Origin of the sequence: Actinomadura sp. DC4 (genome assembly GCF_030406325.1) — a bacterium.
GTDB lineage: Bacteria > Actinomycetota > Actinomycetes > Streptosporangiales > Streptosporangiaceae > Actinoallomurus.
Genome location: NZ_JAUEQY010000023.1, coordinates 1 through 57,671 on the forward strand (window position 1 = coordinate 1; position 57,671 = coordinate 57,671).

Genomic DNA, 57,671 nt, shown 5'->3' on the forward strand with positions numbered 1-57,671 from the left:
CAAGCCCGCCGCCAAGGAAGGCCACTCTGACCCGCTGACTCAGGCGGACCAGGTCATCGACAGGGCGACCGGTCCTGAGGGCACGCGTCGGCCGCCGTCGAACACGGACTACGTCTCGGTGCGCAATCAGATCGCGCGGACGATCCGTACGGACGGCCTGAAGGCCGCGCAGGCCAAGGCGCACGAACTCCTGCAGCCGCGTCCGCCGCGCCCGGCGGCCGAGCCTGCGGGCAGGGAACCCGCCTCCCCGCCGAAATCCTCGTCCGGCGAGCCGAAGCCGTCGGCGAGCGGCGATCCCAAGACGGCCGCCGGTGGCGGCGAGCAGTCCGGGAGCGGCCGGCCCGGCGGTAAGCAGGGCGCCGGGAAGGCGGGGAAACCCGGGAAACCCGGTCTGCCCACGCGAACGCCGGAGCAGGTGGCGGAGACGGCTCGGAAGATCGCGCATGACGGTGGTCTGGGCGAGGCCGAGGCGGCGGAGTGGGGGAAGAAGTTCGCGGCGGCTCAGCGGGATGAGGGACCTGCGGGAGTCGGCAAGCTTCACACAGAGCTGACGCAACGGATCACCCAGGCGAAGCATTCGCCGGAGCAGGTGGCGGAGACGGCCCGGAAGATCGCACATGACGGTGGTCTGGACGAGGCCGAGGCGGCGAAGTGGGGGGAAAGGTTCGCGACCGCTCACCGTGAGGGAGGACCCGCAGATGTCCGGAAGCTCCACCAGGAGCTGACGAACCGTATCTCCCAGGTATCGCTCGAGCGTCTTCTGCAGAGGCCACAGGGCCGTCGTCGTCCCGATCTGGCCGATCCGCCTGACGGGCCGGGCCGGCCGGGTGCCCGGCCGGCGCGTTCGCCGGAGCAGGTCGGAGAGGCGGCTCGGGGCGCCGCGCGTGACGGTGGTCTGGGTGAGGACGAGGCGGCGAAGTGGGGGGACAAGTTCGCGCAGGCCCAGCGGGATGAGGGGCCTCCGGGTGTCGCCAAGCTCCAGCGACAGCTGACCGATCGGATCACCGAGGTGGCGGCGAACCGCGACCTGAAAGGGCCGCAGGGTCGCCGTCGCCCTGACCTGGCTGATCCGCCGGTGAAGCCGAAGAAGCCGGGCGGGCTGGGTGCTCGCCCGGAGCGGTCGCCGGAACAGATGGCGGAGACGGCTCGCAGCACCGCGCGTGACGGTGGTCTGGACGAGGCCGAGGCGGCGAAGTGGGGGGACGAGTTCGCGCAGGCTCAGCGGGACGGGGGGCCCGCGGAGATCAAGAAGCTCAACCGGGAGCTCACGGAGCGTATTGACCAGGCGTCGCTCGAGCGGATGTTGAAGAGGCCGCAGGGCCGTCGTCCTGATCTGGCCGATCCGTCGAAGAAGCCGGGCCGGCTGGGTCCCCGGCCGGAGCGTTCGCCGGAGGCGATGGGCGAGACGGCTCGAGACACCGCGCGTGACGGTGGCCTGAGTGAGACCGAGGCGGCGGAGTGGGGAAAGAGGTTCGCGGAGGCCCAGCGGGACGGGGGGCCCGCGGAGATCAAGAAGCTCAACCGGGAGCTCACGGACCGTATCACCGAGGCGTCGGTGACTCGCGACCTGAAGACGCCGCAGGGTCGTCATCGTCCGGACCGGGCCGATCCGCCGAAGAAGCCGGCGGGATCGGGCCGGTTGGGCGCCCGGCCGTCGCGTTCTCCGGAGGAGATCGCGGAGACGGCTCGTGGCGCCGCCCGCGGTGGCGGCCTGGGTGAGGACGAGGTGGCGCGGTGGGGGGAGAGGTTCGCGGAGGCCCAGCGTGACGGGGGGCCCAAGGCGGTCGCGAAGCTTCACAAGGAGCTGACGAACCGTATCTCCCAGGCATCGCTCCAGCGGTCGTTGCAAAAGCCGCACGGCCGTCGTCCCGACCCGAGTGATCCGCCGAAGAAGGCGGGTCGGCCGGGGGGCCGGTTGGGCGCCCGGCCGGCGCGTTCGCCTGAGGAGATGGCGGAGACGGCCAGCAGTACCGCGCGGCTCGGCGGCCTGGATGAGGACGAGGCGGCCGATTGGGGGGACAGGTTCGCGGACGCCCAGCGCGATGAAGGACCCGCGGCGATCAAGAGGCTCCAGCAGGAGTTGGAGAACCGCATCACCGAGGTGTCGGTCGACCGCGATCTGACGACCCCGCACGCCCCCCGGCCCGACCCCGCCGACTCGATCGGCGGCAGACCCGGCAAGCCCGGCGGCGGCAAGGGGCGTATCGGGGGCGGGGCCCCACCCGGTCCTCGCCAGAAAGGCCCCATCGGCGGCGGCCCGGCCGGCGCGGCCGGGCGCACCACCGACCGCGGCAGCGGGCCGCCGGCACCGGCGAAGCCCCGTCCGGAACCGGCGAAGGACGGCGGCCGGGACGGCACCGTCCCTCCCACGACCGGCCGCCGCGACGACGTGCCCGCGGCACACGAGGACGAGACCCATAGTGTGCGGCCCTCCCGGCAGCGTACGGGCGAGGCCGGAGCGAACCGGCTCACGCCGTCACGTACCGAGGTCGCGCCGGGCCCGTCCCATGAGGAGCCCGCGCCGCAGGAGACCGGGCCGGGCACGGACACGTCTCCGGCCGGCGGCCGGCCAGAGGTCCGCACCTCGTCCGGCCCGGCGCGTCCGGAACCGAGCGCCGGCTCTGCCGCACCGGACGCGGGCCCGGCGCCCCAGGGCCACACCGTCCCCGGCCCGGCCGCCACCGGCGCCCCCCGGGCCGAGGACGAGCCGCCCGCCACGGGTGCCGGTGATGCCGCAGAGCGACCCGGCGGCTCGGGCCCACAGAAGACGGTTCCGGGCGAGGAGCCGCCGGTCGGCACGGCGCCGGCGCCGGGGCGGCGGATGCCGGAGGTCGAGGACCGGCCGGTGCCCACCGGGTCTGCGGACCCGGTGGAGACGACCGCCACGTCGCGTCCGCAGGCCGAGGAGGAGGGCCTGCCGGCGGCGTATCGCCGGCTCCAGGAGGCCGAGACGGCTCACCAGACGGCGCAGCGGTTGGCCGCCGCTCCCGGCGGCCAGGGGACCTCCGAGGGAGAGGCTCGGCTACAGCGGCTGGCGGACCAGGTGACGCAGGCGAAGGCCGCCGTCGTACGGAACCTCGCCGCGCTCGACGAACCGCGGATCCCCCCGGAGGCCGCCGGCCCGGCGGAGGAGTGGACGCCGCCCACCGTCACCGGGACGTACCACCCGGCCTCGTCTACGGTCACCCTCGGCGGCCGGGAGCGGGATCCGCAGCAGACGGCACGGTGGATCATGCGGAACACGGCGTACGAGCCGGGCGATCCGGTCGTGCTGGAGGCTCCTGGAGCAGGGGCAGGCGGGCCGGCGGGCGAACCGTCCTTCGCGGACGAGGTCGCCACTCGGCTCGGCGGGCCGGTCCTCGCCCCGCATCCCACCTCGGATGGCTACACCGTGCACCCGCCCCGGCCGCTGCCCGCGGAGCCGGCGGAACCCGCGAAGCCGGCCGAAGCCGCGAGGCCCGGCGCGGACGCGCCGGCAGAAGAGGTCACCCCGACGGCGGCGTACGGGCTCTACTCGGTGGTGGGCCGACCGGACGACCATCCGGAACACGCCGCGCCGTCCGCACCGAGAGGAGAGCGGCGGCACCTGCGGGACATTCTGCGGCGTGCAGGTCGTCCACGCGACGCGCGGACGACGCCGGAGTCCGGGGGCCGGCGGTCCGAGACGTCCACGGCAGGTCAGCGACCGCCGGCGACGTCTCCGGACGCCTCGGCGCTCGCGGCCATGCCGCCGGAGGAGCGGGCGTCCGCGCTGGAGGCGATGTCACCGGCGCGACTGGACGCCGCGGCGGCCGACCGCGCCTTCGTCGACCGGCTGCACGACCTGCTGCCGCCTGCGGAGTTCACGGCGGCGGCGGCGCAGCTGATGATCCGGACGCCGCCGGGAACGGAGGAACCCGCGCGGCGCAGGCTGGCGGCGCTCATCACCTCGATGCTCCAGAGCCCGGACAGCGCGCTGACGTTGCTCCGGTCCGGTTACCAGGTGTTCGTCATCCCGAGGAACGAGACGGTGACCTCCCTGGCGCCCTGGCGCGAGTACGCCGGGTCGACGGTGGACGGCGCTTCCGGACAAGCGTGGGACGAGGTCAGGGCGGTCGTCGGCGACGAGAGCATGGCCGTCGGGGAGGAGTACCTGCTCGGCGGAGCCACCCGAATGGCGAGGCTCGGGACGGTCACCCAGCCACGCGGCCTCTCCGAGGTCGCGCACGACTTCGGGCAGGCGATCTACCGCGCCGGACTGCAGGAGGAGCAACTGCGGCTTCTCCAAACGGTGTTCGACGCCGCGCACGCCGACGAGCGGGCGGGACGGCCCGCTCCGTGGCCGGGCGGTCCGTTGCGCGTTCCCGAACGCCCCGGCAAGATCAACTCCTCGGCCCGTCACGCGGAGGACCTCTTCGCGGAGGCCGCGACCACGTGGCTGGGACTCAACGTCCTGCCGGACCGGTACACGCGAATGCCGCACAACAACGGAGCGGACTGGGTTCGTGCGCACCTGCCGCGGCTGGTCCCCCTTCTGGAGCGGACGCTGGGGACAGATCCCCAGGTCACGGCGCTGGTCGCGATGTCACACCGTGATCGCGTGTCGGAACTGCAAGGTATGTCGCCGGAGCAACGGGAGAGCCTGAGCTCGGACCCGGCTCGTGTCACCCAGCTGCGTGACCTGCTGACTCCGGCGGAGTTCGCGGCGGTGGCGGCCGCCCTGATGATCCGGGCACCGGCGGGAGAGGGGAGGCCGGTCGAGGCGGGGCGCAGGTTGCACGCGCTCCTCAGCACCGCGCTGGAGAACCCGGCGGTGGCGGACTCGATGCTCTCGGCCGGCCACCGGGTCTCCGTCCTGCCGAGAGGCCCGGAGCCCGGACGTGGCCCCGCCGGAAGGACGACCGTCGCCGAGGAGTCCCTCCTCGGCGGGGGGTCGTCGCCGGGCCACGGCGAGCCCGCCACGCGAACGCCGGATTACTCCGTCGTGATGAGCGAGCTCGCGCGTGCCGTCTACGGCGGGGGGCTGAACGATGACGATCGCCGCCTGGTCGAGGAGGCGTTCGCCGCCGAGCGGCCCGCTCAGATCAACGATGTGGAGGGTTTCTTCGCGGAGCTCGCGAACGCCTGGCTGGGGACGGACGGCCGTACGAGCCCCGCACGCGTTCGGGCGGACCGGCCGCTCCTGGTTCCCCTCCTTGAGCGGATCTGGGGGAGCAATCCCCAGGTCGCCCGGCTGGTGGGGATGTCTCCTCAGGATCGGGCGGCGGAACTGGAGTACATGCCGCCCGAGCTACGTGAGGACCTTGCCTCGGATCCGGTCGCCGTCGCGCGGCTGCGCGATCTGCTGCCCGCTCCGGAGTTCGCGGCCGTGGCGGCGCGGCTGACGATTCGGGTGCCACCGGAGGTGGAACGGCCGGTGACGGCGCGGCGGCGGTTGCAGGCGCAGGCCGCCGCGCTGCTCCAGAATCCCGATGTCGCGGAACGCCTGCTCGTGGCCGGCTACCGGATGATCGTCCTGGCGAGAGCGGAGAGCATCACCTCCCTCGAACGCTTTGATCACCTCGCCGGGAAGCCGGTGGGGAGCGATGCCATCAACGGCTACTTCGACGACTTCCGCGGCCTGACCGCTCGGGGGAGGAAGCCGGTAAGCACTGCGCCCGAAGAGGACATCTTCGGTGAAGCGCCTGGTCGGCGCCCCGGCTTCACGCTGATACACGAATTCGCACACGGCGTCTTCTACAACGCCTTCAGCGAGGAGGACCGGGGGCTCATCCAGGAGGTCTTCGACGCCGACTGGGCTGCGGAGAGGGCCGGTGATCCGGCGCCATGGCCGGACGGCCCGTTGCGCGGCCCCGGGCGAACAGAGACCAACTATTCGGCGACCAACAGCAGTGAGTTCTTCTCGCAGCTGACCAACGCCTGGTTCGGGGTGAACAGCGGGATCGCCCCGCAGACGGGCATGCCGCGGAACGACGGCGCGGACTGGGTTCGCCGACACGTACCGAAGCTGGTCCCTCTCCTCGAACGGACCTACGGCACGGAGCCCCAGGTGACCCTCCCCGCCCCGGCCACGGACGCCGAAGAGGTCACCCACCATGCCTTCCGGCGGTTGTGGGAGCGGGTCGAGCCCAGTGCTCCGGCGGACGAGGCGGCGCGGCTGACGGCGATGCCCCCCGTTGACCGGGCGAAGGCGCTGGCGGAGATGTCCGCGGGGCATCGGCTGGCAGCGCTGGCGTCGTTGTCGTCCGCCCAGCGCGCGAGTCTGGCCGCCGACCGTGCGTTCGTGCGTCACCTGCGCCTTCTGCTGGCGAACCCGCGAGCGTTCGGAGACGTGGCGGCCCAGCTGATGATCCGGGTGCCGCCGGCGGTGCGGAAGCCCGTTCAGGCGAACTACCGGCTGTGGGAGTTCCTCACCACCGGGCTCGGTGACCCGGCGGTGACGGAGCGTCTGCTCACGCACGGGTACGAGGTGTTCGTCATTCCGAGGGACGAGAGCCTGACGTACCTGGAGCCGTGGCGTGATCGTGCCGGGACGGGACCCGGACCCGGCCGGAGCCACGAGGCCCGGAGCGGGCTCGCCGACCGGGGCGCCGCCATCGGGGAGGAGTACCTCCTCGGCGGAGACACCTCGATCGGGCACCACGAGCCCGTCACGGAGCGGGACGGTCGGCTGGCGGCCACGCTCGTGCTCGCCCAGGCCGCCTACCGGATCGGGCTGAGCGACGAGGACCGGCGGGTCGTACGGGAAGCGTTCGACGCCGCGCACGCCGACGAGTCGGCGGGCAGGCCCGTGGAGTGGCCGGGCGGTCCGCTGCGGAACCCGGCGCGGCCCGGCGAGGTCAACTCCTCGGCCCAGAACGCGGAGCGTTACTTCGCGGAGATCGTGGCCACGTGGCTGAAGATCAACAAACGGTCCGACCCGCACACGGGACTGCCGCACAACAACGGGACGGCGTGGGTACGCGCGAACGCGCCGCGGCTTCTTCCCCTCCTCGAACGGCTGTACGGGAGACTCTTCGGCCGGCCGCAGACGGGCATCGTCGAGGCGACGCTGCTGGCGGAGATGTCCCACGACGAGCGGATGTCGGCCCTGGAGGCGATGTCTCCGGAGCACCTGTCGAGCATGGGCACGGGCCTGTACTTCGGGAAGTTCCTGCACCAGGCCCTGCCGCGAGCGGAGTTCGCGGCCGTGGCGGCACAGATCATGATCCGGGTGCCGGAGGGCGTGCGGGAGCCCGTACGGGTGCGGCGCAGGCTCGCGGCGCTCCTGACACCGATGCTCCAGAACCCGGAGGCGGCCGTGCGGATGCTTTCGGACGGTTACCGGGTGTTCGTCATCCCGAGGAACGCGCCGCTGACGTCCCTGGAGCACTGGCGCGCGCGAGCCGGCACGTCGTCCCACGGTGTGCCGTGGGACGAGGTCAGGAACGTCATCGCCGGCCGGCGGCTGGCCATCGGCGAGGAGTACGTGTCCGGGGGCGGCACGTCCATCGGGGACCACGACCCGGTGACCCGGCCACGCGGCTACTCGATGGTCACGATCCTGTTCGGCGCGTCGCTCTATCAGCGCGGACTCACCGACGAACAGCGGCAGCTTCTCCAGACGGCCTTCGACGCCGCGCACGCCCGTGAGCGGGCCGGCCGGCCCGCTCACTGGCCGGGCGGCCCGCTGGAGAACCCCGACCGCCCCGGAGAGAAGAACTCCTCGGCCCAGGACGCCGAGGACTTCTTCGCCGAACTCGGCAGTGCGTGGCTGGGCACGAACACCTGGCCGGACCCGTCCACGGGACTGCCGCGCAACAACGGCGCGGACTGGGTTCTCGACCACCTGCCGCGGCTCGTCCCCCTCATGGAGGAGTATTTCGGCGGCGATCCTCAGGCGATGCGGCTGGTCTCGATGACTCCCGAGGATCGGGCGTCGGCGATCGAGAGCATGGCGCCGGAGCAGCGGGACAGGCTGGCCGCCGACCCGGTCGCCCACCGTCAGTGGCGTCACCTGCTGCCTCCGCCCGAATACGGCGCGCTCGTGCGGCTCACGGGGGGCTCCGGGAGCGCGCCGACGACACGCCGTACCGATCCGAGCGCCGGGCTCCCGGCCCAGGGCACCACCTCGGCCGGGCCGTACTCCGTGGTCGGGCGGCCGGACGACCAGCCCCTGCACTCCGCGCCGCCCGCGCCGAGAGGACGGCGGCAGCCCGACGCCGTACCGCCGGCGCCGGAGTCCGCCGGAGCGTTCGCGGCGGATCGGCCGACGCGGCTGCTGGCGATGTCCCCGCAGGACCGGGCGTCGGAGCTGGACAACATGCCGCCCGAGGTACGGGAGAGTCTGGCCTCGGACCCGGCTCTCGTCGCCCGGCTGCGCAGGTCGTTGCCTGCCCCGGAGTTCGCGGAGACGGCGGCGCGGCTGATGATCCAGGTGCCGCCGGAGGTGGAGCGCCCGGTGACGGCGCGGCACCGTCTGCAGGGGTATCTCGCCGCGATGCTCCAGAACCCCGATGTGGCCGAACGCCTGCTCAAGGCCGACTACCGGGTGGTCATCCTGGCGAGCGGAGAGAGCCTGACCACCCTCGAACGCTTTGGCCGTCTCGCCGGGACGCCGATTCGTCAGGACGACCACAACGGCTACTACGACGACTACCGCGGCCTGACCAGACGGGGGCATCGGCCGGCGAGCAGCGCCCCGGAAGAGGACATCTTCGGCGATGGGTACGGCCGGGACGCCGGTTCCATGGTGGTCCACGAAGTCGCCCACGGCGTTTTCCACAACGTGTTGAGCGAAGACGACCTGCGGCTCGTGCAGCAGGTCTTCGACGCGAAGTGGGCCGAGGAGCGAGCCGGTGACTCGGCGCAGTGGCCGGACGGCCCGCTGCGCGGTCCCGGCGGCCTGGGCAGGATCAACTACTCGGCGACCAACAGCAGTGAGTTCTTCTCGCAGCTGACCAACGCGTGGTTCGGGGTGAACGGCGGAGTCACCCTGGAGACGGGATCGCCGCGGAACAACGGCGCGAGCTGGGTTCGCCAGAATGTGCGGGAGCTGATCCCTCTCCTCGAGCGGACCTTCGGTGCGGACCCTCGGATCACCGTTCCGGCCGAGCCGGTCCAGGCCGTGCAGGCCGAAGACGCCGCCCACGACGCCTTCCGGCGGTTGTGGGAGCGGGCCGATCCGGATACTCCCCCGGATGAGGCGGCGCGGCTGTCGGCGATGGACCCCCTCGACCGGGCGAGGACCCTGACGGAGATGCCGTCGGAGCTCCGGCTGTCGGTGCTGGCGTCGATGTCGCCCGAACAGCGCGCGGGCCTGGCCACGGACCGGGTGTTCGTGCGTCACCTGCGCGTTCTCCTGCAGAACCCGCGGGAGTTCGGGGACGCGGCGGCGCTGCTGATGATCCGGGTGCCGCCGGGGGTGCGGCAGCCCGTCCACGCGGGTTTCCGGCTGTGGGAGCTCTTCTCCACTGCGCTCGGCGACCCCGCCGTGGCGGAGCGCCTGCTCACGGTCGGGTACGAGCTGTACGTCATCCCGAGGGGCGAGGCGCGGACCGTCCTCACCGGTGGCAGCGCCGCCATCGGTGAGGAGTACCTCCTCGGCGGAAGCGTCTCGACGCAGGGTCAGGCGCCCGTCTCGCCGCCGGACGCCCAGCTGACGGTCACCCTCTTGCTCGCGCGAGCCGTCTACCGCGATGGCCTGAGCAAGGACGACCGGCAGTCCATCAGGGAGGCGTTCGACGCCGCGCACGCGGAGGAGCGGGCGGGCCGGCCCGTGCCGTGGCCGGGTGGTCCGTTGCGCGACCCCGAGCGGCCCGGTCAGGTGAACTCTTCGGCGCGGGACGCAGAGGGGTTCTTCGCCGAGCTGGCGGCCACGCGGCTGAGGATGAACGACCGGCCCGACCCGTACACGGGACTGCCGCACAACAACGGGGCGGATTGGGTCCGTACGCACGCACCAAGGCTTGTTCCCCTCCTCGAACGGCTGTACGGGCGAAGAGACGGCCGGCCGTCGACGGGAATCGTCGACGCGGTGCAATTGGCGGAGATGTCCCACGAGGGCCGGATGTCGGTGCTGGAGGGGATGTCGGCGGAGCAACACAAGACGTTGGCCGCAAGCCTGAATTTCGCGCGATACCTGCGCCAGTCGCTGTCGCGGTCGGAGTTCGCGGCGGTCGCGGCGCAACTGATGATCCGGATCCCGGAAGGGGTGAAGGACCCCGCGCGGGCGCGGCGCAGGCTGGCAGCGCTCCTCACGCCGGTGCTCCAGAACCCGGAGGCGGCCGAGAGGATGCTCTCGGCCGACTACCAGGTCTTCGTCATCCCCAGGAACGCGAGTGTGACGTCTCTGGAGCCCTGGCGTGAGCAGGCCGGCGTCGCGACCGAGGGTTCGTCGTGGGATGAGGCCAGGAACGTCATCGCGGACAACAGGCTGGCCCTCGGTGAGGAGTTCCTGTTCGGCGGGCGCACGCCCATCGGCGACGAGGGCCGGGTGACCCAGCCACGCGGCTATTCGACCGTCATGATGCTGTTCGGGTCGGCCGTCCACCAGTACGGGCTCACCGCTGAGCAGCGGCGGCTCGTCAGCACGGCCTTCGAGGCCGGACACGCCAACGAGGAGGCAGGCCGGCCCGCCCACTGGCCGGGCGGGCCGTTGGAGAACCCCGACTACCCGGGAGAGAAGAACTCCTCGGCCACGCTCGCCGGGGACTTCTTCGCGGAACTCGGTACCGCGTGGCTGGGAATGAACGTCTGGCCGGACCCCACCACGGAACTGCCGCGCAACAACGGCGCGGACTGGGTCCTCGAACACCTGCCGCGGCTGGCCCCCCTCATGGCGGACTACTTCGGCGACGACCCCCAGGCGACGCGCCTGATCGCGATGCCCCCCGAGGACCGGGCGTCGAAGATCGAGGACATGTCGCCGGAGCAGCGCCAGAGGCTGGCCGCCGATCCGGTCGTCCACCGTCAGTGGCGCGACCTGCTGCGCCCGGCCGACCACGCGGCCATGATCGAACTCCTGGAGGAAGGCGCCACCTCGGCGGGGCCGTACTCCGTGGTGGGGCGGCCGGACGACCGGCCCACGCACTCCGCCCCGGGAGCCGCGGGAGAGGATCGGCGTTCCGGCGCCGTACCGCCGACGCCGGCAGAGCCCGCAGAGCCCGCAGAGCCGGCCGAGACGGACCCGGCGGATCGGCTGGCGGCGATGTCCCCGCAGGAGCGGGCGTCGGAGCTGGACAACATCTCGCCCGAGGTACGGGAAGGCCTGGCCTCGGACTCGGCTCTCATCGCCCGGCTGCGCGACCTGCTGCCCGCTCCGGAGTTCGCCGACACGGCGGCGCGGTTGATGATCGAGGTGCCGCCGGAGGTGGAGCGGCCGGTGACGGCGCGGCACCGTCTGCAGGGATATCTCGCCGCGATGCTCCAGGACCCCGATGCGGCGGAACGTCTGCTCGCGACCGGCTACCGGGTGATCATCCTGCCGAGGACGGAGAGCCTGACCTCCCTCGGCCGTTGGCGTCACCTCGCCGGAAAGCCGCTTCGGCGCAACACCCACAACACCTATCACGACGACAACCGTGGCGTCACCTCTACGCGGAATCCCAAAAGGAGCAGCGCTCCCGAGGAGAACATCCTCGGGGAGGGGAGAAGCCTCGCAAGCGGTTCCACCGTGATCCATGAGGTCGCGCACGCCTTTCACACCAACGTCCTCAGCGAGGAGGAGCGGCAGCTCGTCCGGGCGGTCTTCGACACCAACTGGGCCGAGGAGAGGGCCGGCAACCCGGCGCCGTGGCCGGACGGTCCGTTGCGGGGCCCTGACGGAACACGACCGATCAACTACTCGGCGACCAACAGCAGCGAGTTCTTCTCGCAACTGAGCAACGCCTGGTTCGGGACGAACGAGGGGACTTCCAGCGCGACGAGGTTGCCCCTGAACAACGGCGCGGGCTGGGTCCGTGAGAATGTCCGGGACCTGGTTCCTCTCCTCGAGCGGGTCTACGGCGCGCATCCCCACGTCACCGTTCCCACCGACTCCGCCGGGACCACGGACGACGAGAACCTGACGCACCTCGCCTTCCGGCGGCTGTGGGAGCGGAGCGAGTCCGACACTCCCCCCACACCGGCGGACGAGGCGGTACGGCTCCTGGCGATGAGTCCCCTCGACCGGGCGAAGGCCCTGGTGGAGGAGATGTCCCTGGAGTTCCGGCTGTCGGTGCTGGGCTCGATGTCGCCGGCGCAGCGCGCCGCCCTGGCCACGGACCGGGAGTTCGTGCGTCACCTGCGCGTCCTGCTGCGGAGCCCGCTCGACTTCGGGGAGATCGCGGCCCAGCTGATGATCCGTGTGCCGGCCGGGGTACGGCAGCCCGTCCAGGCGGGCCACACACTCTGGGAGCTTCTCACCACCGTGCTCGGCGATCCGGCGGTGACGGAGCGTCTTCTCACGCGCGGGTACGAGGTGTCCGTCATCCCGAGGGAGGACGGTCTCACGTCGTCCGCGATCGCCGAGGGGAGCGCCGCCGTCGCGGAGGAGCATCTCCTCGGCGGAGGCATCTCGGCGGGGGGCCACGAGCCGGAGCCGGACGGTCATCCGATGGTGACGTCCCTGCTCGCGCGGGCGGTCTATCGCGATGGGCTGAGTGAGGGGGACCGAAGGTCCATCGGCGAGGCGTTCGCGTCCGCGCACGCCGAGGAGCGGGCGGGCGGGCCCGTGCCGTGGCCGGGCGGCCCGTTGCGCGATCCCGAGCGGCCGGGCCAGGTCAACTCCTCGGCGCGGGACGCGGAGGGGTTCTTCGCGGAGCTTGCGGCGACGTGGCTGGGGATGAACGACCGGCCCGACCCGTACACGGGACTGCCGCACAACAACGGCGCGGCCTGGGTTCGCACGCACGTACCGCGCCTGGTCCCCCTTCTCGAACGGCTGCACGCGATCGAGACGAGCCGGCCGGCGACCTCCACCGCTCAGGCGGCGCTGCTGGCGGAGATGTCGCACGAGGACCGGACGTCGGCGCTGGAGTCGATGTCCCCGGAGCAGCGCGCGAGCCTGGGTGCGAGCCCGCGCTTCAGCAATCGGCTGCGGGAGTCTCTGCCTCCATCGGAGTTCGCGGCGGTCGCGGCGCACTTGATGATCCGGATTCCCGAAGGAGTGGTGGAGCCCGTACAGGCGCGGCGCAGGCTGGCGGCGCTCCTCACGTCGATGCTTCACTCCCCGGATACGGCCGAGGGCATGCTGTCGGCCGGTTACCAGGTGTTCGTCATTCCGAGGAACGCACCCGTGACGTCCCTGGAGCCCTGGCGTGAGCACGCCGGAACCTCGGTCGCCGACTGGCCATACGATGAGGAACGGTTCGCTCGCACTCCCGGGAGGCTCGCCGTCGGGGAGGAGTACCTGCTCGGCGGGGGCAGCTCGATCGGCGGCGGACAGGCGATGACCCGGTCGGCCGGTTACTCCTCCGTCGTCGCCATGCTCGGACTGGCGGTCTACCGGGCCGGGCTCCTCGACGAGGAGGCGGTGCCCTTCCGCAGGGCCTTCGAGGCCGCGCACGACAATGAGGAGGCCGGCCGGCCCGCTCACTGGCCGGGCGGGCCGCTCGAGAATCCCGACCGTCCCGGAGAGGTGAACCTCTCAGCCGGGTCCAGCATGGACTTCTTCTCCGAGCTCGCCCGGACCTGGCTGGGGATGAACGTCAGCCCCGACCCGTTCACGAGCCTCGCCCGCAACAACGGCGCCGACTGGGTCCTCGACCACCTGCCGCGGCTGGCCCCGCTCATGGCGGGTCTCTTCGGCGGTGATCCTCAGCTGACGCGGCTGCTCGCGATGTCCCCTGAGGACCGGGCGTCGGCGATCGAGAGCATGTCACCGGAGCAGCGCGAGAGGCTGGCCGCCGATCCGGTCGTCGACCTTCAGCTGCGTCACCTGCTTCCACCGGACGAGTACGCGGACGTCGTGGTGCGGCTGGCGCTCGTGCGAGAACCCGGGGCGAGAGTGGCCACGCCGGCGGCGTTCGCGGACTGGGAGAGCCGGCGCTGGGACGCCCCGGTGGCGCGGGTCGCGACGGAGCGCACGTTCGACGCGGGTCCCCGGTTCCTGACGGGCGGCAGTCCGGAAGAGGTCGGCCGGACGGTGCTCGTACGGGAGAACGTCCAGCGGATCCAGGCGGCGAACGGCCAGTGGGTCCGTAACCACGTCGTGGTCCTTCCCGTACGGCCGATGCCCGGCGTCACCCCGGAGCAGGTGGCTCTTCTCGAGAACACGCTGAACGAGGCGCTCACCGACCACGTGAACCGCGGCTACCAGCTGCCGAGGTCGAAGGACCAGCTGCACGTCGAACTGAAGCTGGTCATCCAGCCCGAGCACGGGGAGGCCGTCGAGCTGCGGCCGGGCGTGACGCAGGGCGGCCCGCACGCCCGTTCCTGGGGGCTGGACGACGAACGCGGCGTCCTGACGCATGAGGTGCTGCACTATCTCGGGCTGCCGGACGAGTACCGCGACCCGCTGTCGGTGTTCCGGCGGTCCGCGAACTCCCGCGCGGTGCGGCGTGACGGCATCATGAGCGACGCGCCGTTCCACCTGTCCCAGGGGATGCCCGCCCGCTACCTGCAGATCATCGAGGACGTCGTCGACGCCACCGCCGTTCTGTACGACCACCCGCTGGACCCGCCCGCCGCGACGTCCGGCAAGTGGGCTCCGGCGGAACCCGAGGTCGTCGGCGACCCGGAGGACGTGCCGGCGCACGCCGCGCCACCGGCGCCCTCGACGACCGTGACCAAGACGGCGACGACCACGTTCGAAACCGCCTCGGGCGGGACGCTGGGCGAGTGGCTGTCCGAAGCGACGGCGGAGGCACAGAACGACGAGCCCTCGGCCGCGGACGCACCGGAGGACCTGGGCACGGCGGTTCATCGGCTGAACAAGGCGGAGCGGGCCCACCGGACCGCTCTCGCGGAGGGGCTCTCCGGCGTGGGCTCGTCCGACCCGGCGGCCAGGCTGGAGCGGCTGAGGGAGCAGATCGCGGAGGCCGAGGACGCCGTCGCACGGAGCACGATGGCGGACGGCGCTCCCGAGAGACCGGAGGGTGAGTACGGCGGAGCGCCGCCGGAGCCGGAAGACGGCCACGAGGTCGCGATCCTGGACGGCGACTACGACCCCGACACCGCCAGTCTCTTCGTGGACGGCGTGTGGCGGGACGCCGAGCGGACGGCGCGGTGGCTCGGCCGCAACACGATCTTCGAGCCGGGCGACCAGGTGGTGCTGGCCGATCCCCGTACCGGGCTGCCCGGCCCTGGCGGCGGGTCGTCGTTCGCCGCCCTTCTCGCGACCGCCTCCCGCGGTCAGGTCAGCACGCCGCCCCCGGCGGGCCACGGGACCGACTGGATCGTGCACGACCCCGGCGCCGAGCCGGCGGAGGCCGCCGAAGAGGACACGACGGCCGGGCGGGCCGATGGCGCGGAGGCTCCCGGGACCACCGGGTCGGAGGCCGCCGGCGACGGTGAACCGGCGACGGCGAAACCGCGCGGGAAGGCCGTCCACTGGACCGACGAGAACGATGGTGAGCCGGCGGGTGAGGGCGGCGGCGGGCGGCCGGACGGCGGCTCTCCGCAGAACGCCTCGGCCCAGGACGGTTCGCGGCAGCACGACCCCGGGCAGCACGGCTCCACCCCGGCCGTACCCATGTCGGTCGAGGAGGTCCTCGAGCACACGCGTGTGGGGATGCTGGGCGACCGGCCGGTGGTGGTCGGGCTGTCGGAGACGCCGGCGATGATGCGAGGGTTCACCCCGGGCAGGATTCAGGAGCTCGGCGGCCTCGTGCCGCCGCAGACCGTGTTCCTCGTGGTCCAGATCGAGGACGGCGAGGTACGGATCGGCGACCGGCCGGTTCCCCTGACCACGCTGGCCGCCGCGATCGCCGCGACGGCGCCGGGGTATCAGCCGTTCATCCTGGCGGACGGGTCGGCGGAGATCGCCGGGCCGCTGGCGGACGTGACCCAGGGGCCCGTCCTCATCGCTCCGCACGGTGCGCGCTTCGATCCGCAGAACGCCACGCTGACCGCGGTGAGCGGGAGGTCGCGGTCCGTGCCGACGGGACCCCGGTTCTCCGGGCACTTCCGGCTGTACATGCCGGGAGAGCCGGAGGGCGAGGCGATCATGTCGGTGCTGACCGGCACCCCCGCGTCCGGCGACGATCTCGCTGCCACGACGTCCCAGACGCCGAAGCCCCAGATGCCGGCGCCGAAGGATGACAAGAACGCGTCGCCTCCCGCGCCCCCGGCCGTCAACGGGATGCGGCCCACGACGGTGGACCCGGCGGCCCTGTCCATCGGCGTGCCGAGGGCCGGCCTGCCGTACATGCCGCAGCTGATCAGGTCGATCAAGGCGGCGCTGGCGGCGGAGGGCCTGACCATCAGCGAGGAGCAGAAGCTCATCCTGATCCAGCGGCTGCTCAGCAACTTCCCGTACACCCTGGGCGACAGCGGCGACGACCGGAACACGAGCGGCCTGATGGTCCCGCTGGGCGACGCCGAAATGCTCGTCACCTTCGATCCCGACGACCCGCACACCGTGGAGAACCCGGCCGGTTCCACCACCGGTCCCTCGACCCTGCCGGCGCCGGACGGCAAGCACACCGCCGTCGACACGATCAACGCGGCGTACGCGACGGGCGCCCACGTGGAGACGCACACCGGGCAGACGGGGCAGACGAAGGGCGCGCTCGCGCTGACGTTCGGGATCGGCGCGACACCGCACGTCCTGCAGGTGGTCAAGGTCGGCGGCTCGGTCTCCGGCGTCGCCAACCAGTCGAACCGCAGCTCCAGCCATGTCGCCGACGCCGAGACCGGTCACGTCGAGGACAGCCGGATCGAGTCGACCCTGGTGGCCTTCCGGCCGAACATCTCCTTCAAGGTCCGTACGACGAAGAACGGACCGGCGCCGGACTGGCAGGACGTCACGCCGACCCGCGTGGCCGATCCGGGCACGGAGAGGCTGCTGCTGTGGATACCCGAGCCGTACCTCGGGGACCCGCCCGCGGACCAGGTCACGGCCACGGGCCCCGGCGTCAAGAAGGATCGGCTTCCGAAGCACTTCTACGCGTCGGGCCTGACGAACCTCCCGGTCCTGTTCGACGAGATCATCGGCACGCTCGCCTCGCAGGGGCTCAAGCTCAAGATCGGTAGCACGCCCCGGAACGAACTGCTGCAGAAGCTGTGGAACCTGAACACCCACCTGGGCACGGCGGTCAACGACAAGCGGCGCGGTTACAAGTTCACCCTGCACGGCAAGCGGGGGAAGGAGCTCGCGACGATCCAGGTGCACAGCGAACGCCTGGGCGTGGTGCGGACCGTCGGCAAGACCAGCAACAAGGTCCACGTCGAGGACGTGAGCACCCAGATCGACGGCACCAGCGGCGGCCACACCCTCTCGCACTCGAGCACGGTGACCCCGCTGAGCGCCGAGATCGACCTGGTGCCCTCGCCGGTCAAGAACAAGGACGTGGGGGTGGGCGTCAACGCCTACGCGTCGTACACCTCGACGAAGAGCGACACCACCTCGGCCGGCCGTACGGGACTGTGGGTGCACGTGTCGCGCTACGCGGGATACACCGCCGGCTACAAGACGCGGTTCGCGCACTCGGCGAAGGTGAGCGTACGAGGCGGGTCCACCAAGCCGTCCAGCCGGAGGACCACGCGGAAGGTGATCGGCGAGGCACTGATCCGGGCGGCCGAGCCGGAGGCCTTCGAACACGGCCTTCCCGTCGATCGCGACGCGCTGAAGACGCCGCCCGCGGCCGGTGTGAACACCGTGCCGTACGCGGCGGACGCCGTACGGAACACCGGGCGCAAGCCGACGGACCCGCGGACCAAGGCGGCGCCGCCGCACCTCGTCGCGGGCGAGGGCATCGGCAAAGGCCTGATCAAGGTGTCGGACCAGACCGTCGACGCGCTCCACGCCGCACTCACCACGGAGTTCAAGGGCACGGGATTCCTGCCCGAAGACGGCGCCGACCCCTTCGCCGGAGAGCACTGGTACACCCACGGCAGGAAGCTGAGCAGCCGGGCCGACAACCAGGACCTGCTCGACAAGCTGGTCTCCCACCAGGGCCTGAACTCCCACTACGACCTGATCCACCAGGACGGGATGACCTTCACCCTGCGGCTGCGGCGCGGCGGGGCGGGCATCGACCTCGACGTGGACTCGGCGAAGGTGACGATCGCGGCGAAGCGCCGCCCCGGCCGGCGGCCGAGGTTCCTCCGGACCGTCAACGAGTACCACCTGGTGAACCTGGCGATGGGGATGGACACCGCAGGCCAGTCGACGAGCCACTCGCGGAAGATCGCCGTCGGCGTCAAGTTCAAGGTGCTGTTCAGGTTCTTGAAGTCGGCGCTGTTCGGCGCGGAGTTCCAGCGCACCGCCGGCGCGACCGACTCGGTGAGCTACCTCAACAACCGGCCCGAGCTGCTCGAAGCCCCCCAGGACGACCCCGAGAACCCGGCCGACGAATGGGAGCTGACCAGCGACTACGAGGTCAAGGTCGAGTACCAGCACTCCGGGCGTACAGGAAAGATCAACAAGGGGCGCCGCGACCGGACGCTACCGCGCATCCTGAACCAGAAGGCGGTGGCGCAGGTCCTGTCGATCGGCCACCCCGTGTCCCCGCTGCCCGCGGAGATGTCGCCGAGTGAGCTGCGGAACTCCAAGCGGCCGACGCCGTCCAGCGTGCTCGACCAGGGCGTCGTCTACCACACGAACACCACCGGGCTGCGGGCCGCGGCGGCCGGGATGCTGCGCGACCTGGTCGGCGCGGCGGGCGCGGCGGACCGGGACGTGAGCACGTTCGCCGGCCTCACCGAGATACGGGCGCACCTGAAGGAGATCGAGAACGGCGAGTACACCACCGACCGGCTGTTCGAGTCGGGGATCTTCCGCGACACGTTCGGCGCCCTGGACATCTCCGCGTCGCTGGGGCCGTCGACGTTCGCCGGTGCCACCACGAGCAAGTACGTGATGGGCCTCATCTACCTGAAACTCCTGGAGTTCAAGCTCAGCGACCTCAAGTCGTCCGGGTTCACGTGGGAGCAGCTCGACCTGGCGTTCGGCGGTCTGGCCGGGGACAGCGCCCACCGCGCCGGGCAGCCCGGCACCACGGGCATCGCCGGCCTCTCCGGCGAGTGGGACTTCAGCCGCCGCTGGCAGCTGAACAACTCCCGTACGGGCGGCGGCACGGGCGGCAAGGAGCTCATCCAGCTCAACTTCAACCGGGCGTACCTCTTCACGGCCGACGCGGACTTCCTCGTCAGGGGCCGGCAGGAGAAGCGCGCGAAGTTCCTGCCCTCGGACACGAAGCGGCCCAAGCCCAAGCACGTGAAGGGCCGCCGCACGATGTACCTGCTCTCCGAGCCCGAGGCGCTCAAACAGTACGCCGACGGCGTGGTGCCCATCTCGGACGCCCAGCTCACCGACGCCATGACCCGCTGGCGGAACGGCGAGCTCCGGCTGCCCGGCGACGTCGCCGCGGGGCTGCTCACCCGCTGGCGGACCGACCTCGCCGGCCGCCCGAAGCCCGCAGTCGACGAACTGGCCTTCGTCGACGGGCTGGGCCGCGACGTGGCACAGATCCACGACGCGGGCGGTGCGCGCGTGACGAGCGCCCAGGTGCGCCGCGACTTCGCCACGGCGTTCGGCCGGGGGCTCGCCGAGCCCCGGAACCCGGACGCGGCCCTGGCCATGCCGAACGACCTGGTCGCCTACGCGAACGGCGGGCCGGCGCTGTCCAGCAGGCGGCTGACCAAGGCCGTCACCGCGTGGCGCGCGGGTGCTCTGAGGCTGACCGGTGACGTCGCCGCGGGAGTGCTCCTGCGGTGGGCGAAGGAGGACCCCGGCGTGGCCGGGATGGACCTCGACGACCTGGTGCAGGCCCTGGCCCACCGGCACACCCAGGAGGCCTCCCCGATCCGGGACGCGGGGGTACGGAAGCGGTTCAACGAGACGTTCCAGCGAGAGCTGCCGGATCCGCCGATCGCGTTCGGAGAGGTCGAGCTCCCGGAGTACTTCACTCGGGAGGACGAGGGCGGAAACTTCCTCGGCCACAGCGGCATCGAGAAGTACTCGCACCGGAACGGCAAGTCCACGTACCAGATCGTCAAGGAGCAGATCGACAAGGTCGCGCCCGGCATGCTGACGGCCGGAGCGGAGATCTGGGACGGGAAGGGCCGGGTCATCGGCCGCTCGCAGGGCGCCGTCGACGCCCTGCAGGGGATGTTCGCCGAGCACCGCGACCTGGCGATGCTGGAAGAACTCCTCGCCTCCGGCGGTCATTCGATCTACCTCGTCAACTCGACGGGCTGGCTGCTGTCGGACGTCGTGGAGGTCAACCTCGCCAGTGTCCTGACCTCCCAGGGGGACGTACGCGATTTCCGGCCGAACACCGGTACGGAGGTCTACAGCCACGGCTACAAGTACCAGGCCAAGTCCAGCTCCCGGGACGGCGCGCAGACCTGGACGTTCGTGAAGGTCGCCAGCGGCGGTGTCGAGAGGACCACCGCCTCCGACAACGTCAACCTCAAGGTCTCCGAGGGACACCACCGGGGGACCACCCGGTCCGAGGTCGGCGTCACCGAACAGACCATCTACGACTGGAGCGGGGCCTACCTCGTCGGCTTCGAGCATGAGCTGACCGTCTCGGTGCGGCGGCTCGACATGTCCGGTCGTCCGCTGAACAACTGGCTGCAGCACGGGTTCGACCGCTGGACGAAGCACAGCGCCACCAGCAGCGTCACCGTGCCGGGCGACCTGAACCTCCTGGTGCCGCGCTCGATCACCGAAGGCGGCGTCGTGCGGGGACCGAACCCGCTGCCCGATCTCAGGCCGCTGCCCGACCTGCCGGGCAACGCCTTCATCACCGGGGCGATGCTCGACGACGCGCTGCCGATCGGCCGTGAGCTGCTGAAGAAGATCTTCAAGCCCGATGTCGTGGACCGGCTCTTCCGTATCGACGTGCACGACGGCAAGACCCGTACCAGCCTCTCCCTGCCGATGGCGCTGTCCCGCCTCAACCTGTTCAACCACCTGCGGGAGGCCACCGGCGGCGGCCGGTACTACCTGCCGGAACACCTCTTCATCCCCGGCAACTCCAGCGAGCGGGCCAGCATGTGGCTGGAGGGGGACCTGAGCGATCCCCAGGTGATCGGCACGATGAAGGAGGGCTCCGGCACCGGCCGGTACTCCAAGCACCAGAGCGGGACCACCGCCAGCGCGAGCACCGACCACACGCGCGTGGTCGGGGAGTTCTCGTTCATCACCACCGGCCAGACGGCCGGTCCGCACAACGGCCAGAACAACACCTTCGACATCGGGACGACGAACGGCCGCAGCACCGCCTTCGGCGACGGCACCGCCGGCACCGAGAACTACCGCCGTGAGCAGCACGGCAAGGAACAGGGCCCGCTCTACCTCGTACGGATGCGTTTCCGCGGCCGGCTCGGCGCCCAGAAGTTCCGGCACCACCTCTTCCGCAAGCGCACGCCGCTCGGTACTTTCTTCAGCGACCCGATCACCGGCGACGTGTACGCGAACCTGTACCAGGCAGAGCTCGAGGAGATGCGGGCCGAGATGGCGGCGGCGAAGGCGAACGCCCGGCCCCGGACGCTCGACTGGCCGGCCATGGACCAGGCGCCTCGGCACGATCTGGCGCCGCTCCTGTCCGACGCGGCCCAGGCCAAGCTGGGCGCGGAGCGGGCCTACCAGCACGTCGCCCGCCACATCCGTACGAACGGCGGCGCGGACCGGCCGGTCGTCCTGACGGCCGACGAGAGGGCGATCGCGGTCCAGGCGCACGAGACCGTACTGCGCTGGGCGGTGCGCACCATGCAGGCCGACCTGGCGGCGGCGCGGGCGGGCGGCCGTCGGGTGGCGCCGCCGTACGCGCTCCAGCAGTACCGGCTTGCCCTTGACATCCGGCGTACGGTCGGCGGTTCCACCGAGTCCGTGGCGCAGGCGACGCAGGACATCATCAACGAGGTCAACCGGTGGCACACGGAGCGTCCGGGCGCCTCGTCCGCCGCCCCCCTCCCGCTGCCTCCGGAGGTCGCGGTCCTGGAGATGGACCTGACCTCGCTGGGGCGCAACGTCGCGCACGCCATCAACTCTCACGTACGGGTGGACGTCACACGACCGGACGGCACGGTGGGCCGGACCTGGATCGACCCCGACGGCGGAACGTACGTCCTGAACCCGGAGCTGACCCACGTGGAGCGGGGGGCGGTGTGGGTGTCCGGCCCGGCCGGCGGCCGGTCCCGCTACTTCAGCTCGGCCATGGCCGAGACGCACGGGCTGCTGTCGCCCGCGCAGCGCGCGGAGGCGGACACGTACGGCCTCACCTACACCGACATGGGGCGGATCTATCGCCTGGCCCCGGCACGGCAGCAGACCTTCGAACAGGCCTTCGTCGCCGAGATCTCCGGTCGTACGGGGCGGCTGTCGTCGATCGCCCCGTCGGCGCCGGGGCTGCTGCTCCGCGCCGTGGACGCCTTGGCGTTCTGGCGCCGTGAGGCCGCCCTCCGGCACCGGCGATCGACCGACGAGGACCCGCTGGGCATGGACCTGGCACTGTCGGAGTGGGCGCACCAGGCGGAGTGGAACGAGGAGAGCGCGGCACAGATCGTCCGCGTCCTGCAGGAGACGGCGAGCGGCGGCTCGACCGGCCGCCGTCTGACCCGGAACGACGTAGGAACGTTCACCGCCCGACTCGACGCCCTGGCCGCCGCCCGACGCGCCGCAGCGGGCAAGCCCGCACCGAAACCACCCGGGACGATCGGGTCGGCGAACGGGACGGGGCCTGGTGCGGCGAGCGGGACGGGTCCGGGCACGGCGAGCGGGCCGGCCGCTGGATCGAGCGGTGGTACGAGCGGCGGTGCGGATGGCGCGGTCGCTGGTGGCGGCCGTGGTCCGGGTGACGGCGCGGCGGCCGACGCGATGGGCGGGTCCAGTGCCGTGTCGGGCGGTGGGCTCACCCCGGCGCAGGATTTGGAGCTTCAGCGGATGGGGCTGGGCCTGGTCCGGGTGCTGGCGGGTGGCGACGACATGGTCAACGCGCTGGGAGCCGTGGCGGCGGTCGAGACCTCCTCGATCGGTGGCGGGAGGCCGGCGACGCCGGTGGAGCTGCGGATGCACCTTGAGAACGCGCTCACCGCCGACCTGGCCCGCGCCCCGGGCGACCGGCGACTCTGGCCGGTCCTCGACGCACTGGCCTCCGGGCCGGGACGGCCGGCGGCCGATCCCGCGGGCGCCGGCCACATGCCGACGGGCACCGGCCATGTGCCGACGGGTGCCGATCACGTGCCGACCGACGACGAGCGTCGCGCCATGATGGCCGCGGTCAGCGCGCCCAGCGGTGACACGAGAGCGGCCGAGTTCACGCTCGCCGCGCTGGGTGCCGTCCTGGGGCTGCGGATCGTCGTGGTTCCTCCGTACGGTGTGCCGGTCGGTCTCGGGCCCGCCACCGGACGCCGGGTCGTCCTGGTGCGGTTGGCGACGGCCGGCCCGCACGCCGGAGTCTGGGCCGCAACCGAGCCGGCCCCCGCCCCTTCGACCTCGACCGAGCCGACCTCCGCCGTTCCCGCGTCTGCGATCAAGCCGGCCTCCGCCGCCGCGCTCTCGACCGAGCCGGCCTCCGCCGTTCCCGCATCCGCGCTCTCGACCGAGCCGGCCTCCGGCGCAGAGTCCGCGATCGAGCCGGCCCCCGCGCCCGCTACCGTGACCCCCCAGTCACCACCCCCGCCCCCAGCATCCCCCAGGCCGGCGCCGAACGAGCCGGCTCCGGAGCGGAGGCCGCTGGCGAACCTGGGCGTCGACCCCTTCGCGGGCCGGTGAGAGCCATCGAGTGAGCGACCGATGAGGACACAGGAAAGAAAGCCGACGCAGTGGTACATCGCCCGACCCACGCACCATGAGGAAGCACAGTGAGTGAGCAGAATCAGAACGAGCGGCGCCAGGAACGCGCGAACCTCGTCAACGCCTTCAACCGGCGTGTGTGGCAGCCGTCCGAGCAGCCGCAACTGGCCCCGCGAGTCCTCGCGGGCGGTGTCGCGCTGATCCTGGTGGCCGGGGCGGCGTTCGGCATCGGTGCGATGAAGTCCTACAGCGACAAGAAGTCCGCGGACGAGAAGGCGAAACAGGCGGCGTTGTCGACGCGTAACGGTTCGTCGTCCTCCAACGGGAACCTGTCGCGTACGCCGGTGCCCACCGCACCCGCCGGCGGGGGTGGTGGTGCCGCCCCGTCCTCGCGCGCACCGCACGCTCCCGCCCTGCCCCGGGCGGCCGCCCCGCGGCAGAGCCCGGCGGAGCACCGCACACCCCACACGAACAGCCCCTCACCAACGGCCTCGGCGTCGCCGGAGGCGGAGCACCTCTCCGACACGGACCTGAAGCGCCTCGCCACCTTCGCCGCCCAGCAGGGCGGCGAAACGGCTCCCCACATGCCACGCCCGGAGGACGACAAGACTCCGGCGCCGAGCACCAGCCCGTCCGGGACTCCCAAGGCCAAGGCCAAGGACTCCGCCCCGGCCAAGGCCGCGAAGGCCAAGCGGCCCAGCGCCGGCGGGAACCTCATGTCGAGCGTCCTGGTCAGGAACGTGAAGTCGGGCATGTGCCTCGACCTGCCCGGCAACGGTAACGGCAGCGCGGGCGGAGAGGTCAAGCCGTCCGGCTGCAACGGGTCGAGCGGCGACAACCAGCTGTGGGACCTGGTGACGAGCCAGCGCGGAGCGGGCCCGGGCGGGTCCGACCTGTTCGTCATCCGCAACAGCAAGGACCGTCTCTGCCTCGACCTGCCCGGCAGCGGTGCCGCATCCAACCAGGCCCTGGTGTCGGAAGGGTCCTGCGTCGCGGGCGGCGGCGACAACCAGCGGTGGTACCTCGACAAGAAGGCGAGCGGCCAGTACTGGGTCCGCAACTACTCCAGCAGCGGGCTGTGCCTGGACGTCTCCGGCAACGGGGCCTCCGGGATCAAGGACCCGTGGATCAGCATCTACACGTGCAGCCTCACCGACGACCACCTGTGGTCCTTCTCCTGAGCACCTAGGCAGCAGCGGCGGCGGCCGCGCGGGGCAGACGCCTCGGTGTCCGGGCTCCGTACGATCGGCAGATCCCGGGCACCGAGCCCCCTCGCGCGGCGGCGGCTCGACGTGAGCCCATGCCGCGCTCATGCCGCCGCCGACCACCAGGATCTCGAACCCGGGACGGTCGTGGCCCATCGCGCGGACGGCCGCGCGCCGATGGCCGTCGCGGTGCCGAGCCCGACGTTCGTGCTGGTCAGGACGCACTGCGGAGAAGGTCGTTGATGGCCTCGCTCATCGTGACCGGATCGACCTCGCCGAGCGGCACCGCGTTCTCGGGGGAGCTCGCCGGCGCCGGCCCCGCCCACAGCGCGGTGATCTTCTGGTCCTCACCCTCGCCGTACATGTAGTAGTAGAGGCCGGGACTCAGAACCGCCACGACGTACAGGCCCTTGGAGTCGCGCCGGGAGAGCCACCCGCCCGCGAACTCCCCGTCGGCGTCGACGGACTCCCAACGTCCCTGCGAGTGGCCCTTGGCCTTGCCGTACGACAGCGTGAGCCCCTCGACCCGGGCGAGCCGGCGCGCGGCGCGCTCGTCGTCGGTGAGCCGGTGGACGGGCCGCCCGAGCTGGTCGAACGGCTGCAGGATCTCGTAGTCGGCGAGGATCTCGGCCCAGGCGCCGAGCTCGTCGTCCAGCAGGAGCGGGTGGGCGATGCCGACGCGGGCGTCCGGCGCCGGTGTGAACGGGGAGTCGTCGACGTCGGCGTAGGTGTGGTCCTCGGCGACGCGGAACGACGTGCCGCCGTCGGTGATCCACACCAGCCGGCGGGCGATGTGCCCCAGCAGCGGGTGGGTGACGAACAGGGCGTGAAAGTCCTCCGGCGTCCAGCTCCGCCGGGTGATCATGGCGAGTTCGAGGCGCTTGATCTCCTGGTCGGCGATGGTCCGCAGGTCCTTCTTGAGCCCGGTGAACAGGGCGTGCGCGGCCGGCGCCAGGGCCGGATCGTCCTTCGGGCCGGGCTTGGGCGCGCTCTTGCGGACCTTGCCGTTCGGCTCCACTACCAGCGGGAGGAGCTGCTGGTCGAAGGTCACGGTGAATCGGCGCGGGCCGTAGTCCAGGACGAGCGTGCCCTCGGCGTCGAGGCCGAAATCGGGGACGGCACGGTCGGCCAGGTCGTCCGGCGTGATGCCGCGCGCGGCCGCGATCTCGTCGATCTTCTTGACCGCCCTGGCCTTGAGCCCCTTGTACTTGCCCCGGCGGGTCAGCTCGAACAGGTGGGTGAGGGCGACGTCGGAACCGATCTCACCGAGGACGTCGAGCGCGGCGACGGCTCGGCCGGTGGCGCTCTCGCCCGGCCAGATCTTGATGAGCGGGCTGAGCCGCCGCACCGTCGTGTCGTCGCCGATCAGGCCGAGCTGCGCCAGTGCCCAGTTGTGCCGCGTGGGCGCGCCGAAGGCGTACCAGAGCTGGAACAGGGCCCAGGAGAACTCGGCCAGCGAGTGCCGGTCGCAGAACTCGCGGACCGCCGCGGCCTCGGGGGCCTTCTTCGCGAGGAGGGTCAGCAGGCGCCTGGTCGCGTTCGCGGGCAGCGCCCGGTCGCGGCCACGCGTGAGGATCTGCGGGAGCAGCGCCGGGTCGGCCCAGTCCACCTTCGTACTGCGGGCGGGCCTGCCCGTGAGCACGCCGGGCAGGTCGTCACTGTCCGGGACGGCCGGTCGCGGGAGGAACGCCTCGGCGTCACCCGGCGGCAGCGCCGTGGCCAGGCCGGGCTCGGCGTACAGCATCCCGCGGAGCAGCCCGGCCGCCCGGAGGCCCTTTGTCGTGCCGTCATCGGCCAGCGGCGCCAGCGCCCGTACCGCGTGCGCCGGGTGCCGTCCGGCCGCCTCGTGCAGGGCGGCGGGCACGCCCTTGGCGCCCATGTTGTCGAGCAGCAGGGGGAAGACGCGTTCGTCGGCGATCTCCACCATGGCCTCCAGTACGACCGGGAGCGTCTCCTCGGTGCTGTGGTAGGGGTATCTGAGTGCTCTTTCGAGGAGCGGGAGAGCCTCCGCGCCCAGCCCGTCGAGCAGCGTCCCGATCACGGCCGGGGTCGCCGGTATCCACCCGATCCGGCTGACGTGCGCGGCGTTGGAGAGCGAGGCGAGCACGTGTTCGTGGTCGAGGATCCTGGTGCGGAACTCGTCGCCGAAGGACTCGTCCACCCAGCCGGTCTCGGTCGGGAGGAGGTAGCAGGTCGTGTGGCGCCGCAGGGGGTCGCCGCGATGGGCCGCCAGCCGCATGACGGTGTCGCGATATTCGGCCTCGGGGGCCGCCGCCAGCAGCGCGCGGAGCCGTTTGACCACCGCGTCCACGGCGATCCACCAGTTGGCGCCGGAGGGGTCGTCGGGGGTCATCCGCCGGATCTCACCGCGCTGCTCCGGGGGCGAATTGACGTAGGCGACGAGCCGCATGACGCCGCCGGGACCGGGCCGTACCGGCTGCGGCACCCGCCCGAGCGCGATGGAGGACACCTCGGTCACCGCGCAGGCGGCGAACGCGAGCCCGTGGTCGAGCGCCCAGGCGTCCAGGAAGGCCGCACCGTCGTGGCCGCGGACGTGTTTCACGGCGATGGAGGCGACGGCCGCCGCACCTGCCGGGTCGGGTGTGCCGTCGAGCCACGCCCGGACGGCTCTGGCGAGCTCGGGCAGCGTGCGTTCGTGCCGCACCATCTCCTCGGCGATAGGCCGCGCCGCACGCTCCTGCTCACGCGCCTTCAGCGCGGCCGCGCCGTCCAGGGCGATCTCCGGCGCGGCGACACCACCACGCCGGTGATGGATGAGCCCACGCCACTCGACCGGAATGCCCGCCGTCTCGACCATGGCACCGGAAGTTAGCGCCCCCGGCCGACATTTTCCGTGCGGTGTCAGCCGTAGGTGAAGGAGTACGCCTTCAGGCCCGGGGACAGGGTCACGCGGAGCCTGGCGCGCTTCTGGGTGCTCTGGTGGATCAGCGTGTAGATGTTCGGGGCTCCGGAGACGTGGTACCTCGTCGTCTTACCGCCCGCCGTCACGGTGAGGGTGCCGGTGCCGCCCACGTCGAGGTACACGTCGTGGGCGTCGTAGTTCAGCGCGATGGCGGCGTTCGGCCCGGCCGTCAGCGACTCGTCGCCGACCGACCAGGTGCCTCCCAGCCCGAACGCGTCGTCGGGGACGGACGAGGGGACGGCGAAGGTCCTCGTGCCGGAGTCGAGGGGGGAGTCGCCCACGTAGTACTCCGCGCGCTCCGACCCGAGGTACATCTCCGGGGTCAGGGCCGCGGACGGCGTTCTGTCGGCGACGTGGGTCGCCGGAGGGAGGACGACTTTGGGGTTCGCCGCGGTGAGCAGCCGGCGGATCAGGGACTCGGTCCCGTCGTAGTCGCCCTCGCCGATGGCGACGGAGCGTACGAGACCGTTCGCGTCGATCAGGTACTCCGCCGGCCACGAGTTGTTGCCGAAGTTGTTCCAGGTCACGTAGACGTTGTCCAGCGCGACCGGATAGGTGATGCCGAGCCGCCTGGCGCCGGCCGCCACGTTCGCGGCGGTGTGCTCGAAGGCGTACTCCGGCGTGTGCACGCCGATGACCTCCAGCCCGTCCGCCTTGTAGGTGGAGTACCAGGCCGTCGTGTGCGTGATGGCCCGCTGGCAGTTGATGCAGGAGTACGCCCAGAAGTCGACGAGGACGACCTTGCCCCGGAGCGAGGCCAGGTCGATCGGCGGGGAGTTCAGCCACTGCGCGATGCCCGAGATCGCGGGGGCGGTTCCGCAGTTCAGCAGGCTTCCCGGGACCGCGTCCTGGGCGCAGAGGGCGAGGGAGGAGCTCTGGCCCAGCGCCTTGGCCGCGCCGTGCGGGCTGTCCAGCGCGTTGTTCAGGGACGTGGTGTAGTCCGGGATGGCGCGCTGGACGGCGTCGGTGACGTTGAACGTGAGCGCGACCGCGAGGGCGATCACCACCGCCCCCGCGCCGACACGAATGCCGCGCTGGTGGCCGCGGAACGCCCGCAGGCGCTCGGCGATCCCCCGGCCGGCCAGGGCGAACACCAGTAGCGGGATCGCGGTCCCGACGGCGAAGGCCAGCGTCAGGACGAGGGTCCTGCCCTCGATTCTCCCCGTAGCGCCGGCGACGGTGATCGCCGCCAGAACCGGCCCGGCGCACGGGACGTAGACGGCGCCGAGGGCCAGGCCGAGCACGAACCCGCCGCGGTCCGGGCCGACGCCGCGCTGCGGGATCCGGGAGAACGGCCTCTCCAGCAGGGCCTCCACCCGCGGGATCATCATCCCCAGGCCGAGCAGGACCAGCACCACGAGGCCGGCCCAGCGGATGATGTCCTGGGGCAGCGGCAGCGCGTCGAGCAGAAGCGTCCCGGCGAGCGTGAAGACGCTGAAGCTCAGGGTGAGCCCGGCCACCACCAGGTACGGACGCCTGCCGCCCCGTTTCGCCGGCGAGGCGTCCCGCGCGCCCTGTGCTCCGCCGGACAGGAAGATCACCGGCAGGACGGGGAGGATGCAGGGTGAGATCCCGGTGATCAGGCCGCCCACGAGCCCGATCAGGACGATCGTGATCACTGGATCCGCCCGGAGGGCGGCCGGCCGGCCGGCCGCGAGCGTACGGCGGAGGGTGCCACGAGTCTCCCCTGAGAAGCTGAACAGACGTCTGCCTCCACCATGCCGCCGATCCGTACCGTGAGGTCGCCGCACCCGGGATCATGTGAGCATTCCGTAAGCTCTGCGCCGGGTTCACCGGCGAGACATGGATAGTCAACTAAATCAACCGGGATTACCGGTTACCCTGGCAAGGGTGAGAGACTCTTCGGTTCGCCGTGACGCAGCGCCGGTGGTGGTCATCGTCGGGGGCGGTGCGAGCGGCACACTGGCCGCGGTGCACCTCGTACGCGGCGCGCAGGCGCGTGGGACGGCGCTGCGGGTCGTGCTGGTCGACCGGGACGGGCGGCACGGGCTCGGGCAGGCGTACGCGACGGCCGATCCTCACCACCTCCTCAACGCGTGTGCCGCGAAGATGAGCGGCCTGGCCGACGACCCGGGCCACCTGCTGCGCTGGGCGTACGAACAGGGCCTGAACCTCGACGGCCCCGACTTCCTGCCGCGCCGCACGTACGGGCGCTATCTGCGTGATCTCCTGGACGGCTGCGCGCGCAAGATGCCGTACGGCGGAAGCGTCTCGAAGCTCACCGCGACCGTGATCTCGCTCGCCGCGGAAGGACGGTCACTGCGGCTGCGGCTGTCGAACGGGGACACGATCGACGCGGACGCCGCCGTGCTGGCCACCGGCAACCGCCCGCCCGCGCCGTGGCCGTCGATCGAGGCCGGCCCCCGTTATGTCGCGGATCCATGGAGTCCTGGCGCGCTGACCGAGATCTGCGACGGCAGTCCCGTCATGGTGGTCGGCACCGGTCTGACGATGGTTGACCTGGCGACCACGGCGACCCGGGCGAACAAGGACACCGTCGTGTACGCCATCTCCCGGCACGGCCTGCTGCCACGCCCGCACCGATGTCCCCCTTCGCCCGCGGTCGAGATGTTCCCGCCCGGCGGTGAGCTACGGCTCGCCGGGCTCCTGCGAATGGTCCACACCGCGATCAGGAACAACGACGGCGACTGGCAGGGAGTCGTCGACGGCATGCGGCCCCACGTCCCCGGCCTGTGGGCGCGGCTCGGCCTCGACGACCGGCGGCGTTTCCTCACCTCGATGGCGAGGTACTGGGAGGTCCACCGGCACCGGATCCCGCCGGCCACGGCCGCTCGGATCGCCCACCTTCAGGCCACCGGCCGGCTCCGGGTGCTGCGCGGGAGCCTCGTCTCCGCGACGGCGGGCCGTGACGAGATGAGAGTACGGCTCGATGCCGACGGCGTCGGCCGCGAACTCGGTGTCGGCTGGCTGGTCAACGGCACGGGCCCGGCCGCCGACGTCACCGGGGATCCCTTCCTTGGCGGCCTCGTCGACGCGGGCCTGGCGCGGCCCGACCCGCTGCGGCTGGGCCTGGACGCCGAGGAGTACGGCGCGATCCTGGACGCCGCGGGACGGTCGCACGACCGGATCTTCACCTTGGGGCCGACACTGCGCGGCGTGCGGTACGAGACGACGGCGATCCCCGAGATCCGTACCCAGGCCGCGGCGCTGGCGCCCCGGCTCCTCGAAACGCTCGCGACCGGCGGCTTGGCCCTGGAGAGTTCCGCGGCCGTCATGTAGCCGGCGGTAAATTCTCGGCCCGCGGCATTGTGAAAAACGATGTTTTTCCCGTACGGCCTTCTGCCAGAATCGGCAGCCGATATTGGGGCTGTCAAAGGTGGCAGAGAAATGCATTCGGGGTCCGTTTCCCGTGGTCTGGCCATGACATTGGTGGTGGGAGTGGCCGCCGGCTGCTCGTCGAGTCCGTCGCGGCAGCGTCCGGGCCCGCCCACCATGGCCGACGTCGCGACGGCGATCGGCGCGGCGCCGTTACTGCACTGGGCCGGAAGCTGGCGGGCGTACGGCCAGTCGATGACCCTCGACCTGCGGGCCATGGGCGACGGCGACGCCGTCGGTACCCTCACCGACCATGGCGACCGTGCCCAGGTCCTCGTCGTCGACGGCACGAAAGTCATGCTCAAGGGCGGCAAGGCGTACTGGCGTCACGGCGGCACCCCGGCCGCGGACGTCGCGCGGTTCGCCGGGCACTGGGTGGACGAGGACGGCAGCGTCTGGGGCGCCCGGCTCGGCGGCCTGTCCCCGCGCGCGCTGAGCAAGACGATCAAGAGCGACAACCAGACGGGCGCTTCGGACTCTCCCGCGATCCTGCCGTGGACGCCCGCCCCCGCGACGGCTGCGACGCCCAGGCCGACGCCGTCCGGTGTCCCTTCGGGAGCGTTGCGCTTCACCGTCGACCAGTCGATCTCCTCCCTCGGCGAGGGGACGTTCTGGGCGTCGGGCGCGTCGCCGCACGGCCTGCTCGCGTACTCCGGCGTGGGCCTGCCGGGCGACGACGAGAACGACACCTCGGTCAAGCGGACCACGCTGTCGGTGCGGGCGGGCGGCGCGGATGACGCCCACGCCGCGTACACCGAACTGACCGCCCAGGTCCGTACGCTGCCCGAGACGATGGCCGTGCAGGACGGCCTCGCGAGTCACTTCGAGGTGGACAAGGTCGACCTTCCGCCCCACTGCCGCAGCGGCGGCTGCCGCGTCAAGGTGACGGGACACAATGCCGAAACGGCCCGGCGGACGGTACGCGCGACGGTGACGGTGTTCCTTTACGGCAGCAAGTCGATGTCCGGAGGCGGCGGCAAGAAGGTGGCCGCGTGCCATGTACGAATGCCGCCCGCCACACACGACAAGACCGTCCACGGCTCGTGCGACATGACCGACCCGCGGATCGATCGGTACTGGGACTCGGTGCCGGGCCCGTTCCTGAAGATCGCCTACTGGAACGAGACCCACGCCGTGTCCGGCCTCGGCGAGGAGGAGTCCTTGGACCCGGCCGCCCTGGCCACCGAACTGACCGCCCGCACTCCCTGACCTCTCGGGCCTCCCGCACGCCGGACCTGCGGCGGTCGCCCTCACCTGCGCGTACGCGCCGTCAGGTAGGCGAGGCGTCTTCGGCGGGAAGGGTCCAGCGGATGGTCGTGCCCCGGGCGTCCGGATCGGTCGTGTCGAGCCAGATCCGGCCGCCGTGGTGTTCGACGACCTTCTTGCACATCGCCAGGCCGATGCCCGTTCCGCTGTAGACGTCCTGGGGATGCAGGCGCTGGAAGATCAGGAAGATGCGTTCGCCGTAGTCGGCGTCGATGCCGATCCCGTTGTCCGAGCAGCGGAACTGCCACATGCTCCCCTCCCGGAGCACCGCGACGTGCACGAGCGGCGGCTCCTCGCCGTGGAACTTCAGCGCGTTGCCGATGAGGTTCTGCAGCAACTGGGTGTACTGCGTCTGGTCGCCGGGGAGCTCGGGCAGGTCGTCGGCGGTCACCTCCGCGCCGGTCTCCTCGCAGAGCTGGGACAGGCTGGCCAGCGCCCGGTCCATGCAGACGTTCATGTCGACCGTCTGCTCGCGGCGCTCGATGCGGCCGACCCGGGAGAAGCTCAGCAGGTCGTTGATGAGCACCTGCATGCGCTTGGAGCCGTCAACGGCGAAGTCGATGTACTGGCGGCCGCGGTCGTCGAGCTTGTCGGCGTATTTGCGCTCGAGCATCTGGCAGAAGCTCGCCACCTTGCGCAGCGGCTCTTGGAGGTCGTGGCTGGCGATGTAGGCGAACTGCTCCAGCTCTGCGTTCGAGCGGCGCAGCTCGGTGGCCTGCTCGTCGAGTTTCCGCCGGTGGTCGGCGGTGCGGCGCCACTCCTCCATGATGCGCTGCCGCATGCCGTCGACGGTGTCGGCGAGCTCGGCGAACTCCGCCGCCCCCCGTACGTCGAAGGGCCGGTCGAAGTCGCCCTGGGCGACGGCGCGGACGTTGGTGGCGAGGGAGGACAGCGGACGCAGCACGGCCCGGCGGATCAGCCACACGAGCCCGGCCGCCGACAGCAGGACGGCCAGGGCGGCGATGCCGAGCGACCAGTAGACGTCGTTGATCCGGTCGTTCAGCCGCCGCGCGAACTCGCCGTAGAGCGCGCTCTGCTGCTTCTGCAGCGCCACGTTGGTGCTGCGGATCCGGGAGAAGGGCTGGTCGTCGGCGTTCTCGGGCGCCACCGGGCGTTTGGCGGCCAGCGGTTCGGCGTACGCGGTGCGCCAGTTCGCGGCCGCGGCCTGCAGCGCGGAGATGCCGGCGAGGGAACGCCCCGAGCCGGACACTCCGGACAACAGGCCGCGCATGGCCGCCGCCGTGCGCGCCTCCGCGGCGATCTGCTGCCGGTACGTCGCCAGGTCCGCCGGGTCGCCGCTCGCCGCGTACTCCCGGATCGCCGTGTCCTGCTGGCCCATGGCACCGCTGAGCTGGGGCTGAAGGAGCACCGCCGGGACGATCCGGTTGGTGACGATGTCGCGCGTGAGGGACTGGCGGTAGATCGCGACTCCGGCTTGGGCGAGCGAGGCGATCAGGACGATCCCCAGCAGCAGGGCGCCGAGGCCGAACCACTGGCCGATCCGGATCCGGCTCAGTCGGCTCATCCGCGCGGCGTCGAAGGGGATCATGAGGGGCGGTCCCGCCGAAGGCGTCTCCGCGGTCTCGCCGGTCACCGCCGGCCGCCGGTGAGCAGATTCAGCCCTGGTCGCGACAGGTCCACGAGAACGCCTTTCCTGGCGCCGTGCCGAGATGCCGGTCGAACACGTTGGCCGTGATCTGTACCCGCTCCCGCGATCGAGCGGAAAGCCCGCGTCTGCCGCCGAAAGTGACACATTACCGGCACGGTTGCCTGCGACAACAGCGGCTGCGCCCGCTTTCCGGCGTGCATCTTTTCGGAACCGGTTTGTTCCTGCGGCAGAGGGAAGTTGTGTTCTCGGCCGGTTGGATGCGCCCGTCAGGGCGTCGTTGCCCTAAGTGTCGCGTATGAAGCGTTTGGGGACGGTATGGAGTTCCGTGCGAATTACACCCTTACCGACGACGACATCGCGATCGTGGACCTCCACGGGCCGGTGGACGTCGCGACCGCACCGGTGCCGCGCGACCTCCTCACCCGCCTGATCGACGAGGGGCATCACTGGCTGGTGCTGCAGATGGAGGAGGTCGACTTCATCGACTCCGTCGGCCTGGGCGTCATCATCGGCGTGGTGCGCCGGCTCCGCCCCCACCACGGCGCGCTGGCCGCCGCCGCCCCATCCGCGCAGACGCGCAGGGTCGTCGAGATCACCCAGTTGGTACGGGTCCTCCCGCTCTATGACGACACCGAGGGCGCCCTCGAAGCGGTTCGCCGGCGCCGGGCGGCCGGTATCCAGTGAGGCGCACCTGGGTTAGCGGGATTGTCGCCGGGTAGGCGGGCCGGACCGAAGAAAATGGCGATTGAGCGAGGACGACCCTATGAGTCATGACACCCAGCCGCGCGGCACGCCCGATGAACGGGGGAGACTCACCGCCGACATCGCGCAGACCCGGCAGGACCTGGCCGCCACGGTGCAGGCGCTGGCGGCAAAGGCCGACGTGCCCGCCCGCGTACGCGACCGGGCCGGCGATCTCCAGGAACGGCTGACCGGCCTGGGCGCCAAGGCGCGCGAGAAGGCCCCGCAGGGGCCTGCCGTACGCCCCGCCGTGCTGTACGCGGTGGCGGGGGCGTGCGCGGTGGCCGGCCTGTTGCTCTGGAAGCGAGGGCGGTCATGAGCAAGAACAACGCCGACAACGTCTCCCGCCCGGTCTCGGCCGCACTCGGCATCGCCGGCGGCCTCCTGGCGGGCGCGATCTTCAAACAGGCGTGGAAGCTCATCTCCCGCGACGACGACGCGCCCGACGCGGGCGACCTGGAGCGCGGCTGGGCCGAGGTCATGATCGCTGCGACGCTGCAGGGTGCGATCACGGGCGCGGTCAAGGCCGCCCTCAACCGCGCCTATCTCGAGCACAACCACGAAGAGGACGAGGACGACTGAGACGACACTCCGGCCGAGGTCACACGGGGCGGATGGCGGTGCCCAGGATCTGCGGTGCGGCCGGGAACGGTATCCGGGTGTCGGCGGTGGTGAGCCGGTCGACGCGGTCGATGACGAACCCGGCGCGTTCGATCGCCGTACGCGTGTCGCGGGCGCAGTGACAGCCGCCGCCGAACCACGGCCAGAGGGTGGCGTCGAAGGCCCTCTGCAGGCGGCGCCGTCCGGGCGCCGCCGCGCCGACGTGCTCGAAGAAGCGCAGCTCGCCGCCGGGCCGGAGGACGCGGCGGATCTCGGCGAGCGCGGTGTCCTGGTCGGGGACGGTGCACAGGACGAGGCAGGCGACCGCGGCGTCGCATGAGCCGTCGGCTGTGGGCAGCCGCTCGGCCAGGCCGTCGACGATCGTGATCGGGACGGCCGTCCGGCGGGCGGCCACCGCGGCGATGGAGCGAAGGTAGGTCTCCGGCTCGACGGCGACGACCTCGGTGACCTCGCCCGGGTAGTGCGAGAAGTTGAGACCGTTGCCGGCGCCGACCTCGATCACCCGGCCGGACAGGCCGTTCAGCAGCGCGGCGCGGTACGCCGCGACGCCGAGCTCCAGCCGAGGGCTGCTACGGGCGTAGACGCGGGCGAACACGGGGTGCCTGCGGTTCATCGCGGCGTCCTCCCCTGCGGCTCCAGGCTCGTGCGACGGTGGCCCTGACCACCTAACCACGGCAACGGAGCCGTACCGGAATTTGCCTCGAAAGCGGTCAAAGCTCTCCATAATGCTGCGGGTGAACGAACCAACGACCTTTCGCGCGAAGGCGCTTGACCGGGACATCCCCTCCGCGGACGTGCAGCGGTGGCTGAGCTTCGCCCGTCCGTGCGTGACGCTGGCGCCCGAAGGCGACGGGCCGGCCGCCGGCGAGGCGGGCGGTCATCCGATGCTGCCGGCCGGCGCGCCGGACCCCGCCTTCGCGTTCGCCTTCTCGATCGACTGCGCGGCGGTGCCACCGCAGGCGACGGACATCCCGCTGCCGGAAGACGGTCGTCTGCTCTTCTTCGCGGACACCTTCGAGCCGGAGTTCGGCTCGTGCGGCGAGGTGCGGTACGTCCCCGCCGGCACACCCGTGGAGGAGCGGGAGCTGGAGGACGCGGACCCGCGCAGCGTCCTGCACCTGTCGCTCGACCTGTCCCTGCCCGAGCACGGCGACGTCAAGGTGGAGCTCGCGAACGGCGAGGAGCTGAAGCGGGTGTGGCAGGACGCCGGCGGCCCGATCGTGATCAAGGAGATCCCCGGCGAGGTCGAGGTCAAGCTCGGCGGGTACCCCGAGGGATGGAACTACGACCCTGTCGAGGTGGCCGCGCAGACCGCCGGCGACATGGGCTGGATCCTGCTCGCCGAGTGGAGTGCCGACTACCTCGAGGACCTGGACCTGGGCGTCGTCCACTGGCTCATTCCCCGCGAGGACCTCATCGCCCGGCGCTTCGACCGCGTCCAGGTCTCCGTCGACATGGTCGGATGACCCCGGGCCCGCTGTGACGACCATGTGACCCTCCCGCCCGTACGCTGGCGATCCGGGACGGAGGGGGAAGACGGATGAGGGTCCTGGTGGCCGAGGATCAGGTGCGGCTCGCCGATTCGGTGGCGCGGGTCCTGCGGCGCGAGGGCATGGCGGTCGACGTCGCGTATGACGGGACGGCGGCGCTCGACCGTACCTCCGAGGTGGACTACGACGTGGTCGTCCTCGACCGGGACCTGCCGGGCGTGCCCGGCGACGAGGTGTGCCGCCGGCTGATGCGGGAGCCGCCGCACACCCGGGTGCTCATGCTGACCGCGGCCGGCACCATCGCCGACCGGGTGCAGGGGCTCACCCTCGGCGCGGACGACTACCTGCCGAAACCGTTCGCCTATCCCGAGCTGGTGGCCCGCATCCGTGCGCTCGGCCGGCGGTCCCAGCCCGCCGTGCCGCCCGTCCTGGTCCACGGTGACCTGGCGCTGGACCCTGCCCAGCGGGTCGCCACCCGGGCCGGGGCGCGGCTGGCGCTCAACCCGAAAGAGCTGGCCGTCCTGGAGTACCTGCTCGCCGCGCAGGGCCGGGTCGTCTCCGCCGAGGAACTCCTCGAACGCGTGTGGGACGCGGCCACCGACCCGTTCACCACGACGGTGAAGGCGACCATGAACCGCCTGCGGTCCAAGCTCGGCGAGCCGCCCGTCATCGAGACCGTTCCCCGGGCCGGCTACCGAATCTGAGAAGGGGAGTCGCATGGGCCTGACGTCCACGATCTCCGGCATGCGGGTCCGGCTGCGGCTCACCCTCCTGTACGGCGTGCTGTTCCTGATGTCCGGCGCCGTCCTGCTGGCCATCACGTACCTGCTGGTCGGGAGCAGTGGGACGAACGTCGAGTCGTCCACGCGCAGTTTCCTGCCGTCCGGCGAACAGAGCGTCGACACCTTCCAGCAGCAGGCCGTCCAGCAGCAGGTCATGCACCAGTTGCTCGTGCAGTCGTGTGTGGCGCTCGCCCTCATGTCGGTCCTCGCGACCGCGCTCGGCTGGCTCGTGGCCGGGCGCGTGTTGCGCCCGCTGCAGACCATGACAAACAGCATCCAGCACATCTCGGCGCGGAACGTACACGAGCGGCTGGCCGTCACGGGACCGCGCGACGAGCTGAAGAACCTCGCGGACACCATCGACGGGCTGCTCGGCCGGCTGGACACGGCACTCGACTCGCACAAGCGGTTCGTCGCCAACGCGGCCCATGAGTTGCGTACGCCGTTGACGCTGGAGCACGCCCTGCTGGAGGAGGCCGTCATCGACCCGGACGCGACGGTGGACTCGTTCCGGGCGCAGTTCGAGCAGCTGATGGCCGTCAGCGAGCAGCAGGCCGGGCTCCTGGAGTCGCTGCTCGTCCTGGCCACCAGTGAGCGCGGCCTGGACCGCCTGGAGAGCGTCGACCTGTCCGGGCTGACCGGCGACGTGCTGCGGGCCGCCGAGCCGGGAGCGCGGTCGCGGGACCTGGCCGTCGCGGCGGAGGTCCGGCCGGCGCGGGTCACCGGCGCCCCCGCCCTCGTCGAGTGCCTGGTGGCCAACCTGGTCGACAACGCGATGAGCTACAACGTCCCGTACGGGCGGGTGGAGGTGGCGACGGGCACCGACGGCGCGCGCCCCTTCGTGTCGGTGGCCAACACCGGGCCGTCCGTGCCGCCGGAGATGGTGGACCGGCTGCTCAGCCCGTTCCAGCGGCTCGACCGTACGGCCGAGGACGACGGTCATCACGGCCTCGGGCTGTCCATCGTCCAGTCGATCGCCGCGGCCCACTCGGCGGACCTGACCGTACGCGCGCGGCCGGAGGGCGGCCTCGCCATCAGGGTGCTCTTCCCGGCCGGGCAATAGAGGCCTTTTGTGCCCGTCGTGTGACCGGTCGATGCGTAACTTATGGCGCATGCCGAAGAATGCGAAGAAGTACGCGACGGTCGTTTCCCTATTCCTGCTCGTCGGCTGCGGCCATGGGCCGGCGAAATCGTCCTCGTCCGGCGGCGACGCCTTCCAGCAGGCGCTGGCGTACGCCAAATGCATGCGCGCGAACGGCGTGCCGGACTTCCCCGACCCGCAGCGGCAGGGCAACGGCGTGAAGGTCGAGGTCAACGCCGGGAAGAACGCGAGCCCGCCCGGGATGCGGAAGGCGCTGGAGGCCTGCCGGGACAAGATGCCGCAGGGCGACGGGGACGGCGCGAACGGTGGAAAAATCGATACGGCGAAGCTCGCGGACTGGACGAAATGCATGCGGGCCAGGCTGCCGAAGATCCCCGACCCGGATGTGAGCGGAAATACCGTCACGCTCACGCTGCACGGCTCGGGAATCAGGGGCGACTCCGCGCAATTCGAGACCGCTCGGCGGGCCTGCCAGTCCCGTCTCCCGGGCGGTTCTCTGCGGGTCCTGGACCAGTAATGCGACCGAAGACACCGGCGGCGGAGGAGGAAGCCGTACGGGCGCGTCGCCGCCGCCGGTCGCGCCGCGTACTGATCCTGCTGCCGGCCCTGGTGATCGTCGCGGCCGCCGTGGCCGTGGCCACCGGGCTGCCGGGCGGCCACGGCACAAGCCCGGCGAGCGTCGCGCCCACCGGGCCCCCGGTCACCGCCACGGTGGAGAAGCGGACCCTGACCCGTACCCAGACGGTCGACGGAGACCTGGGCTACGGCGACCTCGACGCGGTGCAGGCACCGCCGGGCGGCCGGGGCATGGTCACCTGGCTGCCGGACGAGGGCGACGTCATCAGGCGCGGCGACACCGTCTACCGCCTCGACCAGAAGAAGGTTCCGCTGCTCTACGGTTCCATCCCGATCTACCGGACGCTGTCGGCCGGCAGCGAGGGCGGCGACGTGAAGCAGCTCGAACGGAACCTCCGCGCCCTCGGCTACACCGGGGTCACCGTCGACGACGAGTACACCTCGGCCACGGCCTACGCGGTCGAGCGGTGGCAGGAGGACCTGGGCCGGCGCGAGACCGGCGTGGTGAAGCCGGGCGACGCCGTGGTGGCCTCGGGATCCCGTCGCGTCGCGGAGCTCACCGGCGCGCCCGGAGCCGCGGCCTCCCGTGGCCTGCTGAGGTGGACCGGCACCACCCGGGTCGTCACGGTCGACCTGGACACCGACTACGCCGACCTGGCCGAACCGGGCACCGCGGCCACCGTCGAGCTGCCGGACGGCACCGAGGTGGCGGCGCGGGTCACCGACGTCGGCACGCCGACCTCGAAGACGAAGGCCGGCGGCGCGACGCTGCCGGTGGAGCTGAAGGTGGCCGAGCAGAAGAAGCTGGGCCGCTACCAGGCGGCCAAGGTCGAGGTCGGCCTCGCCGCCGAGACCCGCGAGGACGTGCTCGCCGTGCCCGTCAACGCCCTGGTGGCTCGGCCGGGCGGCGGCTACGCGGTGGTGGCGGTCACCGCCGCCGGCACCCGCTACGTTCCGGTGAAGACGGGCGTGTTCGCCGGCAGCTACGTGGAGGTCTCCGGCACCGGCGTCGTCGCGGGACTGACCGTGGGGGTGCCGAGATGACCGGGCCCATCGTCCACCTCGCCGGGGTGTCCAAGTGGTACGGCAACGTGCCGGCCCTGCGGTCGGCCGACCTGCTGGTCGAGCGGGGTGAGCTGCTCGCCATCGTCGGCCCCTCGGGTTCCGGCAAGTCGACCCTGCTCAACATCATGGGCACCCTCGACCGGCCGACGTCGGGAACCCTGCGCATCGACGGGTACGACGTCGGCGGGCTCGGCGACCGGGAGCTGTCGGCGCTGCGGGCGAGGGCCATCGGCTTCGTCTTCCAGCAGTTCCACCTCGCGCGGGGCGTACCCGCGATCGACATCGTGGCGGACGGCCTGCTCTACGGCGGCAGGCCGCGCGGCCACCGCAGGAAGGCGGCCGAGGAGACGCTGCGCCGGGTCGGCCTCGGCCACCGGATGCTGCACCTGCCGCACCAGCTCTCCGGCGGCGAGCAGCAGCGCGTGGCCATCGCCCGCGCGGTGCTCGGCGACCCGCCCCTGCTGATGGCCGACGAACCGACCGGCGCCCTCGACTCACGCTCCGGCGCGGTCGTCATGGAACTGCTGCGCGAGCTGCACGAGGGAGGGACGACGGTCGTGGTCATCACGCACAACCGCGACATCGCCGCCTCGCTGCCGCGCGAGGTCCGGCTGAAGGACGGCCGCATCGAGCACGACACGGCCGCGCCGGAGGTCACGCGATGAGCGAGCAGGGGCTCAGACCGGCCCGGATGTGGCCGGCCGACGTCGTACGGGTCGGCGGGTACGGCCTGCGGTCGCGGCCGACGCGGGTGTTCCTGTCGGCGCTGGGCATCGCCATCGGCATCGCGGCGATGATCGGCGTGGTGGGCATCTCGACGTCATCGACGAAAGAGCTCGACCAGCAGCTCAGCGCGCTGGGCACCAACCTGCTGACCGTGTCGCCGGGGCAGTCGCTCGGCGACGAGAGCGTCCATCTGCCGGACAGCGCGGTCGGCATGATCGCCGGGATGCCCGGCGTCGAGACGGTCTCCGCCGTCGGCCGGACGGACGCCCGGATCTACCGCAACGACCACATCGCGGCGGAGCAGACCGGCGGCATCGCGGTCTTCGCGGCCCGTACGGACCTGCCCGCGGTGGTCCGTACGAGTGTGGCCACGGGCACCTGGCTCACCACGGCGAACGCCCGCTATCCGGCCGTCGTGCTCGGCCGCGCGGCGGCGGACCGGCTGGCGGTCTTCCGGGCCGGGCCCGACTCGCTGGTGTGGCTCGGCGGCGAGTGGTTCACGGTGGTGGGCATCCTCGCGCCCGACGAGCTGGTCCCCGACCTGGACAACGGCGCCTTCGTCGGCTGGCCGGTGGCGGAGACGGACCTGGACTTCGACGGCCACCCGACCACGATCTACACCCGCGCGAGGGAGAACGCCGTGACGACCGTGCAGCCGCTGCTCGGCCCCACCGCCAATCCGGAGAACCCGGGCGATGTCGACGTCTCGCGCCCGTCGGACGCGCTGGCGGCCAAGCAGCAGACCGAGAAGACCCTCAGCGGCCTGCTGCTGGGCCTCGGCGCCGTGGCGCTGCTGGTCGGCGGGGTGGGGGTGGCCAACACGATGGTCATCTCGGTGCTGGAGCGCCGGTCGGAGATCGGCCTGCGCCGCTCGCTCGGGGCGACGCGCGGCCAGATCCGCACGCAGTTCCTGTCCGAAGCCCTGCTGCTGTCGTTGCTGGGCGGGGTGGGCGGCGTCGTCCTGGGCGTGGGCATCACCGCGGTGTACGCGACGTACCAGGCCTGGCCGACGGAGGTCCCGTTCTGGGCGATGGCGGGCGGAGTCGGCGCCACCCTGGTCATCGGCGGCCTGGCCGGCTTCTACCCCGCCGTGCGCGCCGCCCGCCTGCCCCCCACCGAGGCCCTCGCGAACGCGTAGCCGGGATCGCTCCTTGGAGTGACGATGACCGGACAGAACGCCGCTAGCGTCGGACGGATGACGGAAGATCCACCTGCCGGGTGGCGCCCGTGGGGTGTCGAAGCCGGGATCGTCGCGCTCACCGTGTGCTCGCCGTTGTTGATGCAGCCGAGCGCGGACATCTCGGCGCGGGCCTGGTGGCTGCTGGCCGGCTTTCAGGTGGTGGCGACGGTGGCGTTGCTGCTGCGGCGCCGGCTGCCGGTGACCGCGCCGAGCGGCGGGTGGAGGACGTGCTGCGTGAACAGCGGCTGCGTGAACAGCAGGCCGCGCAGCAGGAGCGGGTGCGGATCGCCCGCGAGATGCACGACGTGGTCGCCCATTCGCTCACCCTGTTCGTGGTGCGCGCGGAGACCGTGCGCGCTCGCGGCGGCCAGTTGCCGGAGTGGGCGCGCACGCAGGTCGACGGGCTCGCCCTCGCGGGCCGGCAGGCCGGCGGCGAGCTGCGGGTGCTGCGCGGTCCCGAGGACGCCGCGCCGCTGCAGCCGATGCCCGGCCTCGGCGACCTGCCCGACCTGCTGGACCGCAGCCGGGCCGCGGGCGCGTGGATAGACGCGCGGATCGAGGTCGAGACGGACACGCTGCCGCGGCCGGCGCAGCTCACCTGCTACCGCATCGTGCAGGAGTCGCTCACCAACGCGCGCCGCCACGCGCCGGGGGCACCGGTGCGCGTCACCGTCGCCGAGGACGCCGGGCGGTTGCGCTGCGAGGTGGTCAACGCGCCGCCGACAGGGCCCGCCGCGCCGGGACGGGCTGTGGGCGCTCTCCGAACGAGGCCACCGCGGCCTGCTGGGGCCCGAACGTACCCAGGCGCTCATGCTGACAACGTTCGACCTCGACGAGTACGTGGACCGGGCGCTCACCGCCGGCGCGGCGGGATTCCTGCTGAAGAACAGTTCCTATGAGGAATTGACCGCCGCCGTACGGGCCACGGCCGCCGGGCACCGCGCATTAAGCCCCGCGGTCACCCAGCGGATCATCGAGAGTCACCTCGCCACCTGGCAGCGGCCGGACGACGGCGAGATGGCCCGGCTGGCCGACCTCACACCACGAGAGCGCGACGTGCTGCGTCTGGTGGGCGACGGGCTGAGCAACGCGGAGATCGCCGACCGGCTCGTGGTCAGCCTGCACACGGTGAAGACGCACGTCAGCCGCATGCCGGCGAAGACCGGCTTGATCCAGAAAGGGGTCCGCGACGGGATGCCGACCCGGCGCGCGGTGGCGCGCGGCATCACCGGCTCGGCCGGCACCGTCACCAGCGCGGCCGTGGTGATGGTCGCCGTCTTCTCGATCTTCGGCACGCTGTCCACCCTCGACATGAACAGCTCGGGGTCGGGCTGGCCGCGGCGATCCTGCTGGACGCCACGATCATCCGGGCCGTGGTCCTGCCGGCCGCGATGATCCTGCTCGGCAAGGGGAACTGGTGGACGCCGCGGCCCCTGCGCCGCCGGCACGCGGCGGCGGAACGGCCTGCGAGCCGGGAACTGACCGAGGTCTGGGGCCGTAATACCCTCTGGGAAATTCAGGTCCCCTTCCACATATCCATTGAGAGAGGTCCACATGACGGTTATCCCGATCAGGAAGCTCGGTGACCCGGTTCTGCGCGAGCGGGCCGTGCCGGTGACCGATTTCGACGCAGAGCTGGCCGCGTTGGTCGGAGACCTGCGCGAGACGCTGACTGACAGCGCGGGGGCCGGGCTCGCGGCGCCGCAGCTCGGTGTCGGGCTCCGGGTGTTCGTCTGGAGCCCCAAACTGACCGACGACGGCGGTCCGGACCACCTCGTCAACCCGGTCGTCGACTTCCCGGACGAGGAGGAACAGGACGGCCTGGAGGGATGCCTGTCGATCCCCGGCGTCTACCTCGACACCGTGCGCCGTATGAACGTCGTGGCGAAGGGCTTCACGGTCAAGGGCGACCCGATTCAGGTCGTCGGGGACGGGATACTCGCGCGCTGTATTCAGCACGAGACCGACCACCTGGACGGTGTGCTGTTCATCGACAGACTGACGTCCGCGCAGCGGGAGCGGTGGATGGCGACGCTGCGCGCGGCCGCCTGGTACGACGAGAACTCCATGATGGGGATCAAACAATCGCCACACCGTTGAAGCGGTTTAACGATCAACCATTGAACGGTCGTGAAAGTGTTCGGCGGCCTGGCCAAAAAGTATCAACGGTGTCGTCCGAATCCTTTCCTCCCGGGGTACTCTCATCTATCAAAACGGGACCGACTGCGGGGTTGCACGTGGCCGAAGACGATAAGGATGCATCGCGGGTTCATCCGCCCGATGTCATCGGGAGTGGTACGGCCGCCGGTGGTGGAATCACGGTCGTTGTGAGCCTCGACGGAGAGGGCGACGCCGTCACCTTCGATCCGCGGGTGATGCGGCTGTCGTCGGAGGTGCTGGCCGGCTTCGTGCGCGATGCGATGCGCGACGCGCACAGGGCACTGTTCGAGCGGCTCACCGAGCATGGCGCGAGCTCCGCGGGAGATCTGACCAAGCGGGTCGAGGAGATGCAGGCCGCCTACACGGACCGGATGAGGTCCTACGAGCGGATCATCGCCGACATCGAGCTACAGCTGAGGAACGGGCACCGGTGAAATACAACTCCAATGAGCTGCGAACTCTCGCCGGAACTCTGCAGGACGTGGAGCTGCGCTTCGACCTGCCCGGGCTGAGCGACGAGTTCTACACCGCGACGCCGGATGAGTTCCTGCGCAGTCCGAATGCCGAGCACGCGGCCGAGGCCGACGGATCGATCTATGACCAGACGATCGCACTCGACCTTTCCCGGGCGTACTTCAACGCCACGGAGCTCGGGACTCGCGCCGCGGGCCACCTGAGCCGCGTGCAGTACGGCACGGTCAACTCACTCCGGGAGATGGCCCGGCGGATCGATCACAACGAGGTCGAGAACAGCATCGACATCTTCAAGGCGATCGACGGCCGGTAGGCAGGGCGGTCCAGGCTGTTTCCAAGGGAGAGGTGAGCGGGTGGTGGCTGCGACACGGGAGGTTCCTGCCGGTGATGGCTCGGGTGACCTGCCTCCGGTGCATTACGACCGGGGTTACCAGGACTTCTATACCTACGAGGTAATTCCGGATGATCTGATTCCCACCGCGAAGCGGCTCCGCGTCAAATGGCCGAGCTTCTCGGACTATCTCATCCCGGATCACGTCAGAGGGTGGCAGAGCTTCCGCGATGCCAGCCTCGCCCTGCGCTCGGCGGAGCCCGACGTCAGCCGTACGGTGAGCGACAACCAGGGCGATCCCATGGACTCGTTCTCCTACTTCTGGAAGTCGAAGCTCAACAAGGACATGACCTCGATGGCGACGGCCGGATACAGCATCCAGACCGCCTTGGTGGCCGTCGCCCTGCCGATCCTCAACTACAAGAAGTACGCGCTCGACCTCATGAACCACTTCCATGGCCAGGAGAAGTCTTTCTGGTCCTTCTTCAACGGTGGCCCCAGTGATGCGGACTACGAGGCGAGCGCCGCCGACCTGGAGCAGAAGTACGGTCAGGTGAGAACGGCGGTCCAGCAGAGCGTCACACAGATCAACTCGGCCCATGACCTTCTGCAGACGGCGGACTCCGACCTGGACGGCGACATCGAGCGGTTCGAGGCCAACGGCGTGTCCACCGCGACCATAACGAGGTAACCCGCGTTCAGGCGGCCTGCCCGCGGACCACGCCGATCTCGAATGACAGCCATGGCGGGATCTTGTTGGACGTCTCCAGGCCACTCCGCCTAGCGTGACCAGGGGAAAGGCGAGAAGCCGCGAGCATCCGCGATACCGGCGGTCTCCGGTGCGTCGCCCCCCGTACCGGCGAGTCCGGACCTTTCCCCTCCCCCCCTGGGCATGTGGCCGGCTCGGCGCCCCCACGCCGAGCCGGCCCGTGTCAGGCCTTCGAGTCCTTGCCCGTGCCGACGGAGAACAGCGCGCCGAGGACTCCGGCGGCCGCGACGTACAGCCAGATGGACCGGTAGTCGGCCGAGCCGGCGTCGGTGCCCACGAGGGTGACCACCAGGGCGACTCCGGCGGCCGAGCCGACCTGCCGGGAGGTGTTGAGGATCCCGGTGCCGGTCCCGTACGAGGCGGCGGGCAGTACGGCCGTGCCCGCGCTGATGATCGAGGCGAAGAACAGGCCGAAACCGATGCCGCACAGCACCGTGCCGGGGAACAGGTCGGTCGCGTAGCCGGGCTCGCCGCTCAGCGACAGCAGCCACAGCAGGGCCCCCGCACCCCAGAGGAGCGACCCGATCGTCGCCAGGACCCGGCGGGAGCTGGACAGCCGGCCCGCCACGATGGCGGACGGGATGGCGAATCCGGGTGCGGGGACGAACCCGAGGCCGGCGCGGATCGAGCCGTAGTGCCAGACGGTCGTCATGTACAGGATGACGCCGAGCAGCGTGGCACCGAAGGCGACGAAGAAGCAGAGCATCGCGAGGTTCGCGGACGCGAACCCGCCCTGCCGGAACAGCCGCAGATCGATCGCGGGCCGCGGGTGCCGGATGGAGCGCCGGACGAACGTGCCCAGCGTGACCAGGGCGATCGCGAGGCAGACCCAGATCCCGGTGTCCCAGGTCGTGGCGTTGGCCAGGGCGGCGACCGCCGCGGCGATACCGGCCGCGAACAGCGCGGCGCCCAGCAGGTCGGGCAGGCCGCGGGCCTCACCGGCCCGTGACTCGTTGAGGGATCGTGCCAGGTACGCCACGGCGGCGGCGATCGGCACGTTCACGACGAAGATCCAGCGCCAGTCGAGCTCGGCCAGGAGGCCGCCGGCGAGCGGACCCAGCGCCGAGCCCACGCCTCCGGCGGCGGACCAGATCCCGACCATGGCCCGGTGCCGCTTGGCCGGAAACGATCCGAGCAGCAGCCCGAGGCCGGTCGGGACCATGAGCGCCGCGCCGGCGGCCTGGACCGCTCGCGAGGCCACCAGCAGACCGAGCCAGGGCGACAGGGCGCAGCCCGCACTCGCCAGGCCGAACAGCGCCATGCCGGCGCGGAACAGGCGGCGCCTGCCGTACCGGTCCGCCAGCCGGCCGGCCGGCACCAGAAGCGCCGCGAACACGATCGCGTACGCGTTGAGCACCCAGGAAAGGCCGCTGGCACTCGTTCCCGGGAAATCGGTGCTGATCGAGGGGAACGCAGTGTTGACGATGAACAGGTCCAGCGCGGCGAGGAGCTGCCCGGCGCTGATCAAAATGATGGCCATCCGGCCGCGGGAGACCGGCGGTGACACGGCCACCGGGTCGTCCTTCACGAGGTGGCCGACGGATCGAGTGGTCTCTTCGGTCACGATAGGGCTCATTAATGGATTGAGGATGAGATCAGCTTGAAACTGTAGGGAAGGCGAGTGGAGGAGGACTGGACCGCCACTTATCCGGCAACAAGAGAGGGCCTTCCGGCGAGAAGTGAATCGCGAAACCCACCTCGGCCGGAAGGCCCTCTCGTCGTGCGCCTGCCGAGGCTCAGGTCACAAGCCGCTCCTCGACGTCACGGGTGCCGCGGACGACCTTCGGGTCGCCCTCGTCGGCGAGGTAGTCCTCGGCGCGGGTCGCGTCGACGCCGTCCGCGGCCTTGGCCGCCTTGAGCACGACCGAGGCGATCACCGCGACGACCAGGTTGACCGCGAGCGCGATGACGCCGGTGTAGACGGTCATCTTGGTGTCGAGGCCGATGTCGCTCAGCGGGTAGGCGGAGCCGCCGAAGTGCTTGTGGCCGTTGGCGGGGTTGGGGATGCGGTAGAGCATCCACATGCCCGCGGCCATGCCGGCGACCCAGCCGGCGATCAGGCCGCCCCGGTGGAACCAGCGGGTGGCGAGGCCGAGGCCGACCGAGGGGAGCGTCTGCAGGATGATGACGCCGCCGATGAGCTGCAGGTCGATGGAGAACTGGGGGTCGAGCAGCAGGATGGCCAGCACCGCGCCGACCTTGACCACGAGGGAGGCGACCTTGCTGACGGTGGCCTCTTCGGAGTCGGTGGCGTCCCGGCGGATGTACTCCTTGTAGATGTTGCGGGTGAACAGGTTCGCCGCCGCGATCGACATGATCGCGGCGGGCACCAGGGCGCCGATGCCGATGGCGGCGTAGGCGACGCCGGCGAACCAGCTCGGGAAGACGTGGTCGAACAGCAGGGGGACGACCGTGTTGCCGTCCGGCTTGCCGTTGCCGCCGGTGACCGGCTTGATGCCGGCGGCGATGGCCATGAGGCCGAGTAGCGCGATCAGTCCGAGCAAGAGGGTGTAGGCCGGCAGCGCGGCCATGTTCCGCTTGATGACGTTGCGGTTCTTGCCGGCCAGCACGCCGGTGACGGTGTGCGGGTACAGGAACAGTGCCAGCGCCGACCCGAGTGCCAGCATGGCGTAGTTGAGCTGGTTGTTGTGGTTGAGGAGCGTCCCGTCGGCCGGCGCGGGCGTCTTGTCGAACTTCGCCTGCCCGGCGTCGAAGATGTGACCCCAGCCGCCGAGCTTGTGCGGGATGTAGAAGATCGCGACGAGGATGACGACGAAGATCAGTACATCCTTGACGAACGCGATCAGCGCGGGCGCCCGCAGGCCCGACTGGTAGGTGTAGGCCGCCAGGACCACGAACGCGATGATCAACGGCCAGTGGCCCTTGATGCCCATCGCCTCAAGCGTCGCCTGGACACCGACGAGCTGCAGCGCGATGTAGGGCATGGTCGCGACGATGCCGGTGATCGCGACGAGTAGCGCGAGGGTGGAGGACCCGAACCGGGCCCGTACGAAGTCGGCCGGGGTGACGAATCCGTGCACGTGGGAGACCGACCACAGCCGGATCAGCACGAGGAAGACCAGCGGGTAGACCACGATCGTGTACGGCACCGCGTAGAAGCCGGCCGCGCCGGCGCCGAAGACCAGCGCGGGCACCGCGACGAACGTGTAGGCGGTGTACACGTCGCCGCCGACCAGGAACCAGGTCACCCACGAGCCGAACCTGCGGCCGCCCAGTCCCCACTCGTCCAGGGACCGCATGGTGGCGGGCCGCCGCCAGCGCGCGGCGACGAAGCCCATCGCGCTCACGATCGCGAAGAGGATGACGAAGATGACGAGCTCGGTGGTATGCCGTCCGGACATCGGCTCAGCGCTCCTTCGGCGCGGCGTGCGAGCCGGTGCGGCTGTCACGGGTCGCCAGGTGGACGATCGTCGTGCACCCGACGCCGAGGATGACGAAGGCGAACTGCACCCAGTAGAAGAACGGGAAACCGGCCAGCCGCGGGGTGCTCCTGTTGAACACGAAGGTCAACAACGGCACGACGACCGGAAGGATGAGTAGCCAGTTCCATGGGCTGTGGTCACTCCGCCGCGGCCCGGAAACGTTACCGGCCAATTGTGCCCCCTCACAAATCCAGCGGCCATCCAGTGATCGCAGGATGGCCGCTGCACATTTTTGATATGACAGTCAGAAGACTTGTCCGCTCGGTACTCTTTACGTCGAGCCCAGAAAACTCTGTTCGAGGTCGTGGCTCGAATAAAAGAATACGCGTGTCAAGTTCTTGAATTTGAAAGCCAATGTGTCCGTGTCGTACCACATCGATCTCTCATCACAGCCATGAGCGACTCGTGTTGGACGCCCTCGGACGGCGCCGCCTAGCGTGGCCGGTGGAAAGACGGAAGGAGCGCTCTCTTGCGGTACTGGCACTTCATGGGGTGCGGCTCGGAGTTTCCCTACGCCGAGCCGGTCCGTGCCGCTCCAGCGGGCTCGGAGGCACGTGTCCGGCTCTCCGCCTCGATGTTCTGCCGCGTCGCGGTCAGGGTCTCGGCGGTGAACACCATCTCGGCGAGCAGCCGTACCGGCGGGCCGCTGTCCTCCGTGGTGACGAAGTGCACGACCCACTGCAGGTCCGGTTCGGCGAACGGCCGTCGTACCAGGCCTTCGGCCTGCGGTTTGCTGCCGAGCGGCGCGGGGATCAGCGCGACGCCCAGCCCCTTCTGCGCCAGGTCCATGAGCATGTGCATGTCGTTGACGGTGAACGCGACACGGCGTACGAGGCGGCGCGCGGCGAACGCCGCGTCGACGATCCGCCGCCCCGTCCAGCTCGCGTCGAAGTCGATGAACAGGTGTTCTTCGAGGTCGGACCACGCGATCTCGTCGCGCGACGCCAGAGGGTGCCCGGCCGCCAGCACCAGCTCGAAGTCCTCGCGGGCCACCTCGAACGCCTCCAGCTTCCGGCCGCTGCCCGGCGGGACGAACTCGCCGGCCTGGGCCACGAACGCGGCATCCAGCTCACCCCGGAGCAACCGGTCGAGGACGGCCTGTGAGCTGAGTTGCTCGTAACGGATCGAGACGTTGGGAAAGTGCGCGTGGAACGAGGCGATCAGATCGGACAGGTCGACGAGGTCGCCCATGCACTGCTCGGAGCCGACGCGAAGGGTTCCTTCGACCGCGTCGTCCGCGAGCTCCCGGAGCGCGGCGCGCGCGTCGTTCAGCATGCGGCGGGCGCGGGGGAGGAAGGCGTGCCCGGCCGGGGTGAGCGCGACGGCGCGCGGCGTGCGGTCGAACAGCTGGGTGTTCAGCTCGCGCTCCAGCCCGCGGATCGAGGAGGACAGCCCCGACTGGGTGACGTACATCAGCTCGGCGGCCCGCGTGAAGTTGAGCTCCTCGGCTACCGCGACAAAAAACTCGATCTGCCGGATGTCCATGACTCACCCCCTTTTCAGCACTATATCGATCCAGACGCCGAGGTCAGATGGAAGGGCGGGCATGCCAATCCCGTGCTACGACGGGGCCTCCCATTGTCTCTGAGTGCCACGAATCTGAATGGGGGTTCCGTGACGGAGGAGGCACGTGTGACGGCAGCGGACACCGGAGGTCTTCCGGCCCGGCTCCGCCGCCGTTCGACCAGGCCGGAGCAGGCGGCGAGCGGTGCTACTTTTCACGGCATGCCGTCCGGACGAACGCGGCCGGCCGCCGCCGATGCACAAATCGATCTCGCCCATGCGGCACAGAAAGGTGATCTACAGAGCTTCGGGCTGCTGCTGAGGATTCATTACGCCGGGATGTACGCGGTGGCGTACAGCATCCTCGAGAGTGTCCCCGACGCCGAGGACGTCTGCCAGGACGCCGCCATCATCGCGATGTCCCGGCTGGGAGACCTGCGGGATCCCTCGGCGGTGGGCCCCTGGCTCAAGGCCATCGTGCGCAACAACTGCCGCATGCGCCTGCGAACCCGCCTGCCGGTGCCCGCCGGGTTCCCCGACGACTCGGCCATGATGGCCGGTGCCGACGACCCGGCCGAGATCATCGAGCGCCACGCGACGCGCGACTGGGTCTGGGACGGCCTGATGGGGCTGACCCCGGCCGTACGCGACGCGGCGATCCTGCGGTACTTCACGCAGCTGAACTCCTATCAGGAGATCGCGCGTGTGTGCGACGTGCCGGTGGGGACGGTACGAAGCCGGCTCAGCGAGGCCCGCAGGCGGCTCGCCGGGGCGCTGCCCGCGACGGCCGCGGCGCGGCACGACGACGTCGGAGCGCTGACCGCCGAACGCCGCGAGGAGGCGGCGGCGGTGCTGACGGCGGTTTCGTGCTTCACGCCGCTGTCGGCCCTGAGCGAGCGGTGGTGGCCGGACGTGGAGATCACGTGGCCGACCGGCGACCTGCTGGTCGGTCTCCCCGCACTGCTCGCGGTGTGCGCCTCCGACTACGCCGACGGGGTCCAGGCCTCGCTGACCAACGTCGTGGCCGGCCCCGGTCTCACCATCTGGGAGAACCGCTTCATCAACCCTCCGGAGGACCCGGACCACTGTCCCCCCGGGGCCACCTGGCTGCTGACGGAGGCGGAGGGCCGGATCCGGTCCGTACGCCTCTTCCACGCGCCGCGTCCGGCGCCGGTATGTGACCCAGAGCACTCGAGATGACCGGCCACGGGATCGAACTTCGTGCTTCCGGGGCGCATCACGTTGGCATGACAGGACATTCGATTCATGATGTGGAGCCGCAGCTCGCCGCGAACCGGCGTTTCTGGACCGGCTGGGCCAAGGCCGACCCCGACACCGACCTGGCGATCTACCGTTCGGACGTCCCGCACGTCCTCTTCAACGGGGTGATGCGGGCGCGTGACGTACCGCTGGACGAGGCGGTCGCCGAGGCCAGACAGCGGCTGGCCGGTTCGTCGTGGTGCTGGTGGGTCGGCGACGACAGCGACGAAGGGGTCGCAGAGCACCTGCTCGATCACGGCGCCGAGCACACGACCAGCATGCCCGTCATGGCGGCGGACCTCACCGAGACGGTGGAACAACCGCTCCCCGAAGGGTTGACGGTCCGGCACGTCACCGACCGGGCGGGCCTGTGGGACCTCGTGACCGCGTACGCCGGGCCGCTCGGCTTCCCGCTCGACGGGCTCGGCACGCTGATCGAGTCCAACATTGACTACCTGGCGCGGGATCCGGAGCTCATCCACCTCACCGGCGCCCTCGACGGGAAGACGGTCGGAACGGCGGTCGTGTCGCTGAGCGGTGACGTCGCGGCGCTCTACTGCATCGCCACCGACGCGGACCACCGGAAACGCGGAGTCGCGACGGCCCTCACGCTGGAGGCGATGCGGATCGCCCGGGAGGCCGGCCACGAGGTCGCCACGCTCCAGGCGAGCTCGATGGGAAGGCCGGTGTACGAGCGCATCGGCTTCACGACCGTCTCGCACTACCGCCTGTTCGAGTTCGGCCCCGCGGAGGAGAGCTGACCGGAGGACGGCGGGGGCGACACCATGACACCCGGCCGCCGCCGTCACCACCCAGGCCGACGGCGGCGGCCACGACCACCACGAAGAGAAGCGGAGGCCCGATGCGGGAAGCCCCGGACCGGGCCGTCGCGGCCTGGACGGTGTTCTCCTAAACGAGTGTCACCAGGCGCATTCGGCGCCGGGAGATCGACGGACGAGAAGGCGGCGTAAGGGCGGACGGTCAGTGAAAGAAGTTCGGATTCAGATCCTCGGTCCGTTGCGGATCTGGCGGGGCGACGTCGAGCTGGACGCCGGCCCCTGGCAGCAGCGCTGTCTCCTGGCCCTCTTGCTCGCCCGGGTCGGGAGCCCGATCAGCATGACCGAACTGATCGATCTGCTGTGGGCCGACGATCCGCCGGCCAGCGCCGTCAATGTGATCCACAAGTACGTCGGTGGGCTGCGCCGCCTGCTGGAGCCGGGACTGACCGCACGCGCGCAGGGGTCGTGGCTGACCCGGCACGGCAACGGCTACCGCCTCGTCGCCGGCGCGGATCACCTGGACCTGGCCGCCTTCCGGAGCCAGGTCGAAAGGGCCAGGGCGAGCCTGAGCGACGACCGCCCGGACGACGCGCTCGACCACTACGTTCAGGGTCTTCGTCTGTGGCAGGGGCCGCCGGGCGACGGCCTGGCCGAGAGCGCGGCGGCGACGGCGGTCCTGTCGGCTCTGGAGGGCGAGCTCTTCGAGGCGGCCATGGAGGCCGCCGAGCTGGCCATGCGCCGGGGCCACCCGGCCCGTGTGCTGCCCCTACTGAGACGGGCGGCGGGCCTGGGGCCGCTGAACGAACCGGTCCAGGCCTTCTTGGTGCGCGTTCTGGCCGCGGCGGGCCAGCAGGCCGAAGCGTTGTCCGTCTTCCAGACCGTACGCGACCGTCTCGCCGACGAGCTCGGCATCGACCCCGGGTCCGACCTGAGAGAGGCACACCGCCAGGTGCTGGCCCAGAGCGCCGCGGGGCCCGAGAACCGCGAGATCGATCGTGGGCCGACCTGGGTGACGCCGCTCGTCAGGCCCGCCCAGCTCCCGCCGGACCTGCCGAACTTCGTCGGCCGGGAGGCCGAGCTGTCGACGCTGACCGAACTGTTCGAGAACGGGCGCCGGAGCGAGGACACGAGCCCGTTGATCGTGGCGATGGACGGTATGGGCGGGGTCGGCAAGTCGACGCTCGCCCTCCGTTTCGCCGGCCGGATCGCCGGGCGGCTGACGGACGGCCATCTCCATCTCGACCTGCGGGGGAACGAGACCGAGGCGCTGCCGGTCGCCGACGCCCTGAGGTCTCTCCTGCACGCCCTGGGCGTGCCCGCGCAACAGATTCCGGACACGTTCGACTCGCTGGTGGGCATGTACCGGAGCCTGACCGCGGGCAAGAACCTCCTCCTCCTGCTGGACAGTGCCCGCGACGTCGCGCAGGTCCGGCCGCTGCTGCCCAACTCCGGTGACGGCGTCGTCCTGGTGACCAGCCGGACGCCGCTGGTCGGACTGGCCGCGTTCGACGGCGCCCATCTGCTGCACGTCGACGTCCCCGGCATGCAAGAGGCGCACGCACTGCTCGAGAGGCGCCTGCCGCCGCTCCCGCCCGGGTCACGCGACGCGTTCATCGACGAGATCATCACGTCGTGCGGCCGGCTGCCGCTGGCCCTGGCGATCGTGGCGGCCCGGATCAGCGCCCATCCGCGGCTCTCGCCGGCCGCCGTGGCCGCCGAGCTGAGAGACGCCGACGGCCTCTTGGGCGCCTTCCCGAGCGGCCAGGGCGTCAGCGATCCGCGCACCGCCTTCGCCTGGTCCTACCAGCGGCTGAGCGCCGGGGCCGCGCGGCTCTTCCGGCTCTCGTCGCTGACCATGGGCCCCGACGTCTCCGCGGCCGCGTACACGAGCCTGGCCGGGCTGGACCCGCGAGAGACGCGTGAACTCCTGCGCGAGCTGTCAGAGGTGGCGCTTCTGGAGGAGCACGGCGCCGGCCGGTTCTCCTCCCACGTCCTGGTGAAGGCCTACGCGCGAGAACTCTGCGCGGCGACCGAGACCGAGCCGGAGCGGGAGGAGGCCGCCACCCGCCTGCTTCAGCACTACCTGCACAGCAGCTTCAACGCCCAGGTCGTCCTGAATCCGCACCGGACCCCGATCCAGCCGCCGCCCGCGGTGGCCGGCGTCCGTCCGGAGCGACCCGGCTCCTACGACGACGCGATGGCGTGGTTCGCCGTCGAACACGACGTCCTCGGCCATGCGGTACGGGAGGCGGCGGAGGCAGGGCATGGTGTGGTGCCGTGGCAGCTCGCGCTCACCCTGCAGCAGTACCTGCAGTGGACCGGCTTCTTCTACCAGTGGGCCGACGTGATGCGTACGGCGCTGAGCGCGGCCCGAAGGGACGGTGACCGCCTGGGTGAGGCCCATGTCCTGCGAAGCATGGCCGGCGCGCGCTTCTTCCTCGGCGCCTATGAGGAGGCGCGAGATCTTCTGCGCGCCCCGCAGGAGATCTTCACCGAGTTCGGCTGCGTTCTCGAGCAGGGATATGTCCACACGAACATGGGCGACGTCCTCAACAAGCTCGGTCTGAGCGAGGAGGCGTTGAAAGAGCACGAGCAGGCCCTGGACAGGTATCGCACGGCGGAGAACTACCGTGCCGAGGTCAGGGCACTGTCCGACATCGCCGACACCTTCGGTCGGCTCGGGTACGATGAGCAGGCGATCGATTCACTTCAGGACGCCATACGGCTGAACGAGGAGATCGGCAATCCGCACGAAGCAGGCGAGGTCCGCGTCGAGGCCGGAAAGATCCTCGCCAGGCTCGGTCGGCTGAGCGAAGGCGCCGAGCAGCTCGAACTCGCGGTCCGGACGATGCAGCGGGTCGGGGAGAAGTCCATCCGGTTCGAGGCGTCGGTGGAGCTGGCACATGCCCGCCTCGCCCTCGGTGAGACCGAACGCGCTCGCGAGGCATGGGCCTCCGCCCGATCCTTGATGCTCACCTTCCAGAACGGCGGGACCGACGGAATGCGCGTCTCCGTCGACCTGCTGCGGCACGCGCTCGGCGCCTCCGCCGTTCCTGACCCGGAGGACTGACCGGACGGGTCCGCGGAAGGCATCCTGAGAGGGACGGAACTCCATGGTCAGTGTCTGTTCAGTGGCCGGCCCTAAGGTCCGGTGACCGATGAGCGAAGACGGATTCGCGCGGCCCGGTCCGCGGCGTGACGAAACGGCCTCCGGCGAGCCGACGTTGAGCGAGGAGCAGTTCCGGCGGCTCGCGGGATACGGGCGGCGTGAGTCCGTCGAGGCCGGACAGGTGCTGTACGCCGGCGGCGACCACTCGTATGACCTGGTCCTCCTGGAGACCGCGGCCGCACAGGTCGTACGCGAGGCGACCCTCACCGAGCCCGGACAGGTGATCTATGACCGGCGGCCGGGCGAGTTCCTGGGCGAGCTCAACCTGCTGACCGGCCAGACCGTCTACCTCACGGCCCGGGTCACCACGGCCGGGACCGTCAGCCGGGTCGACCCGGCGGCGCTGCGCCGGGCGCTCGCCGAGCAGTCCGACATCACCGACGTGCTCCTCGAGGCCTTCCGCGTGCGAAGAGAGATCATGCGGACGTCCGCCGGCGAGGCGCTGGAGATCGTCGCCCGGCCGGACGAGGCGGGCGGACGCGCGCTGCGCGCGTACGTGACACGCCTGAACCTGCCGCACTCGTGGCTCGACGCCACGTCGGCGACCGGACGTGCGGTGATGAGGGCCGCCGGCGTCGAGGACGAAGACCTGCCCATCGCCGTCGTGGGCGGTGAGGTGCTCCGGGGAGCGACGCCGGGGACGATCGGTGAAGCGCTCGGTCTCTCCTTCGACGCGGACCGGGGCGAGGTCGATCTCGTGATCGTCGGCGCGGGACCGGCGGGTCTGGCCGCGGCCGTGTACGGCGCTTCCGAGGGCCTCGTCACCGTCCTGTTCGACCGGGCCGGACCCGGAGGTCAGGCGGCGACGAGCTCACGAATCGAGAACTACCTGGGCTTTCCTGGTGGGATCAGCGGAGAGGAGCTCACTCGGCGGGCGATGCTCCAGGCGCTGAAGTTCGGCACCGCGATCTCCACACCCTGTGAGGTCACCGGTCTCGACCTCGCCGACGCGGAGAGCCCGGTCGTCACGCTGCAGGACGGCGTCCGCGTACGGGCGCGGGCGGTGATCGTCACCACCGGTGCGCGGTACCGGCGCCTGGACGTTCCGCGATGGAGCGAGTTCGAGGACGCCGGCCACATCCGGTACTCCGCCACCGAACTCGACCTGCGGGGGTGCGAGTCGCAACCGGTGACGGTCATCGGCGGCGCCAACTCCGCCGGGCAGGCCGCGCTCTTCCTCGCCTCACGAGGATCGAGCGTGGACATGGTGATCCGTGCCGCCGTGATCGAAAACGGCATGTCGGCGTACCTGGCCGACCGCGTACGGGTGCATCCCCGGATCCGGGTGCGGGTCC

At 71.2% G+C, this 57,671-nt stretch carries 32 protein-coding genes (1 of these 32 running past the window's edge); 24 read left to right on the forward strand and 8 right to left on the reverse strand.

Features of this window, described 5'->3' with window-relative positions:
• Positions 1 to 118 precede the first annotated feature (118 nt).
• Both QWU11_RS31955 and QWU11_RS31960 read left to right on the forward strand, forming a co-directional pair.
• The gene (locus tag QWU11_RS31955) at positions 119 to 23,824 is read left to right on the forward strand and encodes a hypothetical protein (protein ID WP_290118197.1); all 23,706 of its coding nucleotides are present in this window, start codon (positions 119 to 121) and stop codon (positions 23,822 to 23,824) included.
• Between the two features lie 89 nt (positions 23,825 to 23,913).
• Positions 23,914 to 25,026, forward strand: coding sequence for an RICIN domain-containing protein (locus QWU11_RS31960; protein ID WP_290118198.1), 1,113 nt, complete (start codon positions 23,914 to 23,916; stop codon positions 25,024 to 25,026).
• A gap of 238 nt (positions 25,027 to 25,264) precedes the next feature.
• On the opposite strand, the gene QWU11_RS31965 is transcribed toward QWU11_RS31960, so the two are convergent.
• On the reverse strand, positions 25,265 to 27,868 hold the full coding sequence (locus QWU11_RS31965; RefSeq protein WP_290118199.1) for a DUF4132 domain-containing protein: 2,604 nt from the start codon (positions 27,866 to 27,868) through the stop codon (positions 25,265 to 25,267).
• A 44-nt stretch (positions 27,869 to 27,912) separates the two neighbouring features.
• Entirely contained in the window at positions 27,913 to 29,592 is a 1,680-nt protein-coding gene (locus tag QWU11_RS31970; RefSeq protein WP_290118200.1) for a cytochrome c biogenesis protein CcdA, read from the reverse strand.
• 232 nt (positions 29,593 to 29,824) lie between these two features.
• On the opposite strand from QWU11_RS31970, the gene QWU11_RS31975 reads away from it, so the two are divergent.
• Together QWU11_RS31975 and QWU11_RS31980 are read left to right on the forward strand one after the other, a co-directional pair.
• Positions 29,825 to 31,234: an FAD/NAD(P)-binding protein gene (locus QWU11_RS31975; protein WP_290118201.1), complete on the forward strand. Its 1,410-nt coding sequence runs from the start codon at positions 29,825 to 29,827 to the stop codon at positions 31,232 to 31,234.
• 141 nt (positions 31,235 to 31,375) lie between these two features.
• Positions 31,376 to 32,539: a hypothetical protein gene (locus tag QWU11_RS31980; protein WP_290118202.1), complete on the forward strand. Its 1,164-nt coding sequence runs from the start codon at positions 31,376 to 31,378 to the stop codon at positions 32,537 to 32,539.
• Positions 32,540 to 32,600: 61 nt separating this feature from the next.
• On the opposite strand, the gene QWU11_RS31985 is transcribed toward QWU11_RS31980, so the two are convergent.
• On the reverse strand, positions 32,601 to 34,145 hold the full coding sequence (locus QWU11_RS31985; RefSeq protein ID WP_290118203.1) for an ATP-binding protein: 1,545 nt from the start codon (positions 34,143 to 34,145) through the stop codon (positions 32,601 to 32,603).
• A 375-nt stretch (positions 34,146 to 34,520) separates the two neighbouring features.
• Here QWU11_RS31985 and QWU11_RS31990 point away from each other — a divergent pair, with 375 nt between their 5' ends.
• From QWU11_RS31990 to QWU11_RS32000, 3 genes are all read left to right on the forward strand, one after another.
• The gene (locus QWU11_RS31990) at positions 34,521 to 34,889 is read left to right on the forward strand and encodes an STAS domain-containing protein (protein ID WP_290118204.1); all 369 of its coding nucleotides are present in this window, start codon (positions 34,521 to 34,523) and stop codon (positions 34,887 to 34,889) included.
• Positions 34,890 to 34,968: 79 nt separating this feature from the next.
• On the forward strand, positions 34,969 to 35,265 hold the full coding sequence (locus QWU11_RS31995) for a DUF3618 domain-containing protein (protein ID WP_290118205.1): 297 nt from the start codon (positions 34,969 to 34,971) through the stop codon (positions 35,263 to 35,265).
• Complete coding sequence (locus tag QWU11_RS32000) at positions 35,262 to 35,528, forward strand: DUF4235 domain-containing protein (RefSeq protein ID WP_290118206.1); 267 nt, start codon at positions 35,262 to 35,264, stop codon at positions 35,526 to 35,528. The genes QWU11_RS31995 and QWU11_RS32000 overlap by 4 nt, the downstream gene beginning before the upstream one ends.
• A gap of 19 nt (positions 35,529 to 35,547) precedes the next feature.
• Here QWU11_RS32000 and QWU11_RS32005 read toward each other — a convergent pair whose 3' ends face one another.
• Positions 35,548 to 36,180 carry a class I SAM-dependent methyltransferase gene (locus tag QWU11_RS32005; protein ID WP_290118207.1) on the reverse strand — a complete coding sequence of 211 codons (633 nt, stop codon included), beginning with the start codon at positions 36,178 to 36,180 and terminating at the stop codon, positions 35,548 to 35,550.
• Between the two features lie 121 nt (positions 36,181 to 36,301).
• Between QWU11_RS32005 and QWU11_RS32010 the strand changes: the two genes are divergently transcribed.
• The 13 genes from QWU11_RS32010 to QWU11_RS32070 all read left to right on the forward strand — a co-directional run bounded on the left by QWU11_RS32010 (position 36,302) and on the right by QWU11_RS32070 (position 46,144).
• Positions 36,302 to 37,033, forward strand: coding sequence for a DUF1963 domain-containing protein (locus QWU11_RS32010; protein WP_290118208.1), 732 nt, complete (start codon positions 36,302 to 36,304; stop codon positions 37,031 to 37,033).
• 74 nt (positions 37,034 to 37,107) lie between these two features.
• Positions 37,108 to 37,761 (forward strand): response regulator transcription factor, encoded by a 654-nt coding sequence (locus QWU11_RS32015; protein WP_290118209.1) that lies wholly within the window; start codon positions 37,108 to 37,110, stop codon positions 37,759 to 37,761.
• 13 nt (positions 37,762 to 37,774) lie between these two features.
• Complete coding sequence (locus QWU11_RS32020) at positions 37,775 to 38,902, forward strand: HAMP domain-containing sensor histidine kinase (protein ID WP_290118210.1); 1,128 nt, start codon at positions 37,775 to 37,777, stop codon at positions 38,900 to 38,902.
• Between the two features lie 49 nt (positions 38,903 to 38,951).
• A complete protein-coding gene (locus QWU11_RS32025) occupies positions 38,952 to 39,458 on the forward strand; it encodes a hypothetical protein (protein WP_290118211.1) in 507 nt (168 codons plus the stop codon).
• Positions 39,458 to 40,561 carry a peptidoglycan-binding domain-containing protein gene (locus tag QWU11_RS32030; protein ID WP_290118212.1) on the forward strand — a complete coding sequence of 368 codons (1,104 nt, stop codon included), beginning with the start codon at positions 39,458 to 39,460 and terminating at the stop codon, positions 40,559 to 40,561. Before QWU11_RS32025 ends, QWU11_RS32030 begins: the two co-directional genes overlap by 1 nt.
• Positions 40,558 to 41,247 carry an ABC transporter ATP-binding protein gene (locus tag QWU11_RS32035; protein WP_290118213.1) on the forward strand — a complete coding sequence of 230 codons (690 nt, stop codon included), beginning with the start codon at positions 40,558 to 40,560 and terminating at the stop codon, positions 41,245 to 41,247. The genes QWU11_RS32030 and QWU11_RS32035 overlap by 4 nt, the downstream gene beginning before the upstream one ends.
• Positions 41,244 to 42,446, forward strand: coding sequence for an ABC transporter permease (locus QWU11_RS32040; RefSeq protein WP_290118214.1), 1,203 nt, complete (start codon positions 41,244 to 41,246; stop codon positions 42,444 to 42,446). Before QWU11_RS32035 ends, QWU11_RS32040 begins: the two co-directional genes overlap by 4 nt.
• Before the next feature lie 338 nt (positions 42,447 to 42,784).
• Positions 42,785 to 43,387 carry a histidine kinase gene (locus QWU11_RS47485; protein ID WP_354670921.1) on the forward strand — a complete coding sequence of 201 codons (603 nt, stop codon included), beginning with the start codon at positions 42,785 to 42,787 and terminating at the stop codon, positions 43,385 to 43,387.
• Entirely contained in the window at positions 43,299 to 43,883 is a 585-nt protein-coding gene (locus QWU11_RS32050; RefSeq protein ID WP_290118216.1) for a response regulator transcription factor, read from the forward strand. The genes QWU11_RS47485 and QWU11_RS32050 overlap by 89 nt, the downstream gene beginning before the upstream one ends.
• Positions 43,884 to 44,042: 159 nt before the next feature.
• A complete protein-coding gene (gene def / locus QWU11_RS32055; RefSeq protein WP_290118217.1) occupies positions 44,043 to 44,588 on the forward strand; it encodes a peptide deformylase in 546 nt (181 codons plus the stop codon).
• 137 nt (positions 44,589 to 44,725) lie between these two features.
• Positions 44,726 to 45,082 (forward strand): YbaB/EbfC family nucleoid-associated protein, encoded by a 357-nt coding sequence (locus QWU11_RS32060; protein WP_290118218.1) that lies wholly within the window; start codon positions 44,726 to 44,728, stop codon positions 45,080 to 45,082.
• The gene (locus tag QWU11_RS32065) at positions 45,079 to 45,435 is read left to right on the forward strand and encodes a hypothetical protein (RefSeq protein WP_290118219.1); all 357 of its coding nucleotides are present in this window, start codon (positions 45,079 to 45,081) and stop codon (positions 45,433 to 45,435) included. The genes QWU11_RS32060 and QWU11_RS32065 overlap by 4 nt, the downstream gene beginning before the upstream one ends.
• Before the next feature lie 40 nt (positions 45,436 to 45,475).
• Positions 45,476 to 46,144 carry a hypothetical protein gene (locus QWU11_RS32070; RefSeq protein WP_290118220.1) on the forward strand — a complete coding sequence of 223 codons (669 nt, stop codon included), beginning with the start codon at positions 45,476 to 45,478 and terminating at the stop codon, positions 46,142 to 46,144.
• A 241-nt stretch (positions 46,145 to 46,385) separates the two neighbouring features.
• Here QWU11_RS32070 and QWU11_RS32075 read toward each other — a convergent pair whose 3' ends face one another.
• From QWU11_RS32075 to QWU11_RS32090, 4 genes are all read right to left on the reverse strand, one after another.
• Positions 46,386 to 47,786: an MFS transporter gene (locus tag QWU11_RS32075; protein ID WP_290118221.1), complete on the reverse strand. Its 1,401-nt coding sequence runs from the start codon at positions 47,784 to 47,786 to the stop codon at positions 46,386 to 46,388.
• Between the two features lie 172 nt (positions 47,787 to 47,958).
• A complete protein-coding gene (gene mctP, locus QWU11_RS32080; protein ID WP_290118222.1) occupies positions 47,959 to 49,584 on the reverse strand; it encodes a monocarboxylate uptake permease MctP in 1,626 nt (541 codons plus the stop codon).
• 4 nt (positions 49,585 to 49,588) lie between these two features.
• Complete coding sequence (locus tag QWU11_RS32085) at positions 49,589 to 49,837, reverse strand: DUF3311 domain-containing protein (RefSeq protein WP_290118223.1); 249 nt, start codon at positions 49,835 to 49,837, stop codon at positions 49,589 to 49,591.
• A 338-nt stretch (positions 49,838 to 50,175) separates the two neighbouring features.
• Positions 50,176 to 51,150, reverse strand: coding sequence for a LysR family transcriptional regulator (locus QWU11_RS32090; RefSeq protein ID WP_290118224.1), 975 nt, complete (start codon positions 51,148 to 51,150; stop codon positions 50,176 to 50,178).
• 240 nt (positions 51,151 to 51,390) lie between these two features.
• On the opposite strand from QWU11_RS32090, the gene QWU11_RS32095 reads away from it, so the two are divergent.
• The 4 genes from QWU11_RS32095 to QWU11_RS32110 all read left to right on the forward strand — a co-directional run.
• Positions 51,391 to 52,368, forward strand: a complete 978-nt coding sequence (locus tag QWU11_RS32095) for a sigma-70 family RNA polymerase sigma factor (RefSeq protein ID WP_290118225.1) — start codon at positions 51,391 to 51,393, stop codon at positions 52,366 to 52,368.
• A gap of 71 nt (positions 52,369 to 52,439) precedes the next feature.
• On the forward strand, positions 52,440 to 53,189 hold the full coding sequence (locus QWU11_RS32100) for a GNAT family N-acetyltransferase (protein WP_290118226.1): 750 nt from the start codon (positions 52,440 to 52,442) through the stop codon (positions 53,187 to 53,189).
• A gap of 256 nt (positions 53,190 to 53,445) precedes the next feature.
• Positions 53,446 to 56,277, forward strand: a complete 2,832-nt coding sequence (locus QWU11_RS32105; RefSeq protein WP_290118227.1) for a BTAD domain-containing putative transcriptional regulator — start codon at positions 53,446 to 53,448, stop codon at positions 56,275 to 56,277.
• Between the two features lie 88 nt (positions 56,278 to 56,365).
• A protein-coding gene (locus tag QWU11_RS32110; protein ID WP_290118228.1) for a cyclic nucleotide-binding domain-containing thioredoxin-disulfide reductase crosses the window boundary here: on the forward strand, positions 56,366 to 57,671 show its 5' portion. It continues 359 nt past the right edge of the window; the window shows 1,306 of its 1,665 coding nt (coding positions 1–1,306); the start codon lies at positions 56,366 to 56,368; its stop codon lies off the right edge, out of view.

Bases quoted from the DNA above. Each gene is read 5' to 3' on its own strand.
- QWU11_RS32090 (WP_290118224.1), bottom strand. From the start codon at position 51,150: ATGGACATCCGGCAGATCGAGTTTTTTGTCGCGGTAGCCGAGGAGCTC.
- QWU11_RS32025 (WP_290118211.1), top strand. From the start codon at position 38,952: ATGCCGAAGAATGCGAAGAAGTACGCGACGGTCGTTTCCCTATTCCTG.
- mctP (WP_290118222.1), bottom strand. From the start codon at position 49,584: ATGTCCGGACGGCATACCACCGAGCTCGTCATCTTCGTCATCCTCTTC.
- QWU11_RS32040 (WP_290118214.1), top strand. From the start codon at position 41,244: ATGAGCGAGCAGGGGCTCAGACCGGCCCGGATGTGGCCGGCCGACGTC.
- QWU11_RS31985 (WP_290118203.1), bottom strand. From the start codon at position 34,145: ATGATCCCCTTCGACGCCGCGCGGATGAGCCGACTGAGCCGGATCCGG.
- QWU11_RS32050 (WP_290118216.1), top strand. From the start codon at position 43,299: ATGCTGACAACGTTCGACCTCGACGAGTACGTGGACCGGGCGCTCACC.
- QWU11_RS31990 (WP_290118204.1), top strand. From the start codon at position 34,521: ATGGAGTTCCGTGCGAATTACACCCTTACCGACGACGACATCGCGATC.
- QWU11_RS32020 (WP_290118210.1), top strand. From the start codon at position 37,775: ATGGGCCTGACGTCCACGATCTCCGGCATGCGGGTCCGGCTGCGGCTC.
- QWU11_RS32030 (WP_290118212.1), top strand. From the start codon at position 39,458: ATGCGACCGAAGACACCGGCGGCGGAGGAGGAAGCCGTACGGGCGCGT.
- def (WP_290118217.1), top strand. From the start codon at position 44,043: ATGACGGTTATCCCGATCAGGAAGCTCGGTGACCCGGTTCTGCGCGAG.
- QWU11_RS31995 (WP_290118205.1), top strand. From the start codon at position 34,969: ATGAGTCATGACACCCAGCCGCGCGGCACGCCCGATGAACGGGGGAGA.
- QWU11_RS32035 (WP_290118213.1), top strand. From the start codon at position 40,558: ATGACCGGGCCCATCGTCCACCTCGCCGGGGTGTCCAAGTGGTACGGC.
- QWU11_RS32095 (WP_290118225.1), top strand. From the start codon at position 51,391: ATGCCGTCCGGACGAACGCGGCCGGCCGCCGCCGATGCACAAATCGAT.
- QWU11_RS32005 (WP_290118207.1), bottom strand. From the start codon at position 36,180: ATGAACCGCAGGCACCCCGTGTTCGCCCGCGTCTACGCCCGTAGCAGC.
- QWU11_RS47485 (WP_354670921.1), top strand. From the start codon at position 42,785: ATGCACGACGTGGTCGCCCATTCGCTCACCCTGTTCGTGGTGCGCGCG.
- QWU11_RS31965 (WP_290118199.1), bottom strand. From the start codon at position 27,868: ATGGTCGAGACGGCGGGCATTCCGGTCGAGTGGCGTGGGCTCATCCAT.
- QWU11_RS32015 (WP_290118209.1), top strand. From the start codon at position 37,108: ATGAGGGTCCTGGTGGCCGAGGATCAGGTGCGGCTCGCCGATTCGGTG.
- QWU11_RS31980 (WP_290118202.1), top strand. From the start codon at position 31,376: ATGACATTGGTGGTGGGAGTGGCCGCCGGCTGCTCGTCGAGTCCGTCG.
- QWU11_RS32000 (WP_290118206.1), top strand. From the start codon at position 35,262: ATGAGCAAGAACAACGCCGACAACGTCTCCCGCCCGGTCTCGGCCGCA.